This is a genomic window from Proteus sp. fly-1013, from assembly GCF_040140245.1.
Lineage (GTDB): Bacteria > Pseudomonadota > Gammaproteobacteria > Enterobacterales > Enterobacteriaceae > Proteus > Proteus mirabilis_B.
Genome location: NZ_JBEEWD010000007.1, coordinates 1 through 57,671, shown reverse-complemented (window position 1 = coordinate 57,671; position 57,671 = coordinate 1). Strand labels below are relative to the sequence as shown.

The window sequence follows — 57,671 nt, the reverse complement described above, 5'->3', positions numbered from 1 at the left end:
TGTCCTTTCATGGTATTTTTTTCAGCAACATAACCGCGACGTTTAGCAATAAAACCTGCCACTAACATCACACCCAGTCCCCATAAAATGCCGGGAATATAGCCACCCATAAACAGAGCTGTAATCGAAACACTTCCTGCAACAGTGGCATAAACAATCAGTGTGTTACTTGGTGGAATTAACATACCCGTTGGTGCTGATGCAATATTAACCGCAGCACTAAAAGCGGGATCGTAATTTTCTTTCTTTTGGATTGGAGACATAATGCCGCCAATCGCAGCCGCAGAAGCAACACCAGAGCCACTGATTGAGCCAAATAGCATATTGGCAACAACGTTAGTTTGCGCTAAAGGTCCCGGTAAAAAGTTACTGACTAACTTAGCGCAGTTAATTAAGCGAATAGCGATACCGCCGTTATTCATTAAGTTACCCGCCAGAATAAAGAACGGAATGGCTAACAGAGCGAAAGAGTCTAGCCCCACAAACACGCGTTGAGCTGATGTTAAAATCGCGCCATCAAAAGGCAATATCATTGCCATAGCGAAGAAAGAAGAGAGTCCAATACTGACGCTGATTGGTGTACCAATAAATAAGAGAAGGAATGCACCAATAAACATGACTAGGGCAACAACAATTGCAATATCCATGGTTACACCTTTTGCTTTGAAGAAAGTTGTCTAACCAATCCATATTGGTTATATAAGCAATAGAAAACAGAGAGAACACCGCTTATAGGTATAGCTGCATAGATAACCCCAATAGGGATTTGCAGTGCCGAATCAAGTTGTCCCATTTGGCGGCTCATACCGATATAACCACCAATAGTGAGTACCAATAACACAAAAGCAGTTGTGGCAAACTCACCTAAAATTTCAAGGCAAATACGAACTTTATAGGGCATTCGATCACGCATAAACGTAATCGCGATATGTTCACGTAATCCAAATACATAAGCACTACCAATTAAAATTAACCAGATAAATAGGTAGCGAGAAAGCACTTCGCTGACTGCACTAGGATCGTTAAATAGGTAACGAGTCACAACTTGGTAAGTCACCAATATCGTCATTAAACCCACAAGAAAAATACAAAAATAAGCGACGATGGTATCTATTTTTAGCTTAATGCTTGTTAAAAAAGTATAAAAATCCTTTTTTGCAACAGGCGTATTAGAGTCGTTTGAAGAGGGTAATTTCTCTGAAGGTTCCATGGTTGATCCTTATAATAGGGGCTAAAAATTTAGCCCCTTGCAACAAACGGCATTAGTTGGCTAATGCGCGGATCTTATTGTAGATATCTTTCTGTTCTGGTGTGGTCAGCATCGATTCTTGCAGCGGTTTACAACGCTCTTGGAATGGCTTGATATCAACCTCAGTAAATGTTGCACCTTGGCTAATAGCAGATTGTCGAGCAGTGTCTAACGCTTGGTTAAATAAATTAAACTCAGTAACCGTACTTTCTTTCGCTAACTTACGGAAAGTTGCCTGATCTTCAGGGCTCATCTTATTTAAGAATGCTTCATTCGCGATAAGTAAGTCGGCAACCATGACATGGCGGGTATAAGAGAAATTCGGTGCAACTTCATACTGTTTTAAGTCAGCATAAGTGATTTCATTATTCTCAGCGCCATCAAGAACACCTTGTTGGATAGCGGAATAAACTTCACCCTGTCCCATAGGAACACCTGTTCCACCCATGCAAGACAACATTTTCACCATAGTGTCAGATTGCATGACTCGGATCTTTCTTCCTTTCATATCTTCAGGTGTTTTAACCGGTGTTCCTTTCACATACATACTACGAGCACCTGCGGTATAGGCAGTAAGTACCTCGAAACCATTTCCTTTGGTTGAGCTAAATAGGCCATCTAACATATCGCCTGTAAAAACTTTTCTTTGGTGTTCTGAGTCGTTATAGATATAAGGCATCGCCAGAACAGAGAAGTTTTTGTTGTAGTTTTCAACAAGAGGATTGGCAACCACAGCCAATTGAATGGCACCTGATTGAACTAATTCAAGAGCGGCACGTTGGTCACCCAATAATTCATTAGGATGAATTTCGAGTTTATATTTACCCCCCGTAGCAGCTTCTAATTTTTGACTAAAATCTTCCAATGCTTTGTATTGAGGATTTTTTTCAGATTGGTTAAAAGCCGTTTTCAAAATAACAGGACTATCTGTTTTGTCATCTTCACCACATCCCGCTAAAAAAAGACTAGCGACTACAACGGTGCTGATAAGAGATAACTTAGGCAAAACATTCATTGTATGCATGTGAACCCCTTATGGGTTTGCGTATTTTGATAGTGCTAATCCTACTTGAATTTGACGATATTTCAGTGATCGAATTCAAGAAAATGAAATGGCGTTCCTATTTTTTGAAAATAGATTACCACTTTTATATTTTCAATTTTATAAATACAATAACCTATTGATAATAAAGTATTAAATTATCTAAAAAAGATAATTTAGCGGTAAGGAAATAGAAAATATATATTCTGGAATAAACTACAAACTCGCTTTGAATCTGAATTATCGGCTACTTATTAAGCAGGGAAGTAGCCGATAATCATATTTAGAATGGGGAATAATAGGATGAAGATCCTAGTTATTATTTCTGGGTTGCCAGCCATGTTTTGCTGATTTTAAAAACCGCTTTTTTAATTTTTTGCGAAGCATTTACCTGACAAGTAGGTCGATGAACTTCTCCGGGATAAAAAATCGCAAAATCGCCGGTATCGAGCAATAAACGTGTCGTAATAGGTGGGTTATCTAAGAAAATCAGATCTGGTTTTGTCTCTTGATATTGATGAGGATAAGTAATTGTTGTGCTGGTAGAGATCATCTCTTGCCCCTTAAGCACAACTTGAATATCAAGATAATGATCATGAAACTCACTTTTTAAGTTTTCTTCACGATCGGTAGTTGGTGTGGAAATAATATAAAAAACATCATTATTAATAATGTTATATGTCCCTTCACTCTTCTCTTGCAAAGCGTTTAACGATAACTCTTTTTGAGTGAGTAATTTTAACAGTGCAGGCGGCAGCATTGTTGCATCGAGTTGCTTTAAATTTCCAGTGATCATTGGGTTACCCTCTTAAATCCATGTTTAAATTTAATTACAAAGCTGCCATTGCTTCTTTAGCAAGAGCGCCTATTTCTTCCCATTTTTGATTATCAACGAGATCTGAAGGCACCATCCATGTACCACCGCAAGCAACAACTCGAGGTAATGCGAGGTAATCTTTCACATTGTTGGCATTAACTCCGCCTGTCGGCATAAAAGAGACAGGATAAACGGCACTCAACGCTTTGAGCATACCAATACCGCCTGAAAGTTCTGCCGGGAAAAACTTCAATAGCTTGATGCCTAATTCCATTGCCTCTTCAACTAAACTTGGTGTGTTAATACCCGGAATAATAGGAATGCCTCTTTGCTGGCAATATTGCACAATGCGAGGGTTAAATCCCGGACTCACAATAAAATCTGCTCCGGCTTCGATTGCCTGATCAACCTGTGCTTTCGTTAATACTGTACCTGCACAAATGATCATTTTCGGAAATTCATTTCTTAACTGGCGAATAGCTTCTGCAGCCGCAGGAGTACGAAAAGTTATTTCAGCACTCGGCATACCGTTTTCAACTAATGCTTTACCCAATGCGACAACATCATCTGCATTTTTAATTGCGATAACAGGAATAATTTTTAGTGCCGAAAGTTGTTCAAGTAATGTTGACATAGTGTGTCTCGTTGAATGAATAAGTGGCGCTTTTATTGAGGAATGTGGCATCGCGACTATTGGGATAATCGCACCACGATGTTGAATAACCGTACTTGCAAGTAAGTGTGCATAACGCGCAGACATCACAACTGACTCACCCGCTAATCGCGTAGCAAGATAACCTGCACTGAATGAATCACCTGCGGCGGTTGTATCAATCACACTTTGCTTATCGAGTTTTATGGCGGGAACTTCATCACAATGTCCTTGCTGTATAATGAGGCAAGGTTCTGCGCCTTTTTTAATAACGATTTCCCCAACACCAAATTCAATCGTTCTAGACACACATTGTGCTTCTTCGCTATCCCCCCAAAGAAGAAATTCATCGTCTAATGTGAGAAAAGCCAAGTCAGTGAGTGACAAAACAGCTTGATAGGTTTTTTGCGCTGCATCGAGACTTTCCCATAATCTTGCGCGGTAATTATTATCAAAGGCGATTTTCACACCCTTTTCTCGACACTTAGCTAATTGTTGTAAAAGCAGTTCTCTATCTTCCGGAGATAAAATCGCCAAGCTGATACCGCTTAAATAGATATAATCAAAATCAAGCAGTTGCTGACAAATCATTGGGGCTTTTGGTGATCGTAACCAATATCGCGCGGCAGCATCGTTACGCCAATAATGGAAGGTACGCTCTCCTTGGTTATCCGTGTTTATGAGATAAAGTCCGGGTAATTTATTGTCTAATCTCTGGACTAATTCAGTATGTACGCCTTCTTTTTGCCATTGCTCTAACATGGCACTACTCATTGGATCTGTACCTAACGCACTTACATAATGAACAGATAAATTAGGATTTGCGCGAGTCAAATAAACAGCAGTATTAAGAGTATCTCCTCCAAAATGGCGTACAATATTCGCCTGATTTTCGGATAGTTCAATCATACATTCGCCAATAACAGCCACATTGATAGCCATAGCGCTTTCCATTTTCACATTAGCAGTGATGCCATTTTATTTTAAATCGATTCAATTAAAAAGATTTAAAACAACATTTCATTAATTTTGTGATATTGTCATTGTTTTCAAAATGCATAAAAAGTAAGTTTAAAGAAGATCCATAAAAAGCCATAAAGTACTCATCATGTTATCGCGTGCTCAGATACCCAATAGCATACACAAAACCATGACGGCTATTTATCTCTATCTACTTTAAATTCAAAGTGATACACACATAAAAAATATCAAATTTAGATATTTTTCATTTAAAAATACTGTGATTAGCAACACGTTACATGATGAAAAATCGTTAAGCTTATTGAATCATCATCGCTAATCGCTATAATTTTTGTAGCATTTCAAATATAATGAAACAATAAATCATTTTTTAGGACTCACAATGTCTGAAATAGAAAACACTCCTGATTCAGTTTCCTCTGTACTCAAAGTATTCGCTATATTACAAGCACTTGGCGAGGAAAAAGTGATTGGTGTGACAGAGTTATCCTTGCGGATCATGATGTCTAAAAGCACCGTCTATCGTTTTTTACAAACGATGAAAACGTTAGGGTATGTTTCCCAAGAAGGTGAAACAGATAAGTATTCTCTTAACTTAAAATTATTTGAGTTAGGCGCAAAAGCACTTGAAAACCAAGACTTGATTAAACTTGCTGATGAGCAAATGTATCGCCTTGGAAAACTAACCAAAGAAACACTCCATCTCGGTACATTAGACGAAGACAGCATTGTTTATCTGCATAAAATAGACTCTGAATACAATTTACAGATGTATTCTCGCATTGGTCGTCGCCGTCCGCTTTATAGCACTGGGCTAGGTAAAATTATGCTGGCTTGGCTTCCAGAAACGGAAATTCGCGCTATTTTGGCTAATGTGACTTTTGAACCTTTTACAAAATACACACTGAAAGATATCGATGCTTTACTTGTTGAATTAGAACAAGTTCGCAAACAAGGTTACGCAGAAGATAAAGAAGAAATGGAACATGGCTTACGTTGTTTTGCTGTGCCTATTTATAGCCGTATGGGCAGAATTATTGCCGGCCTCTCTTTATCTCTACCTTTAATTCGTTTCCAAGAAGAGAATAAAGTTGCGTTAATCGCGCAATTACATGAAGCAGCAGCAAATATTTCTGCTGGATTAGGTTTCCACGACTACCCTTTTAGCTACACAGACACCAATGTCTTGGCTGAAAACATTTAAAAATTAAACCTAACTCTTTGTTTATAATGAAAATCCATTAATAATATATTAATGGATTTTTTTATTTATCTCTTTCATAACGAACCCTGTAATTTCGCCTTATAGAGCTTAAAAATAGTTCGGCTATTCACAACTAAGAAAAGGCTTTCTTGTACTATTCCACCAATTGAACCTGCCCAAATATTATGCGTTAACCAACATAACGTACTGGTTAACATACACAATCTAAGCACAATACCGTTAAAGCGAAATAGTGCATAGGTTGTTAATGTCGTCGCGAATAACGTTAAGAATTGTATTGGATGGATGATTTTTGGGATCACTAAAAACCATGCTAAAGCAATAAAGATCAACATGATCCCAATATTACGCGAATAGCCCGATACCCAATTTCGGATTGCACAAAGTAAACAGTTAATAGCTCCGACTGTTGAGCCTATCAAAAAGAAATGAATAGACATCAAAAGGCCATTGAGCGTGAGCTGAAATCTCAGTTTGCTATCTTGTCGTTGCATAAAGGCAGTTGCACCAATAAGGCACCCCAGAACACCAATACCTTGGGCAAACCAATAATTTTCAAAAAACATGCAACCCCCTTATCACAGCTCAACGAAAAAAGGCGCCTTTGGGCGCCTTCTTTAACAATAGCGTATTAACGCGCTAGCCAACCACCATCAACTGCGATGGTATAGCCATTAACATAATCAGAAGCCGAAGATGCTAAGAAAACAACAGGCCCCATCATGTCACTTGGAACGCCCCAACGCTCAGCTGGAATACGCTCTAAAATAGCCGCATTACGCTCTTCATCAGCACGCAGAGCTGCCGTGTTATTTGTTGCCATATAGCCCGGAGCGATAGCATTCACGTTAATGCCTTTACTTGCCCATTCGTTTGCTAACAAACGGGTTACGCCCATAACGCCACTTTTAGATGCGGTATAAGACGGCACACGTATGCCACCTTGGAATGAGAGCATTGATGCGATATTAATAATTTTACCACCAGTGCCTTGAGCGATAAATTTTCTAGCCACTGCTTGTGACATGAAAAAGAGACTTTTAATATTGAGATCCATAACATCATCCCAATCTTTCTCTGTAAAATTAATCGCATCTTCTCGACGAATGATACCGGCATTGTTGACTAAAATATCAACGTGTCCGAAATGAGCGACGGCTTTATCCACCAGCCCCGGCAACTCGTTCGTTTTACTCACATCAGCTTGCAAACTTAAAAAACGACGACCAAGTGCTTCTACTTCAGCGATAGTCTCTGTCGGTTCAACAAGGTTGATCCCCACAATATCGCAACCAGCTTGAGCAAGCCCTAATGCCATACCTTGGCCTAAACCTGTATTACAGCCAGTTACAATGGCGACTTTACCTTTCAGATCAAATGCATTCAGGATCATACCATTACCTCGAATATAGGAAATATGTACCACCAATTCATATACTTGGTGGCTACTTTATTATGAGTAATACATTTATCTGATTAGCGCAGATCGCGCACCGCAACGTGATCCATATCGCTAAAGACCTGATTCTCACCCACCATACCCCAAATAAAGGTATAAGCTTGTGTTCCAACACCTGCGTGAATAGACCAACTTGGTGAAATAATGGCTTGTTCGTTATGAACTAATAAATGGCGAGTTTCATCTGGTTTACCCATCATATGGAATACCGCTGCATCATCTTTCATATTGAAATAGAAATAGACTTCCATACGGCGTTCATGTGTATGACAAGGCATGGTATTCCAAAGACTACCTTCCTCTAACTGAGTCATACCCATTACTAATTGGCAGGTCGGTAATACGTTAGGAACTAAATATTTATAAATAGTACGGCGATTACTGGTGCTTGCATCCCCTAATGTTTCAGGAGAAGCCTGATCTTGTGTGATTTTACGTGTTGGGTAAGTGGTATGTGCAGGCGCGCTGTTATAATAGAATTTAGCTGGATGAGCAGAGTCAACACTCTTAAAGCTGACATCACGAGCACCTTTTCCTACATAAAGGGCTTCTGCTTTGCCCACTTCATAGTTTGTACCATCAACCGTAATCACACCTGCGCCACCAATATTAATAAGACCTAATTCACGGCGCTCTAGGAAATAAGTGACACCAAAAGACTTACCTAACTCATTAGAAAAAGTGAGTGTAGAGTCCACCGGCATAATTCCACCAAATACAATTCGGTCGATATGACTATAAGTCATCGTCAGTTTATTAGGGCTAAAAACTTCTTCTATCAGAAACTCGCGGCGCAGGCCTTCTGTATCTAGTTGTTTGGCATGGTCGCTATGAATGCTTTGACGAGTTTGCATAATGAACCTCAATTCCTAGCCTTGATAGGCATTAATGATAATGTGTGAAAATGCATCACTTTTATAGGGACACGATATCAATAAAAAACACAACCATCAATAAAAATATAAAACATTGTTTTATTTTTTTGAGCATATCGTTCTTTTTATAGAAAAAGACAATTTTTTCTTTAAGAAGTAAAAAAAAGCCACTCAATAGAGTGGCTCTTGATATAACTGATAATGACTTACTTATGGATACTTGATGACTTTATTTATAGCTCTGTTTAATTTCTTTAGAAATCGCTAATCCACGTTTCGCTTCTTTCTCAGCAAGTTCAACGGATAAACCGATATAAGAACGAGGATCAAGCATTGCCTTAATTTCATCAGCATTAAAGGCAGCTGTGATGGTTTCATTCTTCATCAGGTTAGTATAAAAATCTTCACCGTCTGCTGCCGTTTTAATGGCTTCTTCATATAACAGTGAATGCGCTTTATCTTTACCTAATTTTTCTGCCATTTTCATCATAACGTATTCGGTATTATCTAAACCCTTATTTCTCATCACGTTATGTAGCATTCTCTCTTCATGAGGAACGATGGTTCTTGAAAGCTCTTCCGTTCTTAATAAAATTTCTGTTGTTAATTCTAATGCTTCTTCAATTAAGCCATCGAATAACATATAAGAACTGCTGTCACCTTCATAAGGTCTTACCGCAGAGTACATACCAACATTAGGTAACGAGTACAATTTCTGTGAGTTAGCAATAATACCTTTCGCCAATTTTGGATTAATTTTATGAGGCATCGTGCTACTACCCACAGTGCCTTTTGTAAACCCTTCAGAAACCTCAGCAATTTCTTCTAATGTAGTGCTATAAACTTCTTCACCAATTTTATGGCAGATATTTGCCATCAGTGCCAAGTTCATCATGTACTCTAATTTATGCGTACTTAGGTTACGTGATGGTACTTCCATTGCTTGCATACCCACTAATTCAGCAACGCGTTTTTGTACTTTCATTCCCACTTCAGGCATTGAGTTAAAAGCACCTACTGCGCCACCCATCATAATGGTGAATACACGTTTCTCACTCTCTTTCATACGCTGGTAGCAATCAATAAAATCGCTGATCCACACTGAAACTTTGTACCCGTAAGTAATAGGAATAGCGTGACGACCGTGCGTTCTACCTGCCATTACCATATGTTTTGTTTTTTCAGCGAGATTTGACAAGTTTTCAATAATTTCGCTCAACAATAACATGAACTTATCGTGTACTGTCTTCATCATATACAGCTGTGAACTTTGCTGTATGTTTTGTGTGGTAATGCCGTAATGCACATATTTACCGCTCTCTTCAGAGCATGCATTCACCAGTACTTTTAAGAAAGGCACAAAGCCATGACCGATTTTTTGATAAATACGATTCATTTCTTCGAAATCGATATTCTCAATAATCGCCTTTTCTTTAATTTCATCAGCGGCAGACTGTGGAATAAAACCGTATTCAGCTTGTGCTTGCGCTAACATTGCTTCAAACATCAACCAAGTTGAATATTTAGCTTCATTGGACAGCAGATTTTTTATACCGCGATCGTCGATTGTTTTACTTTTAGAATCGTATAACGCTCTCATCATGTATCCTTTTATTTCTTCATTGCTTCATCAACAGCATTGCGAACAAATTCGACTTTAGGGCCATAAACGACATGGACATGGTTTGCTGCCGGAAAGAAGAATGCTGTACATCCAGACTCCAACATTAATTCTTTATCTATTTGATTTACTTCATTAATGTCGATACGTAATCGTGTAATACAGTTATCAACATTACGAATATTGTGTTTGCCACCTAACGCTTGGATTAAAATCTCTGCAATTTCGCCATAACGTTTTTCTTTAATTAACGTATTTTTCATATTGCTTGATTCTTCTCTACCCGGTGTTTTGATATCGAATTTGACGATAGCCCAGTAGAAAATGAAGTAGGTCACAACAGCAAGCGCACTACCAATCAGCACTAAGAAGATCCAGTTAGTGTGTTCGTACAGTAAACCAAAGATAGTGAAGTCAAAGACTGTGCCTCGGATATAACCGATCGCAACACCTGCAAAAGAGAGCAGAACTGCACCAATACCCACGATAATCGCGTAAACTAAATAAAGTAACGGTGCGATAAAGACAAAGGTAAATTCAAGCGGTTCGGTAACGTTACCTAACATTGCAGTTAAGACCATCGTCACCAGCATTGATTTAACTTCAGCACGGTTCTCTTTTTTCGAGGTTTTATAAATCGCTAATGCAATCGCCGGGAATAAGAACAGCGTCACCAACATTTGTTGCTGAGCCATAAAACGCGTCAGGCTTGGCATCATTGCCCAATATTCACTGCTTGGCCCTTGGTTAAATAACACTTCTGTCATTGCTGGAACAACGCCAACATAGGTTTGTCCATCAATCACATAAGAACCACCAGCTTCGGTAAATCTAAACAGAACGTTCCAGACGTGGTGTAAACCAAATGGAATAAATAGACGCTCACCACCCGCGGTAAAGAAAGGTCCGACAGGACTTAAGAAGACAGCCGAGAGCTTAGTTAAGCCCATGACTAATACTTCCCAAATAAATGGCAGTAATGCACCTACGCAGATCATTAATCCGACCATAATAATGGCGACAGATTTTTTCCCTGAGAAGAAGGCAAATGCAGTCGGTAATTCAAGGTTATAGAATTTATCGGTAGCCCATGCCGCAATTAATCCTGTGATAATCCCCCCTGCGGCACTGATATTCATGGTTTGTATACCAAGCACCTTGATTTGCCCCACCTGCGTCATAATCGCAGGATCAGCAAGCTTTCCTGTCAATACCAACCAGATATTGATAGTACTTATCAAGGTTAAATAGCCGACAACGGAGGCAAAGACCGCTATCCCCTTATCTTTGTGGCTCATACCATATGCCACACCCATTGCAAATAAGAGAGGAATATTGTCAAACACCACACCTGCAATAGTGCGGATACTAACTAATAGAGCATTGACTGTTTCATTTCCTAGAAAAGGAAAGCGTGCAATCATATAAGACTGAACTAAAGCACCACTGATCCCTAAGATCATACCAATAGGTGCCAATACGCCGATAGGTAGAAGTAGGGTTCTACCAAAGCGCTGAATAGATTCGCTGAACTTTTTCCTGGCCATATTTTTTTCCTTATGACTTCTCGAATATAAAAGAATTACCGAGGTACTCTATCTTAGGGATTATAGGAAATGAATGACGCGCTGGTTTTAAATATTATCTCAGGTCATACTTTATGACTTAGGTCTTTTTATTAATTATCGACTTAATAAAGAACAGTGAATAAATCATTTTATTCTATTAAATAATATTTATTTTAGGACTTGGAAGTAAGATTGAAAAGAAAGGCTATTTTAGAATAAACGATGATTAATCTGACGAGATATATTAATACTATTCACGCTTTAATCATTAAAAAGAGTATTTAGTAATAAAATATAGGCACTGTTATCTCTTTTTAAAGTAGATTTTCTAACTCATTAATCAGTAAATCCACCAGCATAAAAAAGCCAATACGGGATTTAGTATCATCTTTTTTAGTATCATGATTATCAGCAAAACAAAATAGAGCATGAGTCGCATAACTGGTTAATTCATTGGTATTAAATGCTGTCATACTAATGATATTGGCATCTTTCAATTGTACAATTTTTGCTGTCTCGATGATTTTTTTAGTCCCACCAGAAAGAGAGATAAAGATAACTGTGTCGTCTTCATTAACAAGGCGCGTAAACGAATCAGATAAATTGTAATCATTAATAAAAAAGCAATGTAGACCTAATGCAAACAATAGATGTTCAAGGTAATACCCTACCGCTTTGCTCGTACCTCTTGCGACAATAAAAATATTTCTAGAATGGCGTAAGGTTTTCGCACATTCCTGAATTTGTTCTTCATTAATTAAGGTAAATGTTTTATGAATATTTTTTTCTAATTGTTTTTTATAAGATGCCGCATTAGTCTTTTCGACTTTATTTCTCGTCAAAATATAATTATTAATTTGGAATTTAAGCTCTTTAAATCCACTAAACCCTAACTTTTGCGATAAATTAATGATAACCGTTTTTGATACAAAGGTTTTGGCAACTAAATCATTAATATTTAAATACGGAATATCCGCAATATTATCGGTGAGATATTTTAATACTTTCTTTTCGCTGATGGTTAAATTGTCATAATTTTTTAAAAAATCCAGCATATCTCACCCAATAAATTAATCTAAAACATCTTATGAAAACAGCACACATCAAAAAAGCAGTTCTGTTCTTTTTGCGAGTTTATGTGAAATAAAGTGTATAGCGAGTATACGTTAAATCATACAGTTATGTAGGATCAGAGTAGTATTTTGTGAATTAGGATAATATTGAGCCCATTTTTTAATGAGCTCAATACGTGTTATTCGTTACCCCAGCGATTAAGAAACATGGCGATATCATCAATGCGTTTTTTATCAATACCCGCTTCTTTTGCCATCTCTTGCTGTGCGTTCTCACTAATTTCTTCGTTATTCATTAATCGAGTAAGTAGCAACTGGAAATAAAGAGCAAGCGCATCTTCTTCTGCTTCAGCAACTGGCTCTGTCGATTCCATCGCATACTCTTCGACCATATCATAATATTTAAAGTGGATTTCATTGTTCATAATTTGTCCCCAAGGATTAACGTTTATACTCGTCATATTCGAATGGCTAAGAGTATATCTCTACATTCGCCTGTTAACCTAAAATTCGCTATCATCCACTTCCTTCTTTTTTGCGGATAAGCTGATGTCTACGATTATCGATACTTTTATTGCTCCACCTTGCCATGATGAAATCGAGATCCTTTATCAAGACGAGCACTTAGTCCTTATCAACAAACCGACAGGATTATTGAGCTTATCAGGAAAAAATCCACAAAATATAGACTCAGTACATTATCGATTAGTGAAGCTATTTCCGGGATGTACACTTGTTCATCGGCTTGATTTTGGCACATCTGGATTGATGGTTGTGGCACGCAATAAAGCAATCAATGCCCTTTTGTGTCAGCAATTTAGCCAGCGCAGTGTAACCAAAATATATCATGCACTACTGTGTGGGCATTTGGATGATAATGAAGGAATAATTGATGCGCCGATTGCAAAAGATCCCGCTCTATTTCCACGCATGTCAATTTGCCCGATTAATGGCAAGCCAGCACGCTCTCGTTATCACGTTATTGAGCGTTTTTATCATACATTAGAAGATGGAACGTTATTACCTTTAACGCGGGTACAATTTACGCCTGAAACTGGAAGGACGCATCAACTTCGTATTCACAGCCAATTTATAGGACATCCTATTTTAGGTTGTGACTTATATGGTGGGTACGATGGAGGCTTAATTGAAGGAATGGAAGGAACTGAACGGACTCCGCGACTGATGCTTCATGCGAGTGAACTTCATTTTGTTCACCCTATTAGCCAAGCACCAGTAAAAGCGCACAGCAAGAGCCCGTTTTAAATATCGATATTTACAGTTTAAGTGCTTTTATTGTTTCATCAATATCGAGCTCATCTTCAGTAAAAATGATTTCTGTTCCGTGCATTGTGGTGATCGCAAGCTTTCTTAACGTGCGCATATTATTAGAGTTATCCGCTGATTTTGGTCTGATACTATTCATTAAAGTACCGACAGAAAGTACGGTGTTTTCTTTATTGATATGCGTATCTGCGGGCACATCTTCACTAAAAATTCGAAATGATTTAATGGATGTCAGTTTAACTCGCTCACCTGCAATATAAACGTATTTGCTGTCTGGGATCACTTTAACCGCGTAAGCAGACAAGCCTTTGGTATTTGTGGTTGGTTCAAACGTGACATTTGCATCTGTTTTTATCAAAGCAGGGTTGGCAACTTTAATCACATGAAAATAACGGTTATCACCGTTTTCATCTTTAATAAATCCAAAACCTTTATCTTCAAACCACTTTGTGATTATTCCGTTCATTGCCATTATCGCCTACTTAATCGTTTATCTACAAAAATTTCCAGATGCAGTATAAAGCACAATGCTTATACAGACTATGCCTTTGAACTAATAAGCTACTTTACTGATTACCACATCAAATCATCTGGGATTTTAAAATCAGCATAAGGATCGTCTTCATCTTGTTCTGTCTCGCTAAGTGCGTTATTTAACAAAATACAATCCACATCTCTTTGTGTAATTTTATCCGCAACACTGGCTGGAATAATTGCGTATTCCGTTTTATCTGCATTATCCAGACGAGCAATAGCGAGACGTCCACTAATCAATTGAGATTGGGTCAGTTTATCCACCACGATATTTTTAATCACATTATTGTCAGTGAAGTTAAAATCAATATCACCTTTTGTTGGCGTAATTCTATTCATCTCAATAAGTTGCTTAACTTGCGCTTTATACTCTTTAGATAACGTTGCTTGTTTTTGTTGCTCACTCAGCAGTTTATCGCGCTCAAGCTGGGCTTTTTTATTTTCTTCTACGGCTTCTCTTGCTTCTCGCGCCTGAACACGTGATTTTTTTGCCGTTCTTTGGACTTTTGCCATTTTTTTACTGGTCACAAGCCCTGCTTTTAACATTTGCTCTTGTAAGGTAAGTTTTGCCATTTTTATGCCTAAATCTGCTAAATAATTTTTGAAATTATACCTGTAATTTCTAAGAGTGCATTAGATTGGAAAGATGTTGAAGAAAACTGATTTAAAAATTTCACTACTTGAGAAAATATTTATCTTACTTCTATTTTTTAAGCTTTTTCTTTTCTGTGGAAATTAATTGTTTGATACTTTTTTGAGGAGATGGTAAATCTTCAGGCATTGTGCCTCCTAGCTCATAAATAGTTTCTCGAACTTTTCTTCCTACATCAAAGTGAGTTTTATTTGCCTGTGTCTTATTTTGCACATTATCTCGCCTAAGTTTTTCATCTGCTTGTGTTGCTCTAAATAGATTAGCTGCTAATTCTGTCGACCCCATATAATCTAATATTTTTTGAGACTTAGCTAAATTTTTGCGCTGATGAATACCTTTTTGATCCAACCCTCCATATAGTCCCTTGTAACCATGATTTTGAAATATCGCAAAATCAATTCTAGTTTCAACTCCTGCCTGTTGTGCTGCTTCTACGAGTTGCTTATTGTGTTCTTTCAATTCATTGCGCAGAAATAAACGCTTTTCATCTTCCCGTAACTGTTTAAAAACTTCATCATCCACTAGCTCTTGTCGTCGAGTCTGAATAGCAAAATAAGTTTGCCCAGAAGCAATTACAGGCTTACTTGGATCACCATTTTGAACCACAAGGTAACAAGCATAGCGAGAAAGTATGACGTCTTTTATCTTTCGCTGTGCACCAGATCCGATGTTCACCATACCGAGAATATCCTCGAAATGGTCATCTATCCTATGTTTACTCTGTAGACATGCTTCTTTAGCTCTGTTTAAAACAGGCATGAAATGACGGTATTCTGAATATTCCAAAAGCTTAGAAAGCTCTCTAGCAGACCAATATTCAATACCAAATTCATTAATTCTTTTTATTTCGTCAAAAGGCTGATGGTGATGTTCCATAAATAATTCCTTTCTATAGAAAACTGAATTTTTTCTTTAAGATAATAACCGTGATTTCTAATACATGTACTTTGTATAAGGTATTAATAATCTTATCTTCTACAAGTTGAGCCAACAAAATTAATCAATTTATATTGAATATAGAGCAATTTATTTCAAGGAAAAACTCCGTTATAACGATCTCAACCATCAGATAAAAATGATATTTAGATCAATAAGTTTTAGGTGTAACAAAGGCACCTAATAAAATACTTATATCTAGTTTTCGATTTGAAAATAAATATAAAATATTTAAGTATTCGCAATCACATGATGAGTAGTTTTAGCAACATTTGAACCTATCCGTACATTCAGAGTATATTGGAAAAACTATCGTCAAACTTTCTCTTATAACAGGTAATACTAACAATGGCTCTGATCCCAAAAAACTATGCACGGTTAGAAAGTGGCTACCGTGAAAAAGCACTGAAAATCTACCCGTGGGTATGTGGACGTTGTGCGCGTGAATTTGTCTATTCAAACTTACGTGAACTAACCGTTCATCATATTGATCACGACCATACCAATAACCCAGAGGATGGTAGTAACTGGGAGTTATTGTGTCTGTTTTGCCATGATCATGAACACTCTAAATACACAGAAGCAGACCAATACGGCACAACCGTTGTCGCTGGTGAAGATGCACAAGATGATGTAGGAGCAGCAACCTATAATCCTTTTGCTGATTTAAAGTCGATGCTCAATAAGAAAAAATAGTGAAGATAATGTCTACTTTGGTGTAAAGCAGTCAATCGGTTCCCCTTTTCACGCTCTTACACAGAATGGTGTATACTTGCCAACAAGAAATTTGTTCACGGTTAATTAATAATGAAAGAAATTGAAAAAGCAAAAATTAAACTCCTTAGCGACCGTTTAGACCTTATTAGTCATAAAATGGCAAGTATCTCACTGACGGAAGAAGCGGAAAAATACGCAGAGTTTGAGAAAGAAAAAGTAGAGCTGGAAGCTGAAATTGTTCGTCTAAAGGCAGTACGTAGCAATAAACTAAGCAAAGAAGCACAGAAATTAGAGAATATGCCATTTAAACGCCTCATCACTAAGAAAGAACAGGCTGATATTGGTAAGCTGAAGAAAGCTGTGCGAGGCTTGGTAATTGTCCATCCAATGACGGCATTAGGCCGCGAAATGGGTCTAGAGGGAATGACCGGTTTTTCTAAGACTGATTTCTAGTTAGATAATTAGCTCAACTAAAACCTGTAATGATCGACTAATACTGAAAAGTTCTTAATATACTTTTTGTTGTTATGAACCGTCAGTTATCCTAATAAAAGATTAGGAAGTAAAGTATCACGAAAGCTTGAAAGCTACTTCTTCTGTTTACTTGCTTTCAGCAAGTCTTTTAGCGCTGCAATATTCGCTCTAGCCCCTTCTGCCTCTTTTAGTTGACGACGTTTTTGAGAAAAAACATCAAATACATCTTTGGCTTTCTCGTCAGCTACTTTCTTACTAATCCCACCGACACCTTGCAAAACTTCACGGTCATTGAAACTCAAAAACTGATCCAGTTTAGTATCCCAATCCTGTAAAAAAACCTGCTTACGGCGCAGAGCTTGGTCTTCGGCAAAATCCAGCCACATATTGACGATGCGATTTAATTCTTTGAGTTCATTTTCATGAAGATAATTCTTCGCGACCGTCACATCCGTTTTACGAACTTCGTCCGATTTATAATTGGTTAAGCCCATATCTGGCTGACTGGCATCTGCACGACTAGCAATAAGCTCGGCAGCAGTCATTCCTGTACAAGCAAAATGCAGTTTGTTTTGGATGGTTTGAAAAAAACGAGTGGTTTCTTTATTCGAAGGTTCATAGTCCGCAGCCATAGTGAAAATCTCTTTCACCCGTAAATACACGCGTCGCTCACTAGCACGAATATCACGGATACGTTCGAGCATCTCATCAAAGTAATCAGGAACAACAGATTGACCGACAGGCGGATTTTTCAACCTTTCATCATCCATCACAAACCCTTTGATCAGATACTGTTCTAAAGTTTGTGTTGCCCACTGGCGAAACTGTGTTCCGCGAATAGAGCGGACGCGATAACCAATAGCGAGGATCATTGAGAGATTAAAATACTTTACATTGTATTGTTTGCCATCATCCGCAGTTGTTCGGTAAAACCGAACAACTGAATCTTCGACTAACTCACCTTCAGTAAAAATATTGCTGATATGCTCACTAATCGTGGCTTTAGCTTTACCGTAAAGCTCACAAATAGAGGATTGAGATAACCACAGTGTATCGGATTCAAAACGGCATTCGACGCGAGTTTTACCATCTTCACTTCGAAATAAAACAAATTCACCCTGTGGTGCTTCAGGAAGATTTTCGCTCATTACACCGCCCCCACTCTATACGTTATAAATAAACCGTGAGTAACAATATACCATGTTTATCCAAAAAATAAGGGTGACTGTAAATAGATAATAAACTTATTATTTTTCCAAAAAACAATATGATAAAGAGATAACAAGAGGCTTTATTGGGAAGTGATAAAACAAGAAGTGGCGGAAGATCACAGGAGTCGAACCTGCCAAGGACCGCTGGCGGCCCCATCTGGATTTGAAGTCCAGCCGCCCCACCGGGGACGATGATCTTCCATTTTTGAATAGGTCAAAAGGAAATAACGGGATGATTATACGCTGAATTATTTTTAATCCCAAGTGCATCAAATCAATAAAACCCCTTTCAAATAAAATAATCCCGTTTTTGAGTAAAACCTCCGATAATTACCGCGATACTATTGAACTTATACAGTTTCATCCTCATCTTACTATCTATAACGAATAAACTCAGTGGTGTGTTTTACGTCACTGCAAACCAAAATACAGGATGTTTTTTATGTCAAATCCATTACTTAGCACAACGGGATTACCTGCATTTTCCCTTATCAAACCAGAACATGTTGTTCCTGCACTAAAAGAAGTTTTAACCGCATATCGTGAAACAGTTGAAAAATTACTGGCTGATAATACTCAGTTTAACTGGGATAACCTTTGCCAACCATTGGCAGAAGCAGGTGATAAACTTTCTCGTGTTTGGTCCCCTGTTAGCCATTTAAATTCTGTTAAAAACTGTGCTGAACTACGTGAAGCGTATGAGCAGAGTTTACCGTTGCTATCTGAATTCAGTACATGGATGGGACAGCACGAAGGCTTATATCAAGCTTATAAATCAATTAAAGAAAGTGCTGATTTTAATGCGTTAACTCAACCACAGAAAAAAGCGGTTGAAAACGCATTACGTGACTTTGAATTATCAGGTATTGGTTTACCAAAAGAGAAACAACAGCGTTTTGGTGAAATCAGCGCACGTATGTCTGAATTAGGTGCCAAATACGGTAATAATGTATTAGATGCCACAATGGGTTGGTCTAAATTAATTACTGATGTAAAAGATTTATCAGGTATGCCTCAAAGTGCTATTGATGCAGCAAAAGCTATCGCACAAGCAAAAGAGCAAGACGGCTATCTGTTGACGCTTGATATGCCAAGCTACCTTCCTGTCATGACATACGCAGATAATCGTGAACTTAGAAAAGAGATGAGCATCGCTTATAGTACGCGAGCCTCTGATCAAGGTCCAAATGCAGGTCAGTGGGATAATAGCGAAATTATTGCCGAGATCCTCACACTACGCCACGAACTTGCTCAATTGCTTGGTTTTAAAAATTACGCTGAAAAGTCACTTGCAACTAAAATGGCTGAGTCTCCAGAGCAAGTCCTTAGCTTTTTAACTGACTTAGCACAACGAGCTCATCCGCAAGGTGAAGAAGAGTTAGCTGAGCTCACTCAATTTGCAAAAGAACACTATGGCGTTGATAAATTAGAGTCATGGGATCTGGCTTACTACAGCGAAAAACAGAAACAACACCTATTCTCAATCGATGATGAGCAACTACGTCCTTACTTCCCAGAACAACGTGCTTTAAGTGGCTTATTTGAAGTTGTTCATCGTATCTATGGTTTAACAGCCAAAGAGCGTAACGACATCGACACTTGGCATGATGATGTCCGTTTCTTTGAGCTTTATGATGAAAGCAACACCTTACGCGGTAGCTTCTATCTTGATTTATATGCACGTGAACACAAACGTGGCGGTGCTTGGATGGATGATTGCATGGGAAGAATGCGTCATGCAGATGGCAAGCTACAAAACCCTGTTGCTTATCTCACTTGTAACTTCAATAAACCTGTAGGTGATAAACCTGCACTGTTTACTCATAATGAAGTCACCACACTGTTCCATGAGTTTGGTCATGGCTTACATCACATGTTAACGCAAATTGATACCGCTGATGTTGCAGGTATTAATGGCGTGCCTTGGGATGCCGTTGAATTACCAAGCCAATTTATGGAAAACTGGTGCTGGGAGCCAGAAGCGTTAGCCTTTATTTCTGGTCATTATGAAACTGGCGAACCATTACCACAGGCAATGCTTGATAATATGCTTAAAGCAAAAAATTATCAGTCAGCAATGTTTGTATTACGCCAATTAGAATTTGGTCTGTTTGATTTCCGTTTACATGCTGAATATGATCCTGCTAAGGGAGCTCGTGTGATGGAAACCTTAACCAGTGTGAAAGAGCAAGTTTCTGTTGTTCCTTCAACACCGTGGGCACGATTCCCTCATGCCTTTAGCCATATCTTTGCCGGTGGCTATGCAGCAGGTTATTACAGCTATCTATGGGCGGATGTCCTGGCAGCTGATGCCTTCTCTCGCTTCTCTGAAGAAGGCATTTTTAACCGCGAAACGGGTCAATCATTCCTTGATAATATTTTAACTCGTGGGGGTTCAGAAGAGCCAATGGAGCTGTTCAAACGCTTCCGTGGTCGTGAGCCAAAACTTGATGCTATGCTTAAAGGCTACGGCATTAAAGGATGATATGTGAATATCTGTTTACTTTGTGAAGAAGGCGCTGATAACAGCGCCTTATCTGATTTAGCGCAACGTTGGGGATTAGTTCACGACGAAACGCAGATCATGGCTTTAGTATTAACGCCTACTCACCTTGAATTACGCAAACAAGATGAACCCAAATTAGGTGGCATCTATGTGGATTTTGTAGAGGGTACAATGGCACATCGTCGTAAATTTGGCGGTGGTCGAGGTGAGGCAGTGGCAAAAGCTGTCGGGATCAAAAAAGACTATCTACCTGATGTTGTTGATGCGACAGCAGGACTTGGTCGAGATGCATTTGTATTAGCGTCTATTGGTTGCAAAGTTAGAATGGTAGAGCGCCATCCCGTCGTTGCTGCATTACTTGAAGATGGCCTAAAGCGAGCCTATCTTGATGCGGATATTGGCGAATGGATGCAAGAGAGAATGACGTTAATTCATGCCTCTTCAGCCCAAGCACTGGCTGAGATCACACCGCCTCCAGATGTCGTCTATCTTGATCCGATGTATCCACATAAGGCGAAAAGCGCATTAGTCAAAAAAGAGATGCGAGTGTTTCAGTCTTTAGTAGGTGCTGATGATGATGCAGATGCATTACTCGAACCCGCAATCACTTTGGCGAAAAAACGTGTCGTCGTAAAACGACCCGATTATGCAGAGCCATTAAATAATCAGCCTGCACATGCCAATGTAACAACCAAAAATCACCGTTTTGATATTTATCCTTGTGTGTAAGAAAAGAGAGGTTTGACACCTCTCTTTATCAACTAAAATTGGAATATAAACATTGCAAAAATCATATTTTAAAGTATTTTTGTAACATATACGATACAAAAAATATTACTACTAGAGTAATTAAAATAAATAATTAGTTCATTAAAGTCACTCTTAAATTAGGAATGTATTCATTACAAAAAAGCCACTTTAGTGTTAAAATGTAATATATACATTACAGAGGATCGGTAATGAAAATTACAATAGCAATGTCAGATGCAGCAATTACTAAAGAACTATATGAACGCCTTGAGGCTCATAGAAAAGCAAAAGGCATATCACAAGAAAAATTAGTTGAAAACCTAGGTATTAGTCGCCCTACATATGCTCGACTTCAAAAAGGAGCATGTAGTTTGACTGTTTTTATCACTGTATTAAGAGAATTAAATTTACTTGAAGGATTAGATTTTTTAGTACCTATACCCACCCAACGTCCTTCTGACATAATAAAACCTCTGAAACACTTACAGCGAAACAACCACGTTCAAAATAAAAAACCATTTACATCCCCAAATTCACAAAAGTCAGTTAAAGAAATGCTAGCCAGAAGAAAAAAATTTAGGATCTAAAATGATAGCAAACTCATGTAGTGTCCTGTTTGATAACATCCCTGTTGGATACCTTGCTTATCTTGATGATAGTGGGTTTGCGACATTTGAATATACAAGTGAGTGGCAGAAATATGGGTTTAGTTTATCGCCACTCCATTTGCCTTTAACAAACAATACGTTTACTTTTCGCACTCTACCATTTGAGACATATCGTGGTTTACCCGCTGTTTTCGCTGACCAAGAAGGAGTTCCAGAAGCATTACGAGATAATGTATGGAAAACACTCCGCCTAGAATGGTAACTTAAGATTAATATAACCACCCAATTATCAGGTGGTTATATCATTATAGTTATAAAATATTTACAGTACGCCTTGCGCCAGCATTGCATCAGCGACTTTAACAAAGCCTGCAATGTTTGCGCCTTGAATATAATTAGTCTGCTTACCTTCACCACCGTAATTCACGCAAGCATGGTGAATATCTAACATGATGTGATGTAAGCGAGCATCCACTTTCTCTGCCTTCCAGCTTAAACGTGCCGCATTCTGCGCCATCTCTAAACCAGAGGTTGCAACACCACCCGCATTAGCCGCTTTACCTGGTGCAAAAAGGACACCAGCTTCGATAAAGGCATCTGTTGCTGCAATCGTTGTTGGCATATTCGCACCTTCAGCAACAGCTTTAACACCATTTTTGATAAGAACTTTAGCTGCTTCTAAATCTAATTCATTTTGTGTTGCACAAGGCAAAGCAATATCAACAGAAACAGCCCAAGGTTGTTGCCCTTCAAGATACGTTAAACCAAACTCTTTTGCGTACTCTTCAACGCGACCATAATTATTTTTAATTTCAGTGAGACGAGCTAGTTTTTCAGTAGTAAATCCCGCTTCATCAACCACAGTACCGCCGGAATCTGATGCGGTTATGACATTTGCACCTAACTCTAAACATTTTTCGATAGTGAACTGCGCAACATTACCTGCACCAGAAACCGCCACACGCATTCCCTCAAGAGACATACCATGACGTTTAAGCATCGCATTAGTAAAGTAAACTAAGCCGTACCCAGTAGCTTCTGGGCGGATTAAACTGCCACCGAATGAAAGGCCTTTACCTGTAAAAACGCATTCATTGCTATTAGACAGCTTTTTCATCATTCCTGCCATAAAGCCAACTTCTCGTGCACCCACACCAATATCACCGGCAGGAACATCCGTATTAGCGCCTAAATGGCGATAAAGTTCAGTCATTAATGCCTGACAAAAACGCATCACTTCCCCATGGCTTTTGCCTTTAGGGTTAAAATCAGAACCCCCTTTGGCTCCTCCCATCGGCAATGTAGTTAATGCATTTTTAAATGTTTGCTCAAAACCTAAGAATTTTAGGATAGAAAGGTTCACTGATGGGTGAAAACGCATACCACCTTTGTAAGGACCAATGGCTGAGTTAAATTGGATACGCCATGCACGGTTAACTTGCACTTGCCCTTTATCATCTAACCAACAGACGCGAAACTGAATAATACGTTCAGGCTCAACTAAGCGCTCAAGTAATGATTGTTCACGATATTGTGGATTTTTCTCTAAAAAAGGCCACAAAGTGGTAAAAACTTCACGAACCGCCTGATGATACTCAGGCTGATGAGCGTTATATTTTTCTACCCCTTCTAAAAACGAAGATAATGAGCCAGATATATTCATTCAGCTATTCCTTTTTTGTGTAATGTGATGTTGGCATAACCTCATTTATTCGGAATATTTTTGGGTTTTGTGAGGTTGATGTTGTTTTGCTTCTTGAATATATCATTAAAATGCATTCACACTTCAAGACATTTTTTTCATAATTAGACAAAAAAAAAAGGTTGACTCCATTTAACAGCAGGAAAAATGGGAATTTTAGGCAAAAAAATACCTGCATAAGCAGGCATTTTTTTTGCTTAAACAAGCAAGCGATTATTATTCATCATCTTTCAGAGGAACAATTAGCATATCAACATGCACAGTATTAATTAGTTGGCGTGCTGATGACATCAATTTGCTCCAGAAGTCTTGGTGATGGCCACAAACGACTAAATCCATATCGTATTTCTTAATCGCATCAACCAGAACTTGACCTAAATCACCGCTACCACTCAGGGTTTCCTGAATTTCATAACCTGATTTATCAGAGAGATCTTTTAACGCGTTACGGGTTTCATCAGTAATACGTTGTTGCATATCACCGAGGTTGACATCAATTAGACCGGTATAAAGATCAGAGTAGTTAACATCAACGTGAATTAAGGAAACTTTGGCATTATAGGGTTTTGCCATAGATACAGCTTTCTGTACTAAGACGTTACTCTCAGGGGATAAATCAACTGCCACTAGAATATGCTTATAAGCCATCGTGAACTCCTTCCATAAGCTGATTAATCGGTTGGAAAGGCGGTTAAGCCTAAATCCTATGTATTAAATATAACGTTTTAAGATGAAAGTTAGATGTCGTCTTGATCACAACTTATGTCAAATTCATCAAGAAAGCATCTATCGATAAATAACAATATACACCATTTTAGATTAGCACGATGTCATTCACCGACAATATCATCATAATAATGAGAATTGAGTATAAAAAACAACAAAAACACCCTTTTAGAGTTATTTTTTATCTTTTTTTCTGAAAAAGGGAACAACTTGAAAAAGTCACTTTTGTTTATTGCTTAATTTCGCCTAAACTTAAATTAGAGAAAAAAGTAACCTTTGTTGGTAAAGGTTTTCTCATCTCAGAATCTATTATTCTAGGGAGGGGATTATGTTTAATGTCATTGTTGTCTTTTGGGCACTCTGTATTCTTTGCCTGATTAATATGGTGCGTTATTTCTCATCTATTCGGGTATTACTCACCATATTGCGCCAATCTGATCCTTTGCTTTACCAATCGGTAGATGGCAATGGATTTTTTACTATGCATGGGCAATTTTCAAAACAGTTACGACTTATCCGCTATATTAACCAACGCCAATACATCAACCATCATAATCCTGAAGTTATTATGCGTTGCGAGCGAATTTATCGGCAATTTTATCTTGTTAGCCGTTTTTGTATTTTGGCTGTCGCAAGTTTAATTGCGATGCTTTTCTGGTAGCGACAAAAACAAAAAAACGGTGACTAAAAGTCACCGTTTATAAACAAACTTGGGTAAGTTACTGTTATCAGCTATTCACAATAAATGTCAGTGATATCCAATAAAGTAAACCTGATAAACCAATGCTAACTGGTAATGTTAAGATCCAAGCCAGTGCAATATTTTTCACTGTCTTCGTTTGAACACCACCACCATCAACAATCATGGTACCTGCAACTGCAGATGATAAAACTTGTGTTGTTGATACAGGCATACCCGTATAACTTGCTACACCAATGGAAACTGCTGCTGTTACCTGAGCAGAAACCCCTTGAGCGTAAGTCATACCTTTTTTACCAATCTTCTCACCAATTGTTACTGCAACGCGTTTCCAACCTACCATTGTCCCGATAGAGAGCGCTAATGCCACTGCGATAATGATCCAAATCGGAGCATATTCCACTGTGTTTAGCAGGTCACGACTCAATGTTTTTAAGAACCGTGCATCTTGGGCGCTAGTTTCTGGTAATTTAGCCACTTCTGTTGCGGTATCAGCGATACACATAAGTAATCGACGCATTTGAGCACGCTGGTCTGCTGTTAGCTCATCATAAGAGCTAATATTTGCAAGCATCTGTTCTGTTTGATTCAGAACAACTGGCGTTCTTGCGCTATTACAATGGAAATCTGTATCACTAGCATCAGCTTGTGCTGGTACTACTGGTGTATTCTCAATAGCATGTTGTAGTGCTGGCTGGTGTTTCTCATAATATTGTTGTAAGTGTACAACTGCATCATGAGTTTTGGTGATATCGTATCCGCTCGCACTCATATTGACGACAAAGCCCGCAGGCGCCACGCCAATTAATACCAACATGATAAGACCGATACCTTTCTGCCCATCATTTGCACCATGAGAGAAACTTACCCCAACTGCAGATAAAATCAGTGCAGTACGAGTCCAAAATGGTGGCTTACGCTTACCATCTTGCTTCTCACGTTCAGCTGGTGTCAGGTGAATACGACGACGTTTTTTCGTACCACTCCAGTAACGGCGCAGTAAGAAAATCATCGCGCCTGCAATAACCAAGCCGATAATTGGTGAAAGAATGAGAGATAGGAAGATACTGATCATTTTTGGTATGTTTAATGCGTCAACGATAGACGAATCTGTCACGATAGCATTTGTTAAACCAATACCAATGATAGCACCTATCAGCGTATGTGAACTTGATGCTGGAATACCGAAATACCATGTACCTAAGTTCCAGATAATGGCGGCTAACAGCAACGAGAAGACCATGGCAAGGCCATGAGCCGAGCTCACATTCAGCAGAAGATCTGTCGGTAACAAGTGAACGATAGCATAAGCTACGCTCAATCCACCGAGCAAAACTCCAAGGAAGTTAAATACACCCGCCATCACGACCGCAAATTGCGCACGCATAGCACGAGTATAGATAACAGTTGCTACCGCATTTGCGGTATCATGGAAGCCGTTAATAGCTTCATAAAATAGCACAAATAGCAGTGCTAAAACCAACATTAAACCTGTATGAAATTCTAGGTCAGTAAACAAATGTAGCATAGACGTTAAGCCAGTTAGTTGGACATGAACGCGGCGCATTATCAGCGACAAATGCGAACGGTGGAAGCGAAATTTAACCTTTTTTTGATTTGATAACCAAGAAAATCAGAGCCTTTTTAAGATAATTCCTTATATATCATTTAATTAATAAAAATAAAAAAAAAGTAAATTTCTGACAATTTTTTTCCTTGCTAATAAGAATTTAGGTGAAAAATGCAGATTTCTCCATATAATTTTACAAAAACACTCTGATCTTACGCGAAAATCATTGATTAAGTAGTCAGAGAAAACCAAGAACGAGACATCATTGTGGGATCATACGATACAGTAATTATAGGTGCAGGTGCCGCGGGGCTTTTTTGTGCGTCTTTAGCAGGACAAGCAGGATTATCTGTTTTAGTCCTTGATAATGGTAAAAAAGCAGGCCGTAAAATTCTAATGTCAGGTGGTGGGCGTTGTAACTTCACCAATATGTATATCGAACCTTCGGCATACTTATCAGAGAATCCACATTTCTGTAAGTCAGCACTTGCTCGCTATACACAATGGGATTTTATTGAGTTAGTGCAAAAACATAGCATTGCCTACCATGAAAAAACGCTAGGGCAGCTATTTTGTGATGATTCAGCACAACAAATTGTTGATTTATTACTCACTGAATGCCAAAAAGGGAAAGTAAGTGTTCGCTTACGTAGTGAAGTCACGCAAATAGAGAAAACAGATGTAGGCTTTGCTATTTTTGTTGATGGAAAAACTATTACGACGCCTTCGGTGGTTATTGCCAGTGGCGGACTTTCTATGCCCGGTTTAGGTGCCACTCCTTTTGGCTATAAAGTTGCAGAGCAATTTGGGCTTCCAGTTTTACCAACACGTGCAGGATTGGTTCCTTTTACATTGCATAAACCCCAACTTGAGCAATTAAGCCAGCTATCTGGCGTGGCTATACCTGCTATTGTGACGGCAAAGAATGGGACAAGTTTTAAAGAGAACATTCTTTTTACTCACCGCGGCCTTTCAGGACCGGCTATTTTGCAAATCTCTAATTATTGGCAACCAGGTGAGTATGTAAGTATTAACTTACTTCCAAATACTGATCTTGAAAGCTTTCTACAAGAAAAACGTCAAGAGCATCCGAATCAATCATTAAAAAATACGCTTTCTCGCTTATTACCAAAGCGCTTTATTGAAATAATGATAGAAAATAAACAGTTACCTGATATTTCTCTGACTCAACTTAGTAATGAACGTATTACGCAAATTGCAACGTTACTACAAGAATGGCAAGTTCAACCCAATGGTACTGAGGGATATCGTACCGCAGAAGTCACACTGGGTGGCGTAGATACTCGAACCCTATCCTCTAAAACAATGGAAGCCACAAAAGTAAAAGGACTCTATTTTATTGGAGAAGTAGTTGATGTGACGGGTTGGTTAGGTGGATATAACTTCCAATGGGCATGGAGTTCAGCTTATGCCTGTGCGCAGAACCTTATCTCAACATCCAAATCGACTTTTGTTGAGTAATAATGAATAAATCTGTAAATGTTAAAGTTATAAATATTAGTTTTATAATTCTTTAAACTTATAAGTCATACATAATAAAAACCAGCCATCATCAATCAGTGATGGCTTTTTCTTCTTGTATTTCTTGGTAGAGATCCAAAATACCTTATACCCTTTCCTTTTCTCTGGTTTTATGCCGCATTTTCTCTTCTTTTTCCTATAAATGACCCTATAAAGAATATTGTTAACTATTTGGTTATATTAATGTTTTAAAAAATTATTAAAATAAAATAACTCGTTAATCAGTGAGTTATGACTTTTTTGGCTCTTTTTTCTAATTTGCTTAAAAAAAGGACTTTACAAATGATACTGAGAACTATTATCATCAATAACGCTTTCAGATGCACCACCTTCAGGGTCATATGAAAGAACGACATTGCTCACATTGCTTCCAGTGTTTTACTTTAGCCAGCCGGGTGCTGGCTTTTTCTTTTCTAGAACTTATTCGATGTTTTTGTTTCCTCTTATTCAAATTATTTGAATTCTCAGGTTAAATTCCTCCGCTTTTTTACTTTGCGCTATTGAGTAAACTGTGTTCAACAACTTCAGAGAAGGAAACACATTATGATTTATCTACGCAAAGCAAATGAAAGAGGACACGCTAATCATGGTTGGCTAGATAGCTGGCATACCTTCTCTTTCGCAAATTATTACGATCGTGACTTTATGGGATTTTCTGCACTACGAGTTATTAATGAAGATCGCGTCATACCCGGTGAAGGATTTGGTACTCACCCACATAAAGATATGGAAATTTTAACCTATGTGCTTGAAGGTAATATCGAGCATAAAGACAGCATGGGTAATAAAGAAAATGTTCCTGCTGGTGAGTTTCAAATAATGAGTGCAGGTACAGGTATTACTCACTCAGAATATAATCCGAATAGTGATAAAGGACTGCATTTTTACCAGATTTGGATTATGCCAAATACCGTCGGTATCACACCACGTTACGATCAACGCCGTTTTGATACGACAGTAAACAAACAGCTTATTTTATCGCCAGATGCCCGTGATGGCTCTTTAAAAGTCTTTCAAGATATGACGTTATGGCGCTGGAACCTGAAAAAAGGTGAAGAAGCACAATATAAAGCCGAAGCAGGTCGCCATGTTTGGCTACAAGTTGTGAAAGGTAAAATAACGATTAATGACATTATTGCGACCACCAGTGATGGTGTGGCAATTGCTAATGAAGATATGATCCGTTTCGTTGGTGATGAAGATAGTGAAATCTTACTGTTTGACTTACCTCCTGTAACAGCATAGTTGGGCTATCACCCTCTAAAACCACTTTTTCTCTAATAAACTATTTCACTTTATTTTTCTATTCCCTGAAATCTTCTCGCATTTCAGGGATTTTTTTTATCTCAAAGATCTCAATAATAAAAAACACCAAAATCACATCCTATGAGTTTGGTGTTTTTATTCACGCTATGTTTTTATTCATACCATGTTTTTATACTAATAAAAATTAACGTTTTGGCCCAACTTTAGTCAATGCTTGACCTGCTGGGGTATCCGTATACTTATCGAAGTTTTTCACAAAGCGATCGGCAAGATCGTCTGCTTTAGTATCCCATTGTGTTTTATCAGCATAAGTATCACGAGGATCTAAGATTTCGCTGTTAACACCAGGCAATGCTGTTGGGATCTCTAAATCAAACACTGGTAATGTTTTCATCGGTGCTTTATCAATATCACCATTTAAGATGGCATCAATAATCGCGCGTGTATCTTTAATTGAAATACGCTTACCTGTACCGTTCCAACCTGTATTAACCAAGTAGGCTTTTGCACCAGATGCTTGCATACGTTTTACCAATACTTCAGCGTACTGTGTTGGATGCAAAGATAAGAATGCTGCACCAAAACAAGCAGAGAATGTTGGCGTTGGTTCTGTCACACCACGTTCAGTTCCCGCAAGTTTAGCAGTGAAACCTGATAAAAAGTGGTATTGCGTCTGTTCTGGTGTTAAACGTGAAACAGGAGGTAACACACCAAAAGCATCCGCTGTTAAGAAAATGACTTTCTTAGCGTGACCTGCTTTGGAAACGGGTTTAACGATATTGTCGATATGATAAATAGGATAAGAAACACGGGTATTTTCTGTTTTTGAGCCATCATCGAAATCAACAGAGCCGTCAGATAACACAACCACGTTTTCTAATAGTGCATCGCGTTTAATTGCACCATAGATATCGGGTTCGGCTTCTTTTGATAAGTGGATTGTTTTTGCGTAACAGCCACCCTCAAAGTTAAACACACCGTCATCATCCCAACCATGTTCATCATCACCAATTAGCTTACGCTTAGGATCGGTTGAAAGAGTTGTTTTACCTGTACCAGATAGACCAAAGAAAATAGCAACATCACCACTTTCGCCAACGTTTGCGGAGCAGTGCATAGAAGCCATACCTTTAAGAGGAAGGAAGTAGTTCATCATAGAGAACATACCTTTCTTCATCTCACCGCCGTACCAAGTACCACCAATTAACTGAATGCGTTCAGTTAAATTGAAAGCCACGAAGTTCTCTGAATTCAGACCTTGTGCCTTCCAATTTGGATTTGTACATTTCGCTCCGTTCATCACAATGAAGTCTGGTGTGAAATTTTCCAGCTCTTCTTGTTCAGGGCGAATAAACATATTTTTAACAAAATGCGCTTGCCAAGCAACTTCTGTGATAAAACGCACTTTTAAACGTGTATCCGCATTCGCACCACAAAACGCATCAACAACAAACAAACGTTTGCCTGATAGCTGATTAGTAACTAACGATTTTAAGTCAGCCCACACTTCTTGTGAAAGTGGCTTATTATCGTTCTTACCTTTACCCTGATCAGCCCACCATACGGTGTCACGAGTAACATCATCACGAACAATGTATTTATCTTTCGGAGAACGTCCAGTAAATATACCTGTATCAACGGCAATAGCGCCTAACGAGGTTAGAGTGCCTCGCTCGTAACCTGTTAATCCAGGCTTGGTTTCTTCATTAAATAACAGCTCGTAGCTTGGGTTATAAATGATTTCACTCGTGTCCTTAATACCGTACTGCTGGAGATCCTTAGGGGTAAGACCTTTAACGCTCATAGTTTCGCTCCTGATAAATAGACCTTTCTACGAATAATATTAAGGTGTTACGAGTAATTAACAGCGATTGTTATCAATATTTTGAAAATTTATAATTTTTTTATGTTAAGAACGAGAGCTAATGCACAAAACTAAAGAAATATTGTTGAATAAAAAAGGACGCAAAATAGCGTCCTTTGGATAAAATGGTCTTGCTAAATCGAATCAGTGCAATTCAGACCCATCCAACTTATTGATATTATTAATATCATTCTCTGTGAAGATGTAATGTGTTCCACAATATTCGCATTCCATATCAATATTTCCCTGTTCTTGCAACAGGTGGTTCACATCTTCTTTCGACAATGTTACTAATGTATTTTCACAACGTTCTCGCGAACAAGTGCAATGGAATTCAACAACTTGAGGATCATAAAGAGTGACATCTTCTTCGTGATATAAGCGATGTAAGATCTCTTTAGTATCTAGCGTAAATAGCTCTTCAGCCTTGATTGTATGTGTTAACTGTGTGAGCAATTCAAAATGTTCAGCCGTATGTTCTGCGGTGAACTCTTCTGATGCTGGCAATACTTGTAATAACATACCCGCTGCGGCTGGTTTGCCTGCTTGCGTACCACTGCGAATAAATACGCGTGTAGGTAACTGTTCTGATTGCTTAAAGTAGTTATCAATACAGGCTTCGATAGTTTCGCCATCAAGAGCAACAATCCCTTGATAACGTTCACCTTTCTCAGGTGTTACCGTGATGACCATAAAACCATTCCCGATCATCTCTTTTAAGCTACTACCTGCTTTAACATCATCCCCAATACGCGCAACACCACGCATTTGTTGATTGTTATTTCCATTGATCACTGCCAGTCGCACAGGACCATCACCTTGTATTTGAACCGTAATATCGCCTTCAAATTTAAGCGTAGCTGTTAACAAACTGGTAGCCACCAGCAAATCCCCCAGAAGGTGTTGAACTGGCTCAGGATAATGGTGATTTTCAAGCATTGATTGATAGGTTTCAGTCACATTGACCAATTCGCCACGTACCGCGTTTTTTTCAAATAAAAAACGTGATAAAGAGTCTTTTTTAGACATGATTTTCTCTCATTTCAGGGAATCGGTTAATCCGATTCTTGTAAATTTGTCTGTTTGAAGCGAAGTAAGGTGCGTCTTTCCTTTTTATCGGGACGACGTTCAGGATGAGGCATTGTTAACGCATTCATTTTTCTTGCTAGAGCAATTTTTTCTCTTTTAGCAATACTCTCTGGTGTTTCACAATAAAGTGCTTGTGCTTGCGTAGCACCTTGTCGCTGTGAGCTTACCATAAGAATGGTTACCGTCCGTTCATCATTACCTTGTCGTAGACGTATTTCAGCGCCCTCTTCAACGGTTTTACTTGGCTTGCCTCTCACACCATTGTAGTGAACTTTACCACCTTCAATCATTGTGCGAGCAATAGCGCGTGTTTTATAGAAACGTGCAGCCCAGAGCCATTTATCTAAACGGACGCCACTTTCTTGCGATGGTTGACTCATCCCTTTCTCCTTAACTTCAACTTCTTTATGAAGGCGATAGTGTAAACACATAGCCTTCCACAACAAGGGACTTACTGAGGAGGGCGATAAAAACAGTGCTCATAGTAGAGACTGATTTTATTCATGCGTTGGTTGTTTTGTCGCCGACGCCGGATGATAAGAAATAGGTTCAATATTAAGAACCCAATAGCGATAAACAATAATAACGTATTCCCGATGTAATATAACATCGTCATTGAATCTGGCAGGCTATGTAAAAATATCTGTAACGTACCATTCGCATCAACAACCATGCCAGTTATTACCCCACCTGTATCAAAAGGTGTATGCAATAAAATATCAGATAAACGTTGTAGTTCTCGCCACTGTTCTAACGGAGTAGGTTCAAACACAGAGTTTGAACTTGAAGCGTAATCAACAAGCTGTTTTCTTTCATCACTGATTAACAGCACCCCCCCCGGAGGAGGACTGTTTAACAGTATTGCGGCTTTATCTATTTCTCGGTAGATAAAAGAAGATGTGGTGGTGTCGATAAGCTTTTCCAAGGCCTCAGCACTTACTGCACGCAATAAAACATTGGTTCCAGTTAATTTACCACTTTCAGCTCGTTGAACTAATGCAGCCCAATCATTGACATTACTTAAGTTTACTAGCGCCATTTTAAGGCGAATACACTCGTTTTCTCTTGGGCATAAATCCTGTGTTTTCAACACAATGCCATCAAAATTATCTAATAGGTTCATCCCGGATTTAGTAATAGCTTGCCCTAAACTTGGGTTAACTCGGTTATTAGAAACAGGATGTAATTGCTCTTCAACCATATGCAATAAAGCAGCGGCTTTTTCTATCGTGCTCGATTCAGGCATTGGCATTGGATTACTGTTATTCCAGTAAATTCCCGAACAATCAAAAGGTGCAAAAATCGTTTTATTATTCTTACTTGATAAATTAGGTGGCATGTAACACATCCCAACCCCTTTCGCTTGAATAATATCTCCGACATGCAAATCAGTTGTTTCCAACTCGGTAAAATTGGTGACTAAGTGAGGTTCTGTATCTTTAAGCCATGAAAAACTGAGCTTCATTGAAAGAGAAAGTGGCTGATAGAGATACAACATGCCAATAATAAACAGGCTCCAGAAAACGAAGATAATATTTTTAATATAGCGTTTATATGGATAATTTTTTTCTTCATCATGCAATGAAAGGTAATTTCCTTGCTTTACAACATGATGACTTGGGTACATTTCTAAATAAGTCACCTTATCAATATCGCTTTGAATATAAGGCTCCCAATGAGGCGGATAAATGAGATCAATCCCCCCTAAAGAAACATTTTTTACCTGCCCATGATCAAAGTTACCAAAAAGCCCCCAGCGCTTTAAACGTCCTTTAAAGCAGTGGATTTCTTGTTTACGAGGTTTGATCAAAGGGTTGTGGATCAGAAAAACACCAATAGCAAGAAAAGCACTACCGGTCGCTAGTATCCAAGGAAGAAAAACTTGAGGCATCATTAAGGCTGTTAGGCACAACGTAAACCCTATACAAATAAAAGAACCATCCCAAAAACCAGATGAGTTATGTAATCGATATTCTTCGTTTGTTTCTTCTCGGATTTGTAATAAGTGAGCCGCATCACCTTCATTCTTTTGAATTGTTGATGAACCATTTGCCAATATTGGCTCAGAAAGCTGCTTTAAACTTAAAGCAGAAAAATGAATTTTTTCATCTTTTAAGAAATGACCATTCACACCCACAACGATGGGGATCGAGGGGGTGCAGACAACATCAAGAACGTTTTCTTGCTGAAGATAAGGAACAAGCAGTGGGGGAATATGAATTTCAACAGCATCAATATAGTAACGCCAATGATTTAATCCTTCACTAGAACCCGCAAAGCGATTAACGATATTTCTTAATGTAGTAACGACTTCGCCTTTAACTGGCATCTCGGGGAAGTTTTGTAATGAATAGCCAGAAGAGAAATCAGAGGTACCAAAATAAGATAAATAATCACTAATAAGCCCATAGTCATCAGAAGTGAGCTTGCGATAAGTAGGTTTAGCGAGGGATGGGAGATGATGTGAGCCATCAAGCCGCCTTCTTTTAAAGAATAGAAAGGCGGCCATTATAAATAGGCTTATCATCAAGATAGCCAATATAATGACTGATAATCTCATTTTTTCCCCATGCTTATACTGATGCTGCGTAGTAACAATAACAAATTTAAAACCCTGCCTAACATAAGGCAATTCCTATTCTTTTGTTCTATTTTTTATTTAAATACAATAGATTATATTTTTGCTGTCGCGTTATAATTTATATCTCTTATCAAGTTTATATCCGCTAACAACGCTATCTTCAGGTAAAATAGCGAATCAATAAATAATAATATTCTCAAAAAATCAATAAATAACTAGGTTGGATAGCGGAGTGTACTCAATTTTCCCTTAAAAGCTAAATCTAATTGTTAGATTTATTTTGTCATTAATGTGTTAAATTCAGGTTAATCTCTATTCTGCCAGGGACTGTTATGAAAGAACTTAAAAAACCCAATATATTAAACGTTGATAACATCGCCCGTTCTCGATTATTTCAGATCCAATCCGTTAATCTGGAGTTTAGTAACGGAGAAAAACGTACTTATGAGCGAATGAAACCAGCTAATCGTGAAGCCGTTATGATTGTTCCTATCATTGATGACAATCTTATTCTTATTCGTGAATACGCCGTTGGTATCGAAAATTACGATTTTGGTTTTCCCAAAGGCGCAATTGATCCCGGTGAAAATGCCCTACAAGCCGCAAACCGCGAACTAAAAGAAGAAATTGGCTATGGTGCCCATTCATTAATAGAACTTGCAAAGCTTTCTATGGCACCGTCTTACTTTTCTAGCAAAATGAACATTGTTATTGCGCATGACCTTTATCCAGAACAACTTGAAGGTGATGAACCTGAACCACTGTTCCAAATACGTTGGCCTATCGCAAAAATGATGGATTTACTCGACCATCCAGACTTCACAGAAGCTCGTAGCGTCAGTGCTCTCTTCTTAGCCCATCGCTATCTATTACAAAATAAGTAGATAATAAAAAACCGGACTTTGACATCCGGTTTTTATTTTCGATTAATTAGAATAACTCGTTAGACTCGCCATTATCCTCAAAAATCTGTGTTCCTACTTCATTTTTTGCTCTTTCTGTCGGTTGGGTTCCATCAATAAAATATTCTTTCATTGAAGAACCATCACCTGCCAGCTTTCCTGTTCTTCTATCAATTTGAACAGCGACGACACCTTTTGGTGCAGGCATCATATTAACTGGCACACCATCCAGAGCCACTTTCATAAAGTCGTTCCAAATAGGTTGTGCTGTTTTAGCACCCGCTTCACCGCCACTAGCAGCAGTTCGACCTAAATTGCGGCTACTATCATCAAAACCAATCCAAGCTGTGGCAACAATATTGGCACCATATCCAGAGAACCACGCATCTTTAGAGCTGTTTGTTGTTCCTGTCTTACCACCTATATCTTGGCGTTTAAGATCACGAACAGCACGCCAACCAGTACCAGACCATCCTGGTTCACCCACAAGGTTTGTTCTTAATGCATCATGCATTAAGTAAGCCAGTGGTGTGCTGATAACGTGTGGTGCATAAGGGCTTTCTTTTACAGTTTCAGCTAACGGTGCTTGCTCTAATTCAATTTCAGGCTCAGTTGTTTCAGGCTGAGATTTATTAGATTGAGCAACGTTTTCCATATAGTCATCTGATAACGCAATAGAACGCATTGTATCGCCGTAAATAACAGGGATATCTGTACAATCTGGGCAAGCTACTTTCGGTTTTGCAGTAAACAGCTCTTCACCATCAGCATTTTCAATACGTTGAATATAATAAGGCTCGATGAGATATCCGCCGTTTGCCATAACAGCAAACCCTCGTACCATTTGCATTGGCGTAAATGATGGTGAACCTAATGCTAAAGATTCTGTTCTATCAATATTTTGATTAGGGAAACCAAAACGCAATAGATAATCAGCGGCATAATCCACACCCATTGCGCGCATTGCTCGTACCATTACTACGTTTTTAGACTGACCTAAACCTTGGCGTAAACGAATAGGACCTGCATAAGTTGGCGGTGAGTTTTTAGGACGCCAATCTGTACCTGCACCAGCATCCCAACGGCTAATAGGTAAATCATTAAGTAGTGTCGATAACGTCAACCCTTTATCTAACGCCGCAGCATATAAGAAAGGTTTAATGTTTGAACCGACTTGGCGTAAAGATTGAGAAACACGGTTAAATTTACTGATCTCAAAATCAAAACCACCAACAAGCGCAATAATCCCTCCATTGATTGGATCTAATGCAACAAATGCTGCATTAACACCTGGAAGTTGCGCTAATACCCAACTGTTTTCGTTATTTTGACGTACCCAAATTTGCTCACCAACATGGACAACGGCATCAACTTTTGTCGGTGTTGCACCTTGAGAAGTGTCAGAAATAAATTTACGAGCCCAACGAACCGCTTTTAAATCTAGCGTAATGTTGTCGCCCGTTTTTAAGATAACTTTGGCTTCTTTAGCATCCGCAGATAACACAACCGCCGGAATTAAAGGACCATAAGTTTGGATCCCTTTTAATTTCTTGGTGATAGCTTCATTATCCCATGGCGTTTGCCCTTCACTCCATAAAACTTCTTGAGCACCTCGGTAACCATGACGCATATCGTAGTCGATAACATTGTCACGCAACGCTTTTTCTGCTGCTAGTTGATCTTTACGAACAACCGTAGTGTAGATTTTATAGCCATCAGTGTAAGCATTTTCACCATAGCGCTCATACATCTCCATTCTCACCATCTCTGTTAGATAAGGTGCGGAGAAATCAATTTGCGGTGCATGGTATTTAGCAACAATCGGCTCTGCCCTTGCACTTTCATACTGTGCACGAGTGATATAGTTCTCTTCATACATACGCTGTAAAACGACATTACGACGTTTTAAAGCACGATCATAAGAATAGAGCGGGTTAAGTGTTGATGGTGCTTTTGGTAAACCAGCAATCACTGCCATTTCATTTAGGCTAAGCTCATGAACACTCTTACCAAAGTAAACATAAGCCGCAGCACCCACACCGTAAGCACGGTTACCTAGATAAATTTTATTTAGATACAGCGCTAAAATTTCATCTTTAGTAAGCTCTTTCTCAATGCGGATCGCCAAAAAGGCTTCTTTAATTTTTCGCATTAATTTCTTTTCAGGTGTTAAAAAGAAATTTCGAGCTAGTTGTTGCGTGATGGTACTTGCGCCTTGAGAAGCTTGTCCTGATGTTAATGCCACGACAACAGCACGCGAGATCCCAATAGGGTCAATACCGTGATGCTCACGAAAACGCGTATCTTCTGTTGCAATAAAGGCATTAATAAGTTGAGGAGGCATCTCCTCCAATGTTAGCGGTAAACGACGTTTTTCACCGTATTGCGCGATCAACTCTCCGTCTGCACTAAATACCTGCATAGGGGTTTGTAAACGAACATCTTTTAATGTCGCGACATCGGGTAACTGAGGCTCAACATACTTATACATACCGTATATCGAGGCTGCTCCCAAAATTATGCAAGCAAAAACGAAGATGAAAAAATATTTTAAGAACTTCACCTTAAATTTCCCATGTAGTGTGAATTGGGCGGTTTATAAACAAACAGTGCGTAGTATAAAGGTAACGCCTCTTTGAAAATAGGCAATTACTCATCAATAGATATGGATATCATTTATGGAAACACACAATTACCAGATTGGTATTGAAATTAACACTCATCATATCAATGCAGTTTTGGTATTTCAGCAGAATAAACAATGGAAGATCAGTGCATTTTGGCAATTCCCTTTACCTCTTAATGGCGATGTAAATGACACAAAATTAAGAAAAATCCTAATAGATTGGCGTAAAAAATTGCCCTCTATTAATAATGTTACGCTTTCGCTACCTGATATTTATGAAAACTATCAAATTATTCCACTGCCTCATGCTATTTCCCTTACATCAGCAGCATGTTATCGGTTAGCTCAACTACGAGCCACATCTTACACACAAAATACGAAAATCCCTGTTAATTTTGATTATCGACAAAATAAAGGGAAACTCGCTATTCATCTGTGCCATAAAACGATTTTAGATAAGTATATTGACTTATTTTCTCGAATAAACTTAACAATAACTGCGATTGATACCCCTGCATGTGCACTACGCTATTTAGCAACTTACCTTGATATCTCACCTCAAGATCCACTTTTATACTGTAAAAACAAAATGCTACTTTGGGTATCATCTGATGAAAACATGCCCCATTACGGCTCTATCGCCTATGAAAACCAACAAGAACAACAAGCATATATTGACCAGCTAATAGAAAAATATCATTGGTCATTAAAGCACTGTTACTTAACGGGTGAGAATGAGGAATATTTTAGCCAGTCAATGCCTATTTGGCCCAATCATTCCCACGACTTATTTAAAACAACGTCAAATAAAGATCTCATTCCACTTGTTGCACTCGGTTTGGCATTACGCCTTGAAGAGGTGTTATGTATCAAATAAATTATCTACCTTGGCGGCACAGGTTATTTAGACAAAAAGCATGGTTATGGCTTTCTCAAACGCTATCATTGCTCACAATCACTTTCGTTATTTGTAGCTATTGCACTTACCATTTGACACAAAAGCGAACACTCATAACAGCTCAACAACGCCAAACTCAGCAACAAGAAGATTTATTACTAAAGCAGCTAGATATATATCAAGAACAGAAAAAACAGACACTTTTACGTTATCAAAACTATTCACTCTATTATCAAAACTGGCTGCGATATTTACATTACATTCAATTCTTTCGAGCTATCGAAATGCATCTTCCTTCAACAGGTTGGATTAGCCATTATGATGGAGCAGATAATCAACTCTCACTGCATCTCACTCTCCCTAATACACAATCACTCTCCTTTATTACCAATCTTAAAAGTCACCCAGCTTTAGCCTATTTAACATTGGGTTATTTACAACAAAGCAAAATTGATCCGTCTTACACAGAAGTACATTTAAACGGAAAATCAGAAGAGCAAAATCGAGGATACGAAAATGAAGAAGATGAGGGAAGCCAATGAAAATAAATGCACAATGGTTGTTATTTATTGCATTTTTACCTAAGTGGAAACTCACTTTACTGAGCTTAATTATACCTTTTATTGCCTTTCTATTTTATTACCTCTTTATCTACACAGACTACCAGCAAGAGATAACCCAACAGCATGTAGAAATGGCACAAAGACTAAAGCGCATTAATCACCATCAAAGTACGTTAGAAACAATGCCTACTCTTAATTCACTGATCGCACAACAAATAGATTATGACATCCCATTAAATACCTCTCCAGTTAGTGAGCAATTACAACACTTATTGATGACTTATCATTTTATGCCAGAGATTTGGGAAATCACGCCTAACTCTTTATATAAACTTACGTTTACTTTGTCTTACTCACAGTTTTTAACGCTATTGGAATACCTTAATCAAACGAGCTTAGCGCTTATTTCTCTGAATATTGTTCCAATAGAAACCCATTTAATTTCAGTACAAATGGGCCTGACAGAGCTAAGTTATCCTAGCGCAATACAGGGTGATATATCATGAAGATAGGAATTTTAATTGTCATATTATGTATGGCAACCACCATTAGGGCTCACACCAGAGATCCCTTCTTTCCTGAGAATATCGATGATGAAAAAATGTCATCCACCTTTATTGAAGAGCAAACATCAACCACAGAACAACCAGAGGAATTACATCACCAACTTTATCCATTAAATTATGCTGATGCTAAGAAATTAGGTGAACAACTAAGTAATCATACTATTCCATTACTTAGTCAGCAGGGACGCATTATTGTAGATAGTGAATCAAATAGTCTTTCTATCGTTGATAATAGTAAGACACTGTCTGAAATTGAGGATTGGTTAAAATTACGAGATACTCCCCAACAACAAGTTCATATCACCGCACATATTGTGAGTAGCAGTCAGGATGCTTTAAATGAATTAGGCACTCAATGGGGATTACAAGCATTAAAAACACAAACCGAAGCCGCCTCTACAATACCTAATGCTATTCCAACAACCTCTTCGCTTAATTCAGCGTTATCAACCCCTTCACTTTCTGCATTATCGCTCCATCAAAATACCAAAAATCCCCTTCACTATATTGCATTTAATATTGCCAGAATTAATGGGCGTCTATTAGAGCTTGAATTAAGCGCATTAGAACAAGAAAAACAGTTATCTATTATTGCAAGTCCACGGCTAACGACCGCTCATGAAAAAACAGCATCCATCAAACAAGGAACGGAGATCCCCTATGTCAGTCGAGATAATGAAATTACACGAGTTCAATTTAAAGAAGCTGTCTTAGGTATGGAAGTAACACCCATAATTCAAAGAAATAAAAAGATAAGATTAATACTTAAAATTAGTCAAAACACACCAGGCATTGCACTTGTTCAAGGTGGAAGTGAACATCTGTCTATTGATAAACAAGAGATCAGCACAGAAGTGACTATTCGTGATGGAGAAACCATTATGTTAGGCGGTATATTTCAGCAAAAACAACAAGAACACACGGCAAAGATCCCTTTCTTATCCTCTATTCCATTACTAGGCGTACTTTTCAGTCATAAAAGAGAGCAACACAGCCGCCATGAATTGGTTATTTTTATTACACCCAAATTAATCTAATTTTTTATGTAATAAATACTTTTATTATAAAATACAAAGCACTATATGTTTTTTACTAGGATTAAACTGAGAGTTATTCATTGTTTTTTCTTATAATCAGTATTTATAGATTTGACGATGAGGACGATTTAGCTTACAAGGGTTAGCTAATTTGAGTGAGCCTGAAACATCACAATAAAAATACGGATACATTTTATGCACTTCCTCTATTCTTGGAGGTAGGGCTTTTTATATGTAATATTGATCGATTGATGACGAAAAAGACAATATTATCAGATGCGGTTTTCCGACTAAATTGTGTTAGAATCTCCGCGTTGCCAACAAAGATAATTACTTTTTTTAGTAGTTTTTGTTATGTACTGTGGGCAAAGGGATTTTTATCCTATGTTGTCGCTTATGACAGCATGTGGTTATTTTATAGCGATCTACTGAAAGAACTCAGTCTTATTATGAGAGTAGATAACAAATGTTATCAGGTGTGAATTAGATAAACACTCATAAATTTCAGTTTAGGTCCCGTCGCTGAATGAATTTGGCGGGGCGGGTTATCATTAACGAATATCTTAGTAATACCAAAAACATGGCAGAGAAACGTAATATCTTTCTGGTTGGGCCTATGGGTGCCGGCAAAAGCACTATTGGTCGTCAGTTAGCTCAACAACTTAGTATGGAGTTTTATGATTCCGATCAGGAAATTGAGCGGCGTACAGGTGCGGATGTAGGTTGGGTATTTGATGTTGAAGGCGAAGAAGGCTTCCGTCAACGAGAAGAGAAAATAATCAACGAACTCACTGAAAAACAAGGCATTGTACTTGCAACAGGTGGTGGCTCGGTGAAATCGCGAGAAACCCGTAACAGACTATCTGCACGTGGTGTGGTTGTTTATTTAGAAACCAATATTGAAAAACAACTCGCTCGTACCCAACGTGATAAAAAGCGTCCTTTATTGCAAGGTGTTGAACCTGTGCGCGATGTCCTAGAGACATTAGCTGAAGAACGTAATCCTCTTTATGAAGAGATTGCTGACATCACTATTCATACTGATGATCAGAGTGCAAAAATTGTAGCCAATCAAATAATTGAATTATTAGAACAAAACTAATAAATTCAGCTATTTATAAGGTTAAGTAAAGACAATAAGAAGAAGGCCACTGTTATGGAAAAAATCACTGTCACATTAGGTGAAAGAAGCTATCCCATTACCATTGCTTCTGGCCTTTTTCATCAAGAAGATACCTTTTTACCTTTAAAATCAGGGCAGCAAGTTATGATAGTCACAAACGTGACACTTGCTCCACTCTATTTAGAAAAGGTAACAGACACCTTAAAAAAACAAGGTGTTTTGGTTGATAGCGTGATTTTGCCTGATGGCGAACAATATAAATCGCTAGAGATCATGAATGATGTCTTTACTGCATTATTAGAAAAAAATCACAATCGAGATACAACACTTATCGCATTAGGTGGTGGTGTTATTGGTGATCTAACCGGTTTTGCCGCAGCAAGCTATCAACGTGGTGTTCGCTTTATCCAAGTACCAACAACACTATTGTCACAAGTTGACTCTTCTGTTGGTGGAAAAACCGCAGTTAATCACCCTCTTGGCAAAAACATGATTGGTGCGTTTTATCAGCCCGCTTCTGTTGTTATCGATCTCGATTGTCTTGCCACATTACCGCCTCGTGAACTTTCATCGGGTTTAGCTGAAGTTATTAAATATGGCATCATTTTAGATAAAGACTTTTTTATCTGGCTTGAAAATAATATTGAAAAACTCTTAGCTCTTGATCCTAAAACCATGGCATTTTGTATCCGTCGTTGCTGTGAACTAAAAGCTGACGTCGTTGCTGCTGATGAAAAAGAAACAAGTGGTTTACGCGCACTACTCAACCTAGGACATACTTATGGACACGCCATTGAAGCTCATATGGGATATGGTGTTTGGTTGCATGGTGAAGCTGTTGCTGCAGGTATGGTAATGGCGGCAAGAACATCTCAAGCACTTGGTCAATTCACTGAAGAAGAGACTCAACGTGTTATTCAATTGCTTGAGAAAGCTAATCTTCCCGTCAACGGTCCTATTGAAATGACACCTGATGACTATTTACCTCATATGATGAGAGACAAAAAGGTATCTGGTGGCAAATTACACCTTGTTTTACCAAAAGGCATCGGTCAATCCGAATTACGTGCCGATATTACTCGCGAACAAGTCCGCAAAGCGATAACATCTTGCATTAATGCAAATTAAGCTCCCCATTACCTGACAAGAAACAAACCAGAATATTCATTTAAGGAAAATTCTGGTTAATATTGTCAAATGCAACGTTTCAGAAAAAGCGTTTCATCCTTATACTATGAGGTAATGGCTAAGGCTGAATAGAATATTTTTCGCTTTTTGACGCTCTGACGGAGGGCATAATGGACGAGTTCAAACCTGATAATGAAACCAAGGGTGATAATTCACTCAAACCTGATACATCGGATAGACCTGAACGTCGAACCAACCGACCTCGTAGCAATCCATTAAAAAACGCACGATTCTCTGTATCCCGTCAACAGATGATGATTGGTGTAGGTGTTTTAGTCCTTATTTTGTTAATTATCGCAATAAGTTCAGCATTAAAATCACCAGAAACAACTGAACCTACCTCTCCGACCAACACAGAAAGAAATATCGATCTGTCTCAGCAACCGTCATCCGTTACGCCTTCAGAAAATGATCAGCCATCAACACCTCAATCTATTTCTGGGCAAGATATACAACCTGCAACACCACCTTCACAAAATTTACCTCCAATGATTGATTCACAAGGTCAACGTGTTGAGATCCCTGGAGATATCGTTGATTCATTAAATCAACAACAAGCGGGTATTAATCAGGCGACTAGTCAGCAGTTAGATGCACAACAACCAAAACCCGTACAGCCTGTTACACAGCCACCCGCTACCAAACCTGTACAACCAGTGCAAAAACCGGCTGAAGTAAAAACACCACCGACAAAACCGGTGACACCACCAGCAACAACACAACCTAAGCCTACAACGGCTAAACCTGTTGTTTCAGGTTCATTATCAGCAGGTAATTTAAGTGCTATTCCTGCCACTAACTATACATTGCAATTAAGTGGTGCAAGCCGCCAAGATACCTTAGAGGCTTTCGCTAAAAAGAACCTCAATGGAAACTACGCTATTTACAAAACACAGCGTAACGGTAACCCATGGTATGTACTCATCTATGGAAATTATCGTAATATAAGCGAAGCCAAACAGGCCGTTTCTTCTTTACCAGCGCCAGTGCAAGCAAAACAACCTTGGGTTAGACCGATGAAACATGTTCATCAGGATCTAAAAAAATAATTAAGACGAAGTTCACCGCTGATATGCTGTCTGAAACAGAGTACAATCGGCGACTCTGAAACGATTGAGAAATTTGGACGGCATGAAAAAAAAACGCGCATTCCTAAAATGGGCTGGTGGTAAATATCCTTTGGTAGATGACATTAAACGTCATCTGCCCGAGGGTAATTGTTTAATTGAACCTTTTATGGGTGCCGGTTCTGTTTTTTTGAATACAGAATACGATTCATATATTCTTGCCGATATAAATAGTGATCTAATTCATCTCTATAATACGGTAAAGCAACATCCTGAAAAATTTATGAAGGATGCCCGCTTATTATTTACCCCTCAAATGAATATCGCAGAAGAGTTTTATCAACTACGACAAGAATTTAATCGTTCAACGGACGCTTATCAGCGTAGTGTGTTATTTCTCTATCTTAACCGTCATTGCTACAATGGGCTGTGTCGTTATAATTCAAAAGGCGAATACAACGTCCCTTTTGGTCGTTATAAAAAACCTTATTTTCCTGAAGCAGAGCTAATTTGGTTTTCTGAAAAAGCACAAAAAGCCGAATTTGTTTGCCAAAGCTATTCATCTACTATGACCAATGCAGAAAAAGGTGCCGTCGTTTATTGCGATCCTCCTTATGCACCATTATCACCGACTGCAAATTTCACGTCATACCATACAAATAGCTTTAGTTTTCAAGAGCAGGAACATCTGGCTCAACTTGCCTCAATGCTGGCTTACGAGAGACAGATACCCGTGTTAATATCAAATCATGAGACTGCGTTAACAAAAGAGTGGTATGTAGACGCAAAAGAGCTACACAGTGTGAAAGTCAGAAGAACAATCAGTAGCAACACACTCGGTCGTAGCAAAGTGAACGAATTACTTGCCTTATATAAATAATCGTTAACACCTCCCGACAATGGGAGTGTTGTCTGGAGAATGCGATGAAAGATTTTCTGATTGCCCCTTCTATTTTATCTGCTGATTTTGCTCGCCTTGGTGAAGATACTGAAAAAGTGCTCGCAGCGGGTGCTGATGTTGTCCACTTCGATGTCATGGATAACCACTATGTTCCTAATCTGACATTTGGTGCGCCAATTTGTAAGGCTCTACGTAACTACGGCATTACAGCACCTATTGATGTTCATCTAATGGTTAAACCCGTTGACCGTATCATCCCTGATTTTGCAAACGCGGGTGCAACTTATATCTCATTTCACGCTGAAGCCAGTGACCACGTCGATCGTACTATTCAATTAATTAAAGATTGTGGTTGTAAAGCAGGTTTAGTGCTTAATCCAGCAACCCCATTAAACTATCTCGACTATGTTATGGATAAATTGGATCTTATTCTGCTGATGTCTGTTAACCCAGGCTTTGGTGGACAATCATTTATTCCTAATACCCTCGATAAATTACGCCAAGTTCGTAAGATGATTGACGATGGTGGTTATGACATTCGTTTAGAAATTGATGGCGGTGTCAAAGTCGATAATATTGCTGAAATTGCGCAAGCTGGCGCTGATATGTTCGTTGCTGGCTCTGCTATTTTCAATCAGCCAGACTATAAGCATGTTATCGACAATATGCGCCGTGAATTAGAAAAGGTATCGTAATGACAGATAAAAAACTCAAAGGTATCCGTGCTATCGCCTTTGATCTTGATGGCACTCTCACCGACAGCGCTGTCGGTCTTACAGAAGCAACAGACTACGCATTAAAAGCAAAAGGTTTCCCTCCAGCTGGCAAACATAATGTCACTATTTGGGTTGGAAACGGCGTGGATATGCTACTAACACGCGCTTTACACAATGCGGGTGTCGAGGATGTGACTGATACCTTATTAAAAGAGATGCGTGATCTTTTTGATGAACATTATGCAACCTCAGTCAAAACAGGCAGTGATTTATTCCCTCACGTTAAAGAAACCCTTGAAGTATTAGCTTCACACAATATTCCTCTGGGTATCGTGACAAACAAACCAACACCATTTATTGCACCATTACTACAACAGCTGGAAATTGAGAAATACTTTTCCTTAGTGTTAGGTGGCGATGATGTGAAAGAAAAAAAACCACATCCAGCACCATTATATTTAACAATGGGCACATTTGGTGTTAAAAAGGAAGAACTCCTTTTTGTTGGGGATTCTCGCAACGATATTATTGCAGCACAAGCGGCTGAGTGCCCTTGCGTAGGTTTAACCTACGGCTATAACTACGGCGTATCTATTGCAGACAGTAAACCTGATTTTACTCTCGATAATTTTGCTGACTTGCTTTCTATCCTCGATATCACGCCAATGACAACTGTGGAACAGAATTAAAATGACGACTTCAGTAGAAAAAACGGCACAAAAGCCAATTGTATTCAGTGGTGCACAACCTTCTGGTGAATTAACTATCGGAAACTATATGGGTGCACTACGTCAATGGGTACAAATGCAAGATGACTATGATTGCATTTACTGTATCGTTGACCAACACGCCATTACAGTACGCCAAGATCCTAAAGAGCTAAGAAAAAGAACCTTAGATACACTGGCTCTGTATCTTGCTTGTGGTATTGATCCAGAAAAAAGCACTATTTTTGTTCAGTCACATGTTCCACAACATGCACAATTAAGCTGGGCACTTAACTGCTATACCTATTTTGGTGAATTGAGCCGAATGACTCAATTTAAAGATAAATCAGCACGCCACTCTGAAAATATCAATGCAGGGTTATTCGATTATCCTGTATTAATGGCAGCAGATATTCTGATTTACCAAACAAACCAAGTGCCTGTAGGTATCGACCAGAAACAACACCTTGAATTAAGCCGTGATATTGCTCAGCGCTTTAACGCTATTTATGGCGATATCTTCACCGTACCTGATCCTTTTATTCCAAAAGGCGGTGCTCGTGTGATGGCATTACAAGATCCGACTAAAAAAATGTCTAAGTCTGATGATAACCGTAATAATGTTATCGCATTGCTAGAAGATCCAAAAGCAGCAGCTAAAAAGATCAAACGTGCAATGACAGACTCAGAAGAGCCACCTCGTGTTATTTACGATCTTGAAAACAAAGCAGGTGTGTCTAACTTACTCGATATTTTAGCGGGTGTTACAGGTAAAACTATTCCTGAATTAGAAGCTGAATTTGAAGGCCAAATGTACGGTCATCTAAAAGGTGCTGTCGCTGATGCAGTATCTGAAATGCTAACCAACATTCAAGAACGTTTTAACACTTTCCGTAATGATGAAGCCCTGCTCAATAAAATCATGAAAGAAGGTGCTGATAAAGCCAAAGCTCGCGCTCAAGCAACCTTAGACAAGGTTTATGACGCAATCGGATTTATTGCACATCCGTAATTTTTCGTTAATACATAAAAAAACACCCCAAAGTTGGTGTCCAACTTTTGGGGTGCAGTTCATTTTTAGGGAGGTGTTTTTTTCAGTAAAGAGGGATTATTGGGTTCTTAATACCACAAGCGTACGCATATCTCGCTAAGGTATCTACACTCGCTTTAGTAATATTATTTTCTATTCTGGTAATTACGGGGGGTGTTACACCCATTCGCTCAGCAACTTGTGCTTTTGTCAGATTATCGCGTTTACGCCATTGGGCCAATGTGTCTCTCAATTTTTCCTTGCGTGTTTCATCATCCCAAGCCACACGATATTCTTCATCTTCCATCATCTCATTATGTAATTCTTTATGACTTCTCAATTTCATTGAGCACCTCCATCAATCGTTTTTGGGCGATCTCAATCTCTTTCTTTGATATTTTTTGTGTTTTCTTAATAAAGACACGAAGCATAATAATTGTATTTCTTTTACGGTATATCCATATGCCTCTAGCAATATCAGTACCCATAGTACGGATCTCGAAAAGACCATTCCCTAAATATTTTGTATCAGGCTCTCTTAATAAACGAGCATCGTGCTCTATCTTAATAATAAATTTATCGTATTTAACTCGTATTTGAATAGGTAACTCTAATACTTCATTCCAAGCATTTGGGTGGTATAAAATCTCAAACACAAGCTTTTCCTTAACTTAAAATTAGCCTACAAGCTAATTTTATGCAAGGTTAAATTAGTCCACAAGCTAATTTTTATTAATAATAACATTAATTATCAATAAGTTAACTATTTACTCTTTAAATAACCGTCGATTAAAACTTTCAATAGTTTGATTTTGCAGTCTTAACTGCATAGTCTTGCTCCAACTAGCTGATAATCCGGCAGCACTTAATAGGCGATGATAAAGCTCTTCATCAAATGGCATATGAAAAGCAATCGAAATCGCTTCTTTAACAGAGACATCGCTGTTTCTTGAAACCAAGACAAGCGGATGATGACTGCCTGTTTCACCTGTACTCACAACACGATATAACCAACCACAATAACCACTATCTTGCATAATTTGCGAAAAGTTACTGACTTCTGTCACCGTGTTAAGTTTGTAGCAAGGAGAGCGAGGTTGAGTAACTTGAATTAATGCTGTTCCCCACTGATAAATATCACCAATAAAGACATTCTCTTCTGTCATACCTGTTGTTGAGATATTTTCACCAAATGCAGGGGCGTGAAAAAAATCTGTCAATTGTGGGAATTGCTCAGCCCAATAAAGATAATGTTCTTTAGGGTAGTGACAAAGTGCGCGATCAGGACCACCGTGAAAACTCTTTTCTGCTTGCTCATCACCTTCTAATCCCAGTGATGTCAATTTGATATGACCATCCACCAGCCTTTTGGTGATAGCACTGGTAAATCCATTAGATATTGTTGTGACATTACCGATAAAAACACTAGGAAAATAACGCATAGCTCACTACCTAAACAGAAAAGAATAACTCATAGTAAAGATAGTGTTCAAAAGAAACAATGCCGACATTTGTCGGCATTGAAAATATAAAAAAGAAAGGAAACTATCTACTCAATTATGCTTTGCTCTGAAAACGCTTTTGTGCTTCATCCCAGTTAACCACTGACCAGAATGCTTTAATATAATCAGGGCGACGATTTTGATATTTTAAGTAGTAAGCATGTTCCCACACATCTAACCCTACAATTGGGTAACCAGATGCACCAGCTAACTCTTCACCCATTAATGGGCTATCTTGGTTTGCAGTAGAAACTACCGCAAGTTTGCCATCGTCTTTTAATACTAGCCAAGCCCAACCAGAACCGAAACGGCTAGCCGCAGCTTTTTCAAATAACTCTTTAAAGGCATCAACGCTACCAAAGTCACGTTCAATCGCGTCTTTTAGTGAACCTTGTAATTGAGTACCTAGCTTCAGACCTTTCCAGAATAATGAGTGATTAGAGTGACCACCTGCGTTATTACGTAAAAAAGTACGTTGATCCGCTGGTACTTTATGAAGATTTTTAACTAACTCATCAATCTCTAAGCCAGCAAGCTCAGGTAATTTTTCTAATGCAGTGTTGGTATTATTCACATAAGTTTGATGATGCTTAGTATGGTGAATTTCCATTGTACGCTCATCAAAGTGAGGCTCTAATGCATCATAAGCATAAGGCAGTGCAGGTAATGTATAGCTCATATTAATCTCCAGTGCTGTTTTATCTTGGATCACACCATGTGATTTATCTTTTCATTTCATTATAGTGAAAAAAACGTTAATGAAAATCATTATCATATCCATATTATTTTTGTGGTTTTTTTATCCAGCACGGTTAAATTAATTTTCACAGTATATTATTTTAATTTAAAAGCTTTCTATTAAACGATGATCCTATTAAACAAGAAAATAGTAGATAAATAATTCCCTACCAGCTTTAGCACTAATTGAACATTCCATGAAAAGCATTTCCATTAATTCGTGATCTTCTGCGCAAAAAAGAAACAATCTTTATTTGCCCTCTTTTGTTAACGACTTTTTGACATAGTATTAACAACAGTGAGGAGAACTATTATGACAAAAATAAACCAACATCATATTCCTGCAAGCATTGCAGAACACGCCCTGATCAATAAAGAGCAATACCAAAAAGATTATGAATTATCCATCAAAAACCCAGAGGCCTTTTGGGCAGATAAAGGGAAAATCATTGATTGGATAAAACCATATACCGTGGTAAAGAATACTTCTTTTGACCCAGGCCATGTACGCATTCGCTGGTTTGAAGATGGTCAGCTAAATATCAGTCAAAACTGTCTTGATCGCCACCTTAAAACACGAGGAGATCAAGTCGCCATTATTTGGGAAGGCGACTCACCGAATGAGTCGAAAAAAATCACTTACCGACAACTCCATCAAGATGTTTGCCAGTTCGCTAACGTATTAAAAAACTTAGGTATTAAAAAAGGCGATGTTGTGGCGATTTATATGCCGATGGTGCCAGAAGCCGCGGTTGCTATGCTCGCTTGTACTCGTATTGGAGCTATCCATTCTGTCATTTTTGGCGGTTTCTCTCCTGAAGCTGTTGCAGGTCGGATCATCGATTCAAAAGCTAAATTAGTGATCACAGCTGATGAAGGATTACGTGCGGGTCGCGCTATCCCGTTAAAGAAAAATGTTGATGATGCTTTAAATCATGCCGATATCCCTCCTATTAATCATGTAGTGGTATTTCGTCGAACAGGACATACCGAACAATGGATTGAAGGACGTGATGTTTGGTGGGATGAAATCATTCAAGGTGTCAGCACAGAATGTGATGTTGAAGTTATGGATGCAGAAGATCCTCTCTTTATTCTGTATACCTCTGGTTCAACAGGTAAACCTAAAGGTGTACTACACACAACTGGGGGCTATCTCGTTTATGCATCAATGACCTTTAAATACACCTTTGATTATCACGAAGGCGATATTTATTGGTGTACCGCTGACGTAGGTTGGGTAACAGGACACAGCTACTTACTGTATGGTCCTCTTTCAAATGGTGCCACTACCGTTATGTTTGAAGGTGTCCCTAATTATCCATCAGTTAATCGTATGGCTCAGGTCGTTGATAAGCACCAAATCAATATTTTATACACTGCACCTACCGCAATACGAGCATTAATGGCTGAAGGTGATAAGGCGATTGAGGGCACTCAACGCACCTCTCTGCGTATTCTAGGCTCTGTAGGTGAACCTATTAACCCAGAAGCATGGGAATGGTTCTATCAGAAGATGGGGCGTAGCCAATGTCCTATCGTTGATACATGGTGGCAAACAGAAACCGGTGGTTTCATGATAACCCCATTACCGGGTGCCATGGATCTAAAACCTGGTTCAGCAACACGCCCTTTCTTCGGTGTTCAGCCAGCAATTGTCGATAATATGGGAGAAGTACAACAAGGGGCTTGTGAAGGCAACTTAGTGATTACTGATTCTTGGCCGGGTCAAGCAAGAACACTTTTTGGTGATCATGAGCGTTTTGAACAAACTTACTTCTCAACCTTTAAAGGTATGTATTTCTCTGGTGATGGTGCTCGCCGTGATGAAGATGGTGACTATTGGATAACAGGACGTGTTGATGATGTCTTGAATATTTCAGGCCACCGTTTAGGAACAGCAGAGATTGAATCCGCTCTTGTTGCACACCCTAAAATTGCAGAAGCCGCAGTAGTTGGTATTCCTCACAATATTAAAGGGCAAGCTATTTATGCTTATGTCACTTTAAATCACGGTGAAGAGCCAACACCTGAACTTTACACTGAAGTTCGCAACTGGGTACGTAAAGAAATTGGACCAATAGCCACACCAGATATCCTACATTGGACAGATTCCTTACCCAAAACACGATCAGGGAAAATTATGCGCCGCATCTTGCGTAAAATTGCCTCTGGCGACACAACTAACCTCGGGGATACCTCAACACTCGCTGATCCGGGTGTTGTAGAGAAACTGTTAGAAGAAAAACAGTCTCTATCACTCACTGCTTAATACACAACAAATAGCTGTCATTTAAAAAACGTAATACGACAAAGCAAAGGCATGAAAATGCCTTTGCTGGGCTCTCTTACCTAAAAATCATGAAATGCGGGGGATTGAAGCCTCTAAATCAAGTGATAAACCAAACAATTATATAGAGGAGAACTCTGATGAATGCCAATATTTATCAAGAGATAGAAAACAACCCTCGCTTTAAAGAACTGGTTAATAAACGTAGTCGTTTTTCATGGACACTTTCAATTATTACGCTCGTTATGTATGTCTCATTTATCTTACTTATTGCGTTCTATCCACAATGGTTAGGTACGCCACTGTATGAAGGAAGCTACATTACTCGAGGTATTCCTATTGGTATGGGCTTAATCATCGCCTCATTTTTATTAACAGGCATTTACGTTATTAAAGCCAATACAGAGTTCGACAAACTTACCGCTGAAATTATTGAAGAGGTAGAAAAATGAGAAAGTTACTCTATGCAATAAGCTTATTTTTCCTCTCCTCAACGGTTGCTTACGCTACCGCAATAACAGAAGGAGGTGAGAAACAACCTATGAATATTCAGGCCATTATAATGTTCCTAATATTCGTAGGATTAACACTTTACATCACTTATTGGGCTTCTAAACGTACCCGCTCTCGTGCTGATTACTATACTGCCGGAGGGAAAATTACGGGTTTTCAAAACGGTATGGCAATTGCCGGTGACTTTATGTCTGCAGCATCCTTCTTAGGGATCTCTGCGCTAGTTTATACCTCGGGTTATGATGGACTTATCTATTCAATTGGATTTCTGATTGGTTGGCCTATCATTCTTTTTATCATTGCTGAACGCTTACGTAATTTAGGGCGTTATACCTTTGCTGATGTTGTCTCCTATCGCTTAAGCCCTAAACCCGTTAGAACACTTTCAGCTGTTGGATCACTAGTTGTTGTTGCACTTTATCTGATTGCACAAATGGTAGGTGCCGGAAAATTAATCGAACTCCTTTTCGGCTTAAATTATCATATTGCCGTTGTACTCGTCGGTATTCTAATGGTGCTATATGTTCTATTCGGGGGCATGCTAGCCACCACATGGGTTCAAATCATTAAAGCCATTTTATTACTTGCAGGTGCAAGTTTTATGGCTGTTATGGTTATGAAAGCTGTCGATTTTAATTTCAACACCTTATTTAAAGAAGCCGTTAGTGTTCACTCAAAAGGGTTCTCTATCATGAGCCCAGGTGGTTTGGTTTCTGATCCTATATCTGCTCTCTCTTTAGGTCTTGCACTTATGTTTGGTACTGCGGGACTTCCTCATATCATCATGCGCTTCTTTACTGTTAGCGATGCAAAAGAAGCCCGTAAGAGTGTTTTCTATGCAACAGGTTTTATCGGTTATTTCTATATCCTTACTTTTATCATTGGTTTCGGCGCTATCTTACTCGTTAGCCCTAATCCTGTGTTCAAAGATGCCGCTGGTGCTTTGATTGGTGGAACCAATATGGCGGCAGTTCACTTAGCAGATGCTGTTGGCGGTAATTTCTTCTTAGGCTTTATTTCAGCTGTCGCCTTCGCCACTATTTTAGCCGTTGTTGCAGGACTAACTCTAGCGGGTGCATCTGCGGTATCACATGATCTCTACGCCAATGTAATTAAAAATGGTCACGCCGATGAAAGACAAGAGCTAAAAGTATCTAAAATTACTGTCGTTATCTTAGGCATCGTCGCTATTGGTTTAGGTATTTTATTTGAAAAGCAAAATATTGCCTTTATGGTGGGGTTAGCTTTCTCTATTGCAGCAAGCTGTAACTTCCCAATCATATTGTTATCTATGTATTGGAAAGGGCTTACAACACGAGGTGCTGTCGCGGGAGGATGGTCTGGTTTATTAGTAGCAGTCACATTAATGATTTTAGGACCAACTATTTGGGTGAGTATTTTAGGACATGAAAAACCTATCTACCCTTATGAATATCCAGCATTATTCTCAATAATTATTGCTTTTGTTGTCTCATGGCTTTTCTCTATTACAGATAAATCATCTTTAGGTGAGCAGGAGAAAGCAAAATTCCAAGCACAGTTTATTCGTTCTCAAATTGGCTTAGGCATTGAACAAGGTAAACAACACTAACAGCTTGAAATAATGTTATCTTTCTAAATAAAAATAACCCCAAAGTGATTTTTAACTTTGGGGTTATTCATTTTCAACATTTTCATCAATCATCATAAAAATCTCGATGAGATTTCTATCATCTACTTATTTAGAATAATTTTAAGCTTTAACTACATATCTATACGATTATTTAAATAACTTATTATTAGTTATTTCATTATTATAAATAGAAAGACAAATTAGATTAAAATCAATAAATTACAAACAAAAACAAACACAACTTATTTGCTATATCGCTTATTAATAAACTCAAAAAGCCCAAAATAGTGAGGAATAGCCATAATAATAGCAATTTCAGACACACTTCAGCCAAACAAGGCTTGTATTGTCAAAAAGTAAATGGTTAACTTTTTATTCTACATAAGAAGAGGTGGTAGTTTTTAAATAGATTATGTCTCGGTTAACTCATTACGCACTTTTATTTTTCTTATCTATGGCACCTGCAATATTAGGTGGTTCAACGCTGCATATAGAACAAAAAATCTATATTGTTCTTATTGGTTGGCTACTTATGCTGATGTGTAGTGGTATTTATCGTTCTGTTTTTGGAAAAATAATAACCTTCATTATTAGTGCATTATGGGCTTTAAACCTTTCTATTTCTCTGTTTTTTTATCGTGAACACGATATTGCTTTTTCATCATCTATTGCTGAAACTTTTATTAATACTAACGGCAGTGAAACTGTCGGTATGCTTTCTTATAATAAGTACTATGTCTTATTTTATCTATGTGCTTTTGCCATTTACTATTTTCTCATCCATAAAGCAGCTCGAGTCTCTGATCTAAAAACAACAAAAAAAAGTGTGATTGCATTTGTTATATTAATCGCCATTATTCCAATATATAAAAACTTAGCATTAAGAAACGATAACAAAAGTAAATTACTTGCAGAATATACTCTTCTAAATACCCCTTTTTATAATGCCGCAGCACTTGTCCGAACCTTTCATGAAAATCGCCAAATTAGAAAAATTGCTGCTCAGAAAGTTGAGTATCAATATAATAAAAACAGTGATAATACAGAAATCTATATTCTTATCCTTGGTGAGTCCGTTCGCAGAGATCATCTAGGAATTTATGGCTATCAACATGATACAACACCTAATTTAATGAAAGAAAAGAGTAATCTTATCCTATTCAATCAAGTTTATTCTCCCGCACCAGTAACCATTCTTTCTGTACCCATTTCGCTATCAAATATAGGGTTGGAGCAGTTACAGGATAAAAATCATTATGCTGATAATATTGTTTCTCTCGCTAATCACGCCGGATTTAAAACATATTGGCTAAGTAACCAAGGTGAAGGTAATCAAAAGACCAGCGTTATTTCTGTTATTGCTAATATGGCTCAAAATAAAAAGTGGAATGAGTTTATCGGATATGATGAAGAGCTACTTCCTTATTTAGATCAAGCTCTCAATGAGCCTTCTACACAGAAAAAACTCATTATCTTACATACATATGGTAGCCATGAACCAGCATGTAATCGATTTCCGAATCAATATTTAAAGAAATTCACGCAAGAAGATGATGATAACTGCTATGACAGCTCTATCGCTTATACTGATAAATTAATTAATGACATCATCGAGAGAGTCAAAGATAAACCAGCTTCTATTCTCTACTTTGCAGATCACGCTTTACAGCGTCTCGATAAAAATAGAGAGATCCGTTATCATCATGGTGTAAATACACCACGAAAAGAAGCTTATGATATACCCCTATTTATTTGGTATAGCCCATCATCTATTAAACCTATTATTAATGATGATGCAGTAAATAAGCCTTATTCAACAGTAAATAATTATTGGCTGTTAAGTAGCTGGCTTGGGATAGAACATAATTCCCCCAAAAAGTGCCATTCACCATTAAATGAATGCTATCAGCCTAAATCATCAATAACTGTTATTGATGGGAATAAAAACCTCTTAAACTATGATTTATTAAGTTCAGAAGAGCAGGAACCACAATAATATCCTCGTCAAAAATATCTAAATACGAAATACACTTAATAATAAAAAGTGTATTTATATCCTCATTATCTATTTCTAATAAGATCTGTCTAAGATAACAATAGCTGAAAAAGCAGAATGCTAGGTATTAGGTGATGTTAGAAGAGGATGATCGTACCAATGGAGTACCATAAATAGGATTTAACAACGTTAAGAGTGGTTATTTTATTGAGGAATGTAACAACAGTTTTAGCTTTATTTGTTCTCTATAACATGATTTTGCTTACGATGTTACAGGAGTAGCGGCGGGTTCATTACTTTATCAGCAATTAAAATAGTTTTTTATTCAAAGTACTTAAAACCCCAAACGCAAAAAAGCCAACCCATTGGGTTGGCTTTCTCGTCTTATTTAATGCCTGGCAGTTCCCTACTCTCACATG

At 38.3% G+C, this 57,671-nt stretch carries 55 protein-coding genes, 1 tRNA gene and 1 pseudogene (1 of these 57 running past the window's edge); 27 read left to right on the top strand and 30 right to left on the bottom strand.

The window, feature by feature from the left end:
* From ABN236_RS14010 to kdgK, 6 genes and pseudogenes are all read right to left on the bottom strand, one after another.
* Positions 1–647, bottom strand: the 5' end (the start) of a protein-coding gene (locus ABN236_RS14010; RefSeq protein WP_088494236.1) for a TRAP transporter large permease. 661 nt of this gene lie to the left of the window's left edge; the window shows 647 of its 1,308 coding nt (coding positions 1–647); its start codon is at positions 645–647; its stop codon lies beyond the left edge, outside the window.
* Positions 648–649: 2 nt separating this feature from the next.
* The gene (locus ABN236_RS14005) at positions 650–1,210 is read right to left on the bottom strand and encodes a TRAP transporter small permease (protein WP_194951469.1); all 561 of its coding nucleotides are present in this window, start codon (positions 1,208–1,210) and stop codon (positions 650–652) included.
* Between the two features lie 52 nt (positions 1,211–1,262).
* Positions 1,263–2,273 carry a TRAP transporter substrate-binding protein gene (locus ABN236_RS14000; RefSeq protein ID WP_088494234.1) on the bottom strand — a complete coding sequence of 337 codons (1,011 nt, stop codon included), beginning with the start codon at positions 2,271–2,273 and terminating at the stop codon, positions 1,263–1,265.
* A 337-nt stretch (positions 2,274–2,610) separates the two neighbouring features.
* On the bottom strand, positions 2,611–3,087 hold the full coding sequence (locus tag ABN236_RS13995) for a NanQ anomerase/TabA/YiaL family protein (protein WP_270756331.1): 477 nt from the start codon (positions 3,085–3,087) through the stop codon (positions 2,611–2,613).
* A gap of 34 nt (positions 3,088–3,121) precedes the next feature.
* On the bottom strand, positions 3,122–3,742 hold the full coding sequence (locus tag ABN236_RS13990; protein ID WP_166540488.1) for a bifunctional 4-hydroxy-2-oxoglutarate aldolase/2-dehydro-3-deoxy-phosphogluconate aldolase: 621 nt from the start codon (positions 3,740–3,742) through the stop codon (positions 3,122–3,124).
* 45 nt (positions 3,743–3,787) lie between these two features.
* Positions 3,788–4,702, bottom strand: a pseudogene (gene kdgK / locus ABN236_RS13985) (2-dehydro-3-deoxygluconokinase); the annotation flags it as partial.
* A gap of 421 nt (positions 4,703–5,123) precedes the next feature.
* Between kdgK and kdgR the strand changes: the two are divergent.
* Positions 5,124–5,945 carry a DNA-binding transcriptional regulator KdgR gene (gene kdgR, locus ABN236_RS13980; RefSeq protein WP_088494232.1) on the top strand — a complete coding sequence of 274 codons (822 nt, stop codon included), beginning with the start codon at positions 5,124–5,126 and terminating at the stop codon, positions 5,943–5,945.
* 74 nt (positions 5,946–6,019) lie between these two features.
* Here the strand turns inward: kdgR and ABN236_RS13975 are convergent, their stop codons facing one another.
* From ABN236_RS13975 to ABN236_RS13945, 7 genes are all read right to left on the bottom strand, one after another.
* A complete protein-coding gene (locus tag ABN236_RS13975) occupies positions 6,020–6,532 on the bottom strand; it encodes a YgjV family protein (RefSeq protein ID WP_194951473.1) in 513 nt (170 codons plus the stop codon).
* 65 nt (positions 6,533–6,597) lie between these two features.
* Positions 6,598–7,359, bottom strand: coding sequence for a 2-dehydro-3-deoxy-D-gluconate 5-dehydrogenase KduD (gene kduD / locus ABN236_RS13970; RefSeq protein ID WP_088494230.1), 762 nt, complete (start codon positions 7,357–7,359; stop codon positions 6,598–6,600).
* An 83-nt stretch (positions 7,360–7,442) separates the two neighbouring features.
* Positions 7,443–8,279 (bottom strand): 5-dehydro-4-deoxy-D-glucuronate isomerase, encoded by an 837-nt coding sequence (gene kduI, locus ABN236_RS13965; RefSeq protein ID WP_088494229.1) that lies wholly within the window; start codon positions 8,277–8,279, stop codon positions 7,443–7,445.
* Between the two features lie 250 nt (positions 8,280–8,529).
* Entirely contained in the window at positions 8,530–9,900 is a 1,371-nt protein-coding gene (locus ABN236_RS13960; protein WP_165126445.1) for a class-II fumarase/aspartase family protein, read from the bottom strand.
* Between the two features lie 11 nt (positions 9,901–9,911).
* The gene (locus ABN236_RS13955) at positions 9,912–11,468 is read right to left on the bottom strand and encodes a PTS transporter subunit EIIC (protein ID WP_349474261.1); all 1,557 of its coding nucleotides are present in this window, start codon (positions 11,466–11,468) and stop codon (positions 9,912–9,914) included.
* 335 nt (positions 11,469–11,803) lie between these two features.
* Positions 11,804–12,544: a MurR/RpiR family transcriptional regulator gene (locus tag ABN236_RS13950; RefSeq protein ID WP_088494226.1), complete on the bottom strand. Its 741-nt coding sequence runs from the start codon at positions 12,542–12,544 to the stop codon at positions 11,804–11,806.
* A 197-nt stretch (positions 12,545–12,741) separates the two neighbouring features.
* Positions 12,742–12,987 (bottom strand): DUF2543 family protein, encoded by a 246-nt coding sequence (locus tag ABN236_RS13945; RefSeq protein ID WP_088494225.1) that lies wholly within the window; start codon positions 12,985–12,987, stop codon positions 12,742–12,744.
* A gap of 124 nt (positions 12,988–13,111) precedes the next feature.
* Between ABN236_RS13945 and ABN236_RS13940 the strand changes: the two genes are divergently transcribed.
* Positions 13,112–13,828 carry an RluA family pseudouridine synthase gene (locus ABN236_RS13940; protein WP_349474260.1) on the top strand — a complete coding sequence of 239 codons (717 nt, stop codon included), beginning with the start codon at positions 13,112–13,114 and terminating at the stop codon, positions 13,826–13,828.
* A gap of 10 nt (positions 13,829–13,838) precedes the next feature.
* Here ABN236_RS13940 and ABN236_RS13935 read toward each other — a convergent pair whose 3' ends face one another.
* The 3 genes from ABN236_RS13935 to dinD all read right to left on the bottom strand — a co-directional run bounded on the left by ABN236_RS13935 (position 13,839) and on the right by dinD (position 15,911).
* Positions 13,839–14,321 carry a cold-shock protein gene (locus ABN236_RS13935; RefSeq protein WP_349474259.1) on the bottom strand — a complete coding sequence of 161 codons (483 nt, stop codon included), beginning with the start codon at positions 14,319–14,321 and terminating at the stop codon, positions 13,839–13,841.
* Positions 14,322–14,422: 101 nt separating this feature from the next.
* Positions 14,423–14,956: a DUF2058 domain-containing protein gene (locus ABN236_RS13930; protein ID WP_318620291.1), complete on the bottom strand. Its 534-nt coding sequence runs from the start codon at positions 14,954–14,956 to the stop codon at positions 14,423–14,425.
* Positions 14,957–15,086: 130 nt separating this feature from the next.
* Positions 15,087–15,911 carry a DNA damage-inducible protein D gene (dinD, locus tag ABN236_RS13925; RefSeq protein WP_088494221.1) on the bottom strand — a complete coding sequence of 275 codons (825 nt, stop codon included), beginning with the start codon at positions 15,909–15,911 and terminating at the stop codon, positions 15,087–15,089.
* A 408-nt stretch (positions 15,912–16,319) separates the two neighbouring features.
* Here dinD and yajD point away from each other — a divergent pair, with 408 nt between their 5' ends.
* Both yajD and ABN236_RS13915 read left to right on the top strand, forming a co-directional pair.
* Positions 16,320–16,667 carry an HNH nuclease YajD gene (gene yajD / locus ABN236_RS13920; RefSeq protein ID WP_006534437.1) on the top strand — a complete coding sequence of 116 codons (348 nt, stop codon included), beginning with the start codon at positions 16,320–16,322 and terminating at the stop codon, positions 16,665–16,667.
* Positions 16,668–16,778: 111 nt separating this feature from the next.
* A complete protein-coding gene (locus ABN236_RS13915; protein ID WP_088494220.1) occupies positions 16,779–17,141 on the top strand; it encodes a YibL family ribosome-associated protein in 363 nt (120 codons plus the stop codon).
* A gap of 134 nt (positions 17,142–17,275) precedes the next feature.
* On the opposite strand, the gene ABN236_RS13910 is transcribed toward ABN236_RS13915, so the two are convergent.
* Positions 17,276–18,310: a virulence RhuM family protein gene (locus ABN236_RS13910; RefSeq protein ID WP_349474258.1), complete on the bottom strand. Its 1,035-nt coding sequence runs from the start codon at positions 18,308–18,310 to the stop codon at positions 17,276–17,278.
* 169 nt (positions 18,311–18,479) lie between these two features.
* Positions 18,480–18,574 (bottom strand) — tRNA-Sec (locus ABN236_RS13905).
* 241 nt (positions 18,575–18,815) lie between these two features.
* On the opposite strand from ABN236_RS13905, the gene prlC reads away from it, so the two are divergent.
* The 4 genes from prlC (at position 18,816) to ABN236_RS13885 (ending at position 22,499) form a co-directional block, all read left to right on the top strand.
* Positions 18,816–20,858, top strand: a complete 2,043-nt coding sequence (gene prlC, locus ABN236_RS13900) for an oligopeptidase A (RefSeq protein ID WP_349474257.1) — start codon at positions 18,816–18,818, stop codon at positions 20,856–20,858.
* Between the two features lie 3 nt (positions 20,859–20,861).
* Entirely contained in the window at positions 20,862–21,608 is a 747-nt protein-coding gene (rsmJ, locus tag ABN236_RS13895) for a 16S rRNA (guanine(1516)-N(2))-methyltransferase RsmJ (RefSeq protein ID WP_349474256.1), read from the top strand.
* Between the two features lie 230 nt (positions 21,609–21,838).
* Positions 21,839–22,216, top strand: coding sequence for a helix-turn-helix domain-containing protein (locus ABN236_RS13890; RefSeq protein WP_349474255.1), 378 nt, complete (start codon positions 21,839–21,841; stop codon positions 22,214–22,216).
* A gap of 1 nt (position 22,217) precedes the next feature.
* Positions 22,218–22,499: a HipA N-terminal domain-containing protein gene (locus ABN236_RS13885; protein WP_349474254.1), complete on the top strand. Its 282-nt coding sequence runs from the start codon at positions 22,218–22,220 to the stop codon at positions 22,497–22,499.
* A gap of 60 nt (positions 22,500–22,559) precedes the next feature.
* On the opposite strand, the gene gdhA is transcribed toward ABN236_RS13885, so the two are convergent.
* Positions 22,560–23,900 carry an NADP-specific glutamate dehydrogenase gene (gene gdhA, locus ABN236_RS13880; RefSeq protein ID WP_349474253.1) on the bottom strand — a complete coding sequence of 447 codons (1,341 nt, stop codon included), beginning with the start codon at positions 23,898–23,900 and terminating at the stop codon, positions 22,560–22,562.
* Positions 23,901–24,155: 255 nt separating this feature from the next.
* Positions 24,156–24,587 (bottom strand): universal stress protein UspA, encoded by a 432-nt coding sequence (uspA, locus tag ABN236_RS13875; protein WP_023583131.1) that lies wholly within the window; start codon positions 24,585–24,587, stop codon positions 24,156–24,158.
* A gap of 406 nt (positions 24,588–24,993) precedes the next feature.
* On the opposite strand from uspA, the gene uspB reads away from it, so the two are divergent.
* The gene (gene uspB / locus ABN236_RS13870) at positions 24,994–25,326 is read left to right on the top strand and encodes a universal stress protein UspB (protein WP_075672586.1); all 333 of its coding nucleotides are present in this window, start codon (positions 24,994–24,996) and stop codon (positions 25,324–25,326) included.
* A 67-nt stretch (positions 25,327–25,393) separates the two neighbouring features.
* Here uspB and pitA read toward each other — a convergent pair whose 3' ends face one another.
* A complete protein-coding gene (gene pitA / locus ABN236_RS13865) occupies positions 25,394–26,893 on the bottom strand; it encodes an inorganic phosphate transporter PitA (protein WP_088494216.1) in 1,500 nt (499 codons plus the stop codon).
* A gap of 309 nt (positions 26,894–27,202) precedes the next feature.
* On the opposite strand from pitA, the gene ABN236_RS13860 reads away from it, so the two are divergent.
* Both ABN236_RS13860 and ABN236_RS13855 read left to right on the top strand, forming a co-directional pair.
* A complete protein-coding gene (locus ABN236_RS13860; RefSeq protein WP_349474252.1) occupies positions 27,203–28,417 on the top strand; it encodes a BaiN/RdsA family NAD(P)/FAD-dependent oxidoreductase in 1,215 nt (404 codons plus the stop codon).
* A gap of 603 nt (positions 28,418–29,020) precedes the next feature.
* Positions 29,021–29,722, top strand: a complete 702-nt coding sequence (locus ABN236_RS13855; protein WP_088494214.1) for a pirin family protein — start codon at positions 29,021–29,023, stop codon at positions 29,720–29,722.
* A gap of 205 nt (positions 29,723–29,927) precedes the next feature.
* On the opposite strand, the gene pckA is transcribed toward ABN236_RS13855, so the two are convergent.
* The 4 genes from pckA to umoB form a co-directional block, all read right to left on the bottom strand.
* Positions 29,928–31,547: a phosphoenolpyruvate carboxykinase (ATP) gene (gene pckA, locus ABN236_RS13850; protein WP_088494213.1), complete on the bottom strand. Its 1,620-nt coding sequence runs from the start codon at positions 31,545–31,547 to the stop codon at positions 29,928–29,930.
* A 204-nt stretch (positions 31,548–31,751) separates the two neighbouring features.
* Complete coding sequence (hslO, locus tag ABN236_RS13845; protein WP_194951482.1) at positions 31,752–32,636, bottom strand: Hsp33 family molecular chaperone HslO; 885 nt, start codon at positions 32,634–32,636, stop codon at positions 31,752–31,754.
* A gap of 26 nt (positions 32,637–32,662) precedes the next feature.
* On the bottom strand, positions 32,663–33,076 hold the full coding sequence (hslR, locus tag ABN236_RS13840) for a ribosome-associated heat shock protein Hsp15 (protein WP_088494211.1): 414 nt from the start codon (positions 33,074–33,076) through the stop codon (positions 32,663–32,665).
* A 71-nt stretch (positions 33,077–33,147) separates the two neighbouring features.
* Complete coding sequence (gene umoB, locus ABN236_RS13835; RefSeq protein ID WP_088494210.1) at positions 33,148–35,256, bottom strand: flagellar biogenesis regulator UmoB; 2,109 nt, start codon at positions 35,254–35,256, stop codon at positions 33,148–33,150.
* A gap of 353 nt (positions 35,257–35,609) precedes the next feature.
* Here umoB and nudE point away from each other — a divergent pair, with 353 nt between their 5' ends.
* Positions 35,610–36,161 carry an ADP compounds hydrolase NudE gene (gene nudE, locus ABN236_RS13830; protein ID WP_088494209.1) on the top strand — a complete coding sequence of 184 codons (552 nt, stop codon included), beginning with the start codon at positions 35,610–35,612 and terminating at the stop codon, positions 36,159–36,161.
* 46 nt (positions 36,162–36,207) lie between these two features.
* Here the strand turns inward: nudE and mrcA are convergent, their stop codons facing one another.
* Entirely contained in the window at positions 36,208–38,742 is a 2,535-nt protein-coding gene (gene mrcA / locus ABN236_RS13825) for a peptidoglycan glycosyltransferase/peptidoglycan DD-transpeptidase MrcA (RefSeq protein ID WP_349474251.1), read from the bottom strand.
* Between the two features lie 115 nt (positions 38,743–38,857).
* On the opposite strand from mrcA, the gene ABN236_RS13820 reads away from it, so the two are divergent.
* The 11 genes from ABN236_RS13820 (at position 38,858) to trpS (ending at position 48,583) form a co-directional block, all read left to right on the top strand.
* Positions 38,858–39,682 carry a hypothetical protein gene (locus tag ABN236_RS13820; protein ID WP_349474250.1) on the top strand — a complete coding sequence of 275 codons (825 nt, stop codon included), beginning with the start codon at positions 38,858–38,860 and terminating at the stop codon, positions 39,680–39,682.
* Entirely contained in the window at positions 39,670–40,245 is a 576-nt protein-coding gene (locus ABN236_RS13815) for a PilN family protein (protein ID WP_318620265.1), read from the top strand. The genes ABN236_RS13820 and ABN236_RS13815 overlap by 13 nt, the downstream gene beginning before the upstream one ends.
* A complete protein-coding gene (locus tag ABN236_RS13810) occupies positions 40,242–40,772 on the top strand; it encodes a hypothetical protein (RefSeq protein ID WP_349474249.1) in 531 nt (176 codons plus the stop codon). Before ABN236_RS13815 ends, ABN236_RS13810 begins: the two co-directional genes overlap by 4 nt.
* On the top strand, positions 40,769–41,869 hold the full coding sequence (pilQ, locus tag ABN236_RS13805) for a type IV pilus secretin PilQ (RefSeq protein WP_349474248.1): 1,101 nt from the start codon (positions 40,769–40,771) through the stop codon (positions 41,867–41,869). The genes ABN236_RS13810 and pilQ overlap by 4 nt, the downstream gene beginning before the upstream one ends.
* 580 nt (positions 41,870–42,449) lie before the next feature.
* Positions 42,450–42,971: a shikimate kinase AroK gene (gene aroK / locus ABN236_RS13800; RefSeq protein WP_036914409.1), complete on the top strand. Its 522-nt coding sequence runs from the start codon at positions 42,450–42,452 to the stop codon at positions 42,969–42,971.
* Between the two features lie 54 nt (positions 42,972–43,025).
* Entirely contained in the window at positions 43,026–44,120 is a 1,095-nt protein-coding gene (aroB, locus tag ABN236_RS13795) for a 3-dehydroquinate synthase (RefSeq protein WP_349474247.1), read from the top strand.
* Between the two features lie 170 nt (positions 44,121–44,290).
* Entirely contained in the window at positions 44,291–45,229 is a 939-nt protein-coding gene (locus tag ABN236_RS13790; protein WP_349474246.1) for an SPOR domain-containing protein, read from the top strand.
* Between the two features lie 82 nt (positions 45,230–45,311).
* Positions 45,312–46,127: an adenine-specific DNA-methyltransferase gene (gene dam / locus ABN236_RS13785; protein ID WP_075672599.1), complete on the top strand. Its 816-nt coding sequence runs from the start codon at positions 45,312–45,314 to the stop codon at positions 46,125–46,127.
* 44 nt (positions 46,128–46,171) lie between these two features.
* Complete coding sequence (gene rpe / locus ABN236_RS13780; protein ID WP_099076132.1) at positions 46,172–46,843, top strand: ribulose-phosphate 3-epimerase; 672 nt, start codon at positions 46,172–46,174, stop codon at positions 46,841–46,843.
* Positions 46,843–47,553 carry a phosphoglycolate phosphatase gene (locus tag ABN236_RS13775; protein WP_088494200.1) on the top strand — a complete coding sequence of 237 codons (711 nt, stop codon included), beginning with the start codon at positions 46,843–46,845 and terminating at the stop codon, positions 47,551–47,553. Before rpe ends, ABN236_RS13775 begins: the two co-directional genes overlap by 1 nt.
* A 1-nt stretch (position 47,554) precedes the next feature.
* Positions 47,555–48,583, top strand: a complete 1,029-nt coding sequence (gene trpS / locus ABN236_RS13770; RefSeq protein ID WP_075672602.1) for a tryptophan--tRNA ligase — start codon at positions 47,555–47,557, stop codon at positions 48,581–48,583.
* 82 nt (positions 48,584–48,665) lie between these two features.
* On the opposite strand, the gene ABN236_RS13765 is transcribed toward trpS, so the two are convergent.
* From ABN236_RS13765 to sodA, 4 genes are all read right to left on the bottom strand, one after another.
* Entirely contained in the window at positions 48,666–48,947 is a 282-nt protein-coding gene (locus ABN236_RS13765) for a helix-turn-helix domain-containing protein (protein ID WP_088494199.1), read from the bottom strand.
* Positions 48,928–49,257 (bottom strand): type II toxin-antitoxin system RelE/ParE family toxin, encoded by a 330-nt coding sequence (locus ABN236_RS13760; RefSeq protein ID WP_349474245.1) that lies wholly within the window; start codon positions 49,255–49,257, stop codon positions 48,928–48,930. Before ABN236_RS13760 ends, ABN236_RS13765 begins: the two co-directional genes overlap by 20 nt.
* A 111-nt stretch (positions 49,258–49,368) precedes the next feature.
* Positions 49,369–50,043: a 6-hydroxyaminopurine reductase gene (gene yiiM / locus ABN236_RS13755; protein ID WP_349474244.1), complete on the bottom strand. Its 675-nt coding sequence runs from the start codon at positions 50,041–50,043 to the stop codon at positions 49,369–49,371.
* Between the two features lie 115 nt (positions 50,044–50,158).
* Positions 50,159–50,782, bottom strand: a complete 624-nt coding sequence (gene sodA / locus ABN236_RS13750) for a superoxide dismutase [Mn] (RefSeq protein WP_075672604.1) — start codon at positions 50,780–50,782, stop codon at positions 50,159–50,161.
* A 372-nt stretch (positions 50,783–51,154) separates the two neighbouring features.
* On the opposite strand from sodA, the gene acs reads away from it, so the two are divergent.
* From acs to ABN236_RS13730, 4 genes are all read left to right on the top strand, one after another.
* Entirely contained in the window at positions 51,155–53,113 is a 1,959-nt protein-coding gene (acs, locus tag ABN236_RS13745; protein WP_088494196.1) for an acetate--CoA ligase, read from the top strand.
* Between the two features lie 158 nt (positions 53,114–53,271).
* Positions 53,272–53,583: a DUF485 domain-containing protein gene (locus ABN236_RS13740; protein WP_088494195.1), complete on the top strand. Its 312-nt coding sequence runs from the start codon at positions 53,272–53,274 to the stop codon at positions 53,581–53,583.
* Entirely contained in the window at positions 53,580–55,235 is a 1,656-nt protein-coding gene (locus tag ABN236_RS13735; protein WP_349474243.1) for a cation acetate symporter, read from the top strand. The genes ABN236_RS13740 and ABN236_RS13735 overlap by 4 nt, the downstream gene beginning before the upstream one ends.
* A 433-nt stretch (positions 55,236–55,668) precedes the next feature.
* On the top strand, positions 55,669–57,252 hold the full coding sequence (locus ABN236_RS13730) for a phosphoethanolamine transferase (RefSeq protein ID WP_088494193.1): 1,584 nt from the start codon (positions 55,669–55,671) through the stop codon (positions 57,250–57,252).
* Positions 57,253–57,671: the final 419 nt, after the last annotated feature.

Excerpts from the sequence above, each read along its gene's own strand:
- ABN236_RS14005 (WP_194951469.1), bottom strand. The coding sequence starts at position 1,210 with ATGGAACCTTCAGAGAAATTACCCTCTTCAAACGACTCTAATACGCCT.
- ABN236_RS13915 (WP_088494220.1), top strand. The coding sequence starts at position 16,779 with ATGAAAGAAATTGAAAAAGCAAAAATTAAACTCCTTAGCGACCGTTTA.
- hslR (WP_088494211.1), bottom strand. The coding sequence starts at position 33,076 with ATGAGTCAACCATCGCAAGAAAGTGGCGTCCGTTTAGATAAATGGCTC.
- ABN236_RS13790 (WP_349474246.1), top strand. The coding sequence starts at position 44,291 with ATGGACGAGTTCAAACCTGATAATGAAACCAAGGGTGATAATTCACTC.
- ABN236_RS13945 (WP_088494225.1), bottom strand. The coding sequence starts at position 12,987 with ATGAACAATGAAATCCACTTTAAATATTATGATATGGTCGAAGAGTAT.
- sodA (WP_075672604.1), bottom strand. The coding sequence starts at position 50,782 with ATGAGCTATACATTACCTGCACTGCCTTATGCTTATGATGCATTAGAG.
- ABN236_RS13960 (WP_165126445.1), bottom strand. The coding sequence starts at position 9,900 with ATGAGAGCGTTATACGATTCTAAAAGTAAAACAATCGACGATCGCGGT.
- ABN236_RS13890 (WP_349474255.1), top strand. The coding sequence starts at position 21,839 with ATGAAAATTACAATAGCAATGTCAGATGCAGCAATTACTAAAGAACTA.
- ABN236_RS13955 (WP_349474261.1), bottom strand. The coding sequence starts at position 11,468 with ATGGCCAGGAAAAAGTTCAGCGAATCTATTCAGCGCTTTGGTAGAACC.
- ABN236_RS13950 (WP_088494226.1), bottom strand. The coding sequence starts at position 12,544 with ATGCTGGATTTTTTAAAAAATTATGACAATTTAACCATCAGCGAAAAG.
- ABN236_RS13885 (WP_349474254.1), top strand. The coding sequence starts at position 22,218 with ATGATAGCAAACTCATGTAGTGTCCTGTTTGATAACATCCCTGTTGGA.
- ABN236_RS13995 (WP_270756331.1), bottom strand. The coding sequence starts at position 3,087 with ATGATCACTGGAAATTTAAAGCAACTCGATGCAACAATGCTGCCGCCT.
- ABN236_RS13775 (WP_088494200.1), top strand. The coding sequence starts at position 46,843 with ATGACAGATAAAAAACTCAAAGGTATCCGTGCTATCGCCTTTGATCTT.
- rpe (WP_099076132.1), top strand. The coding sequence starts at position 46,172 with ATGAAAGATTTTCTGATTGCCCCTTCTATTTTATCTGCTGATTTTGCT.
- ABN236_RS13910 (WP_349474258.1), bottom strand. The coding sequence starts at position 18,310 with ATGAGCGAAAATCTTCCTGAAGCACCACAGGGTGAATTTGTTTTATTT.
- ABN236_RS13730 (WP_088494193.1), top strand. The coding sequence starts at position 55,669 with ATGTCTCGGTTAACTCATTACGCACTTTTATTTTTCTTATCTATGGCA.
- ABN236_RS13940 (WP_349474260.1), top strand. The coding sequence starts at position 13,112 with ATGTCTACGATTATCGATACTTTTATTGCTCCACCTTGCCATGATGAA.
- kdgR (WP_088494232.1), top strand. The coding sequence starts at position 5,124 with ATGTCTGAAATAGAAAACACTCCTGATTCAGTTTCCTCTGTACTCAAA.
- nudE (WP_088494209.1), top strand. The coding sequence starts at position 35,610 with ATGAAAGAACTTAAAAAACCCAATATATTAAACGTTGATAACATCGCC.
- trpS (WP_075672602.1), top strand. The coding sequence starts at position 47,555 with ATGACGACTTCAGTAGAAAAAACGGCACAAAAGCCAATTGTATTCAGT.
- umoB (WP_088494210.1), bottom strand. The coding sequence starts at position 35,256 with ATGAGATTATCAGTCATTATATTGGCTATCTTGATGATAAGCCTATTT.
- aroK (WP_036914409.1), top strand. The coding sequence starts at position 42,450 with ATGGCAGAGAAACGTAATATCTTTCTGGTTGGGCCTATGGGTGCCGGC.
- prlC (WP_349474257.1), top strand. The coding sequence starts at position 18,816 with ATGTCAAATCCATTACTTAGCACAACGGGATTACCTGCATTTTCCCTT.
- pitA (WP_088494216.1), bottom strand. The coding sequence starts at position 26,893 with ATGCTACATTTGTTTACTGACCTAGAATTTCATACAGGTTTAATGTTG.
- ABN236_RS13930 (WP_318620291.1), bottom strand. The coding sequence starts at position 14,956 with ATGGCAAAACTTACCTTACAAGAGCAAATGTTAAAAGCAGGGCTTGTG.
- kduD (WP_088494230.1), bottom strand. The coding sequence starts at position 7,359 with ATGATCCTGAATGCATTTGATCTGAAAGGTAAAGTCGCCATTGTAACT.
- ABN236_RS13935 (WP_349474259.1), bottom strand. The coding sequence starts at position 14,321 with ATGGCAATGAACGGAATAATCACAAAGTGGTTTGAAGATAAAGGTTTT.
- ABN236_RS14000 (WP_088494234.1), bottom strand. The coding sequence starts at position 2,273 with ATGCATACAATGAATGTTTTGCCTAAGTTATCTCTTATCAGCACCGTT.
- kduI (WP_088494229.1), bottom strand. The coding sequence starts at position 8,279 with ATGCAAACTCGTCAAAGCATTCATAGCGACCATGCCAAACAACTAGAT.
- uspA (WP_023583131.1), bottom strand. The coding sequence starts at position 24,587 with ATGGCTTATAAGCATATTCTAGTGGCAGTTGATTTATCCCCTGAGAGT.
- ABN236_RS13740 (WP_088494195.1), top strand. The coding sequence starts at position 53,272 with ATGAATGCCAATATTTATCAAGAGATAGAAAACAACCCTCGCTTTAAA.
- hslO (WP_194951482.1), bottom strand. The coding sequence starts at position 32,636 with ATGTCTAAAAAAGACTCTTTATCACGTTTTTTATTTGAAAAAAACGCG.
- ABN236_RS13990 (WP_166540488.1), bottom strand. The coding sequence starts at position 3,742 with ATGTCAACATTACTTGAACAACTTTCGGCACTAAAAATTATTCCTGTT.
- yajD (WP_006534437.1), top strand. The coding sequence starts at position 16,320 with ATGGCTCTGATCCCAAAAAACTATGCACGGTTAGAAAGTGGCTACCGT.
- ABN236_RS13975 (WP_194951473.1), bottom strand. The coding sequence starts at position 6,532 with ATGTTTTTTGAAAATTATTGGTTTGCCCAAGGTATTGGTGTTCTGGGG.
- acs (WP_088494196.1), top strand. The coding sequence starts at position 51,155 with ATGACAAAAATAAACCAACATCATATTCCTGCAAGCATTGCAGAACAC.
- gdhA (WP_349474253.1), bottom strand. The coding sequence starts at position 23,900 with ATGAATATATCTGGCTCATTATCTTCGTTTTTAGAAGGGGTAGAAAAA.
- dam (WP_075672599.1), top strand. The coding sequence starts at position 45,312 with ATGAAAAAAAAACGCGCATTCCTAAAATGGGCTGGTGGTAAATATCCT.
- ABN236_RS13765 (WP_088494199.1), bottom strand. The coding sequence starts at position 48,947 with ATGAAATTGAGAAGTCATAAAGAATTACATAATGAGATGATGGAAGAT.
- pilQ (WP_349474248.1), top strand. The coding sequence starts at position 40,769 with ATGAAGATAGGAATTTTAATTGTCATATTATGTATGGCAACCACCATT.
- ABN236_RS13855 (WP_088494214.1), top strand. The coding sequence starts at position 29,021 with ATGATTTATCTACGCAAAGCAAATGAAAGAGGACACGCTAATCATGGT.
- dinD (WP_088494221.1), bottom strand. The coding sequence starts at position 15,911 with ATGGAACATCACCATCAGCCTTTTGACGAAATAAAAAGAATTAATGAA.
- pckA (WP_088494213.1), bottom strand. The coding sequence starts at position 31,547 with ATGAGCGTTAAAGGTCTTACCCCTAAGGATCTCCAGCAGTACGGTATT.
- ABN236_RS13820 (WP_349474250.1), top strand. The coding sequence starts at position 38,858 with ATGGAAACACACAATTACCAGATTGGTATTGAAATTAACACTCATCAT.
- ABN236_RS13735 (WP_349474243.1), top strand. The coding sequence starts at position 53,580 with ATGAGAAAGTTACTCTATGCAATAAGCTTATTTTTCCTCTCCTCAACG.
- yiiM (WP_349474244.1), bottom strand. The coding sequence starts at position 50,043 with ATGCGTTATTTTCCTAGTGTTTTTATCGGTAATGTCACAACAATATCT.
- aroB (WP_349474247.1), top strand. The coding sequence starts at position 43,026 with ATGGAAAAAATCACTGTCACATTAGGTGAAAGAAGCTATCCCATTACC.
- uspB (WP_075672586.1), top strand. The coding sequence starts at position 24,994 with ATGTTTAATGTCATTGTTGTCTTTTGGGCACTCTGTATTCTTTGCCTG.
- ABN236_RS13815 (WP_318620265.1), top strand. The coding sequence starts at position 39,670 with ATGTATCAAATAAATTATCTACCTTGGCGGCACAGGTTATTTAGACAA.
- ABN236_RS13810 (WP_349474249.1), top strand. The coding sequence starts at position 40,242 with ATGAAAATAAATGCACAATGGTTGTTATTTATTGCATTTTTACCTAAG.